The following is a 55,934-nucleotide window of genomic DNA, read 5'->3' as shown; positions in this document are numbered from 1 at the left end:
TGCTGGGCCAGGACGGCCTGTCGTACGCCCCCGTCGACGACCGCACGCTGGCCGAGGTCCGGCGCTCCATCACCGGCTGGAACGGCGACGGCTCCGACATCGACTTCGACTGGCGCACCGTCGGCGGCTATCTGGACCGTCTGGACCGCAACTTCGGCGGCGAGGGCATCGCGGTGAACGCCGCCTACCTGATCCCGCAGGGCACGGTCCGGATGTACGCCGCCGGATGGGACGACCGCCCCGCCACCGAAGCCGAACTGGCCCGGATGAAGGAGCTGGTGGACCAGGGCATGCGGGAGGGCGCGGTCGGCATGTCGTCCGGGCTGACCTATACCCCCGGGATGTACGCGGACGACGCCGAACTCACCGAACTCTGCCGGGTGGTGGCCCACCACGGCGGCTACTACTGCCCGCACCACCGCAGTTACGGGGCCGGGGCCCTCGAAGCGTACGAGGAGATGGTCCAGCTCGCCCGGAAGGCGGGCTGCGCCCTCCATCTCGCCCACGCCACCATGAACTTCGGCGTGAACAAGGGCCGGGCGCCGGACCTCCTGGCCCTGCTCGACAGCGCACTCACCGCCGGGGCCGACATCTCGCTCGACACCTACCCGTACACCCCGGGCTGCACAACGCTCGTGGCGCTACTGCCGAGTTGGGCGAGCGAGGGCGGACCGGAGCCGACCCTCACCCGGCTCGCGGACGCGGGGAGCGCGGAGAGGATACGGCACCACCTGGAGGTGATCGGCTCGGACGGCTGCCACGGGGTGCCGATCGCCTGGGACACCATCGAGGTCTCCGGCGTCGGCGCGCCCCACCTGGACACGTATGTGGGCCGTACGGTGGCGGAGTCGGCCCAACTGCTGGGCGAGGAGCCCTGGGTGACCGCGCGGCGGCTGCTCACCGAGGACCGGCTCGGGACGACGATCCTCCAGCACGTGGGCCATGAGGAGAACGTCCGGCAGATCATGCGCCACCCCGTGCACACGGGCGGCAGCGACGGCATCCTCCAGGGCGACAAGCCGCACCCGAGGGCGTACGGCACGTTCCCGCAGTATCTGGGCCGGTACGTCAGGGAGTTGGGCATCCTCTCGCTGGAGGAGTGCGTGGCCCACCTGACCTCGCGCCCGGCGGCCCGGCTGCGGCTGGCGGACCGGGGCCTGGTGCGCGAGGGCTACCGCGCGGACCTCGTGCTCTTCGACCCGGAGACGGTGGCGGCGGGCTCCACCTTCGAGCAGCCGCGCACGCTGCCGGTGGGCATCCCGCACGTGCTGATCGACGGCCGGTTCGTGATCGAGGACGGCAGGCGGACGTCGGTCCTCGCGGGCCGGGCGGTGCGGGGAGCGGGGGCAGGGTCCGCCTGAAGGGCTCTCTGCTCATCGGCAGGGTCCACCTGAAGGCTCTTTGCTCATCGACAGGGTCCGCCTGAGCGCTCTTGGCGCGTCACGAGGCGTCCGCCGCACGGGAGTGCCCACAAAAGCGCCCACCACCCGAAAGCTCCTTACGAGGCGTCCGCCGCCCGCTCCGCCGCCCAGGCCAGGTCCTCCTCGGTCGGGGCGTCGTCCTGGGTGAGCGCGCGCCGCCAGTAGCCACTGAACTCGACTGCCGCCTTGGGCAGTTGATGCTCATCCACCAGATGGCGGCGGAGCGCCCGGACGGCCGAGGCCTCGCCCGCCACCCAGGCCGCGTCCACCCCGTCGAGGGCCGGACCGGCCTCCCGTACGGCCGCCACCAGCGAGCCGCCCCGGTCCCGGTGCACCCAGTGCACCTCGACCCCTCCGGCGGTGGGCGGCAGCTCCCGCTCCTCCGCCGCGTCCGCCACCTCCGCGTACACGAGCGCCCCGGTCGCGGCAGGCAGCGCCTCCAGCACCGTGGCGATGGCGGGGAGCGCCGTCTCGTCCCCGGCGAGGAGCAGCCGCGCCGCTTCCGGCAGCGGGCGGGCGTAGAGGGACGACGGGCCGACCATGCCGAGTACGTCACCGGGGCGGGCGGCCGCACCCCAGCGCGCGGCGGGCCCGCCGTTGCCGTGGAGGTCGCCGTGGAGCACGAAGTCGACGGCCATCGCGTTGTACCGGCGGTCGTAGGAGCGGATGGTGAAGCTGCGCATCCAGGGCCGCCGCGCCTCCGGAATCGCGAGGAACGCCTCGTACCAGCGCATGCCGTACGCGTCCTCGGCACTCTGCTCCGGCAGCAGCCCCTCCGCCACGCTCCGCCCCTCGCGCGGCAGGCACAGCTTCATCTGCTGGTCGGGGCGGTCCTCCAGGAGGCGGGGCAGCGCGTCCCCGGTGAAGGTGACCCTGGCCGTGCGCGGGGTGATCCGCTCGACCCCGGTGACCCGCACATGGCTGACCGGCATGACCTGACCCATGGGCCGAACACCCTCTCCCTGATACCTTTACGACGTAAAGCATTCTCGGATTACCCGGGCGAAGTTACTTTATGGCGTAAGGAGTCGCAAGTGGTGGTCTTTGCCGGGCAGGGTGACGCCCGCCGCTCCCTCTCCCTGCTCTGGCGCGCGGAGGTCGCCGCCCCGCCGCGCGGCGGCCCCGGACCCAAGCCCCGGCTGAGCGTGGACGCCATCGTGGCGGCGGCCGTGGCGGTCGCGGACGAGGAGGGCATGGCGGCCCTGTCGATGCGGGCGGTCGGGGACCGGCTGGGCCGGACCGCGATGGCGCTCTACACCCACGTACCCGGCAAGAGCGAGCTGCTGGACCTGATGTACGACGCGGTGCACGCCGAACTCCCCTCCACGTACCCGGAGTCGGACTCGACCCCGGACCCGGCCCCGGACCCGGAGTCGGGCTCGGGGTCGGGCGACTGGCGGGTGCCGCTCACCGCGTGGGCCGGGGAGGTCCTGGAGTTCTACGTCCGCCACCCCTGGGTGCTCCAGGTCTCGCAGGCCCGTCCGGTGCTGGGGCCGCACGAGTACGCCAACCTGGACACGCTCGTCCGCCTGCTCGGCGCGACCGGGCTGGACGCGCGGACGGTGCGGCGGCTGGTGGGGACGCTGTTCCCGCTGGTGCAGGGCTCGGCGCGGACGGTGGCGGACGCGCGACGGGCAGCGGCGGCGACCGGGAGCTCCGACGAGGAGTGGTGGGCGGCCCGCTCGGCGGCCCTCACGGAGCTGGTCCCGGACTTCGCGGAGCGCTTCCCGGCGGTGGTCGGGCTGGAGCGGGAGGGGGCGCCGGAGCCGTACCCGGAAGGCGGCGCAAAGGACATGCTGCCTTATCCGGAGCGGGAGGCGCGGGAGACGTTCCGGGTGGGGCTCGGGGTGCTGCTGGACGGGATCGACGCGGCGCGCGCCGGGCGGCCCTGAGGCCGCGAGCCTCACGGCCTTGAGGTGGTCAGGCCCACCCGGCGCGCATCTACTACGAGGCAGGTGCGGCTACGGCTGGGGCGACCCACAGCTCCAGCGCCTTTGTGCTGTAGGTGCTTTCGATCTGCTTGCTCGCTCGTAGGGCCCGTAGTCGTAGGTGGAGGTGAGCTCTTGAAGTGCTCTCCCAGTTGAAACCGGGAGATTCCTGCTTACCTCGCGGTAGCGGGCTTGACGCGTTTGGCGCGCCTGACGACTGCCCTCCCGGCAGCCGGGATGAGCGGGAGGCCCATCCGGTACAGGTGCAAGACATTTCGCGCCGCGTTGTGGTCGGCGTTGCCCGACCAGCCGCAGTCCGGGTTCTTGCACACGAACACGGCCTGGCTCTCCCGGTTGCCGGGCGTGGTGAAGCCGCATGCCGAGCAGCGTTGGGAGGTGCCGGGGGCAGGGACCTTGTGCAGGGTGCCGCCGAGCCGGGCGGTCTTGTACGTCAGCATGGTGACCGTGCGGCCCCACGCCTCCCCGCTGATGGAGCGGTTCAGCCCAGTTTTCTGGCCAACGTTCTTTCCCGGCTCGTCGGCCGTTCCTCTGGCGGACTTGACCATGTTCGTGATGGTGAGTGCTTCGACCACGACGGTGCCGTAGGTGCGGGCGATGGCGGTGGTCGTGCGGTGCTGCCAGTCGAGTGCTCTGCGCTTGGCTTTCGCACGGAGTCCTGCGATCAGGTCGTAGGTGTGATGCAGTCGGCGGCTGGTCGGCTCGCCGGGCTTGCGGTGCTGCTTACGCTGAGCGGCGCGCTGTTCCAGGTGCAGGAGCTTGGCCTCTTCCTTGCCGGTCAGCCAGGCTCCGTGCTCATGCGTTTCGCCGTCCGAGAGAGCGATGGGCACGGTGATGCCCACGTCGATGCCGACCTCCGGCCCCTGGTGGGGCGCGGGCGGGGCTTGCAGGGTCTGGACACGGAAGGCGATGTGCCAGCCGAGAACGTCCCTGATCAGCCGTGCCCCGGTGATCCGGTTTCCCTCGTTGGCGTACTTGCCCACGGGCAGGTCTCCGGTCCACCGGAAGCGGACCCGGCCCACTTTGGGAATGTTGACCATGCCCCAGCGTCGGTGTACGCGGGTGATGTTCAGGTCCCGGCCCTGCGGGATGTCCACGGACATCACCGTGCGGAGGCGGCCCTTGAACTTCGGGGTGTCGGCGCGGCCTTCCCAGCAGTTCTTCCACGCCGCGAAGTACGCCTTGAGTACCGCTTGCGCGGCCTGCGCGGGCAGGACAGCGAGAAAGCCGATGTCCTGGCGGGCCTGCCGGATCGCGGCATCCGCGCGTGCAAGAGTCCGCTTTTCCCTAGGCATCATCTGCCACCAGGCATGCAGCAGGTTCCACATGGTGCGTGCCGCGTGCGCCTGATCATCCACCGCGCGAACCGCGGCAGGCGACAGCACAAGCCGGGCTCGATGCCCGAACTGCCGCTTGACCATGGCGCCTTGGCTCACGACCGAGACCATAGCGGTGGTTCATGTCACCGCGCTGAAACGCTGACCCTAGTGCCAGAAAAGGTGGCCATGTTGTCCACAACCTTCACATTCACTTGGCCTTCGTCATCAAATAGGGCCGGAGAACTTCCAGCTTGACATGCGCGGGATGGCCCAGATGTCAGGCCATCACACGGCGCCGATTCCCGCCACGGAGGCCGCGCCCGCCCGTACCGGGCCCGCCGGTCCGCACCCGGGCCCGCCGCTCCAGGCCGGTGGCTCGGCCCGGCCCGGTGGCTCAGGCCTGCCCGGCCGACGCCTGCTCGGCTGCCGCCGCCTCCTTCGCGTACGTCACCGCCTGCCGCAGCGAGAGGGCCGGTTCGGCCTGGCGCAGGGCCTTGATGGCTTCCAGCGAGTCCGCCGGGCCCGCGTACCCGGCGGCGTCCAGGTGCCGGCGCACCCACCGGCCCCGCAGTTCCCCGTCCGGGCGCTCGGCCGCCTCTTCGACCAGGGCGAGGGCGCGTTCGAGACCGGGGCGCTCGGCGTCCGTGGCGGTCTTCAGCGCGTGGCGGAGGGAGGTGACGGCATCGGGCGCGTCCCGGAGGACGATGACGTCGACGGGCTGCGGCTTCCTGAACAGGCTCATGGGGGCGCCCCTTCCCCGGATCATGCGGTCTGCACCTCAGTTGAGGAAGATCTGAGCCGGTCACCCGGAACGGCCCGTCGGCACGAAGCCCCCCGGACGCCCGGAACGGCACGCACGCCCGAAGCCCCAGTCCGGCCGAAGCCCCGGCCAAGCCTCCGTCCGCCCACAGTCCCGGTCCCTTCGGCGGAGGGCACATCACCCCGCGGCCTGAGGCGCGTCCGCACCCCGGCTGCGTACGGTCGGTGCATGACGACACTCGACCTCGACGCCTACTTCACCCGGATCGGCTGGACCGGAGAGCCCCGCCCCACACTGGAGGTGCTGCGGTCGCTGCACCGCGCCCACTCCCTGGGCATCCCCTTCGAGAACCTGGAACCGCTGCTCGGCTCGGCCCCCTCGCTGAACCTCGCTGACCTGGAGGCCAAGCTCGTCCGCGGTGGGCGTGGCGGCTACTGCTACGAGCACAACACCCTCTTCTGGACCGCCCTCAAGCAGATCGGCTTCGCCGTCACCCCGCTGACCGCCCGGGTGGTACTGGGGGCCGCGCCGGGCGACATCCGGCCGCGTACGCACATGCTCCTGAAGGTGGACGTGACCGGCGAGCCGCACCCGTACGTGGTGGACGTCGGCTTCGGCTCCATCGGCGCGCTGCTGGAACCGATCGAGCTGCGGGAGGGCGCCGAGGTGTCCGACACCCCGCGCCACCACCGCCTGGTCCACGCCCCGCACGACGGGCCGCTGGAGCTGTGGGAGCTGCAGGCCGAGCACAGCGGGGCCTGGGAGCCGCAGTACTCCTTCACGCTGGAGCCGTACGAGGCACCGGACTACGAGATGATCAACTGGCACGTGGCGACCAACCCGCGCTCACCGTTCCGGCAGGCGGTGTACGCGCGGCGCACCCTGCCCGGCTCCCATCTGGCGCTCTCCGGGCCGGACCTGGTGGAGACGGCCGACGACGGCACGATCAAGGAGCGGCTGCTGTCGGGGCCCGACGAGGCGCTCCAGGTGCTCCGGGACGACTTCGGCATCGACCTCCCCGAGGGCACCCGGCTGCCGGAGTGACCTCCGAGGGACCCGGCTGCCGGAGTGCCCCCGCCCGGGTGACGGGCGCCCCGCCGCACCCGCCCCGTCACCCGCGCCCTTCCCCGGCCCCCCGCCCCCACCTCCACTCCCGCGTGGCGCATCTCACCCGGCCGACCGGCCCACGCCCCATTCCAAGCCGCGACGCCGCCCCGACCGGCCGTTCCCACGGTGCGGGGCCGGGGCCGCCATGTCGATGGAAGCCGGAGCGCGGCGGCCGGCGGGCCGCGAGGCCGCGAGAACGGCGGATTCTCCGCGCACCGCGCGAAACGCGGCCGTAAGCTCGCGGACATGCAGGTCATCCAGTCCACCAAGCTCGCCAATGTCTGTTACGAGATCCGGGGCCCCGTCCTGGAGGAAGCGATGCGGCTCGAAGCGGCCGGTCAGCGCATCCTCAAGCTCAACACGGGCAACCCGGCCGCGTTCGGGTTCGAATGCCCGCCGGAGATCCTCGAAGACATCCTCCGGAACCTCGCGGGCGCGCACGGATACGGGGACGCGAAGGGCCTGCTGTCGGCGCGGCGCGCGGTGGTGCAGCACTACCAGACCAAGGGCATCGACCTCGACGTCGAGGACATCTACCTCGGCAACGGCGTCTCCGAGCTGATCCAGATGTCGATGCAGGCGCTGCTCGACGACGGCGACGAGGTCCTCGTACCGGCTCCGGACTACCCCCTGTGGACCGCCTCCGTCTCGCTGGCCGGGGGGACGGCCGTGCACTACCGGTGCGACGAGCAGGCCGACTGGATGCCGGACCTCGCGGACATCGAGCGGAAGATCACCGACCGTACCAAGGCCCTGGCGATCATCAACCCGAACAATCCGACCGGTGCGGTGTACGACGACGAGATGCTGCGCGGTCTCACCGAGATCGCCCGGCGCCACAACCTGATCGTCTGCTCCGACGAGATCTACGACCGCATCCTGTACGACGGCGCCACCCACACCCCGACGGCGACGCTCGCCCCGGACCTGATGGTGCTGACGTTCAACGGGCTCTCGAAGAACTACCGGGTGGCCGGTTACCGCTCCGGCTGGCTGGCGGTCTGCGGCCCGAAGGCGCACGCCACCTCGTACATCGAGGGGCTGACGATCCTCGCCAACATGCGGCTCTGCGCCAACATGCCCTCCCAGCACGCGGTGGCCACCGCGCTCGGCGGACGGCAGTCGATCGAGGACCTGGTGCTGCCGGGGGGCCGGATCCTGGAGCAGCGGGACGTGGCGTACGACCTGCTGACCTCCATCCCCGGGGTGACCTGCGTGAAGCCGAAGGGGGCGCTGTACCTCTTCCCCCGGCTCGACCCCAAGGTCTACAAGATCAAGGACGACCGGCAGATGGTCCTGGACCTGCTGCGGGCCGAGAAGATCATGGTCGTGCAGGGTACGGGGTTCAACTGGCCGGAGCCCGACCACTTCCGGGTGGTGACGCTGCCCGCGACCGAGGAGCTGACGGACGCCATGACCCGGATCGGCTCGTTCCTGGACGGCTACAGCCAGCCGTAGGGGGCGGGAAGGCGGGAACAGCCAACGGCGGGAACAGCCCACAGCGGGAACAGCCAACGGCAGGAGCAGTCCACGGCTCGAACAGTCACGGACAGCCGTGGGGCGACCACACCACCGGACCTGGCTCAACTTTAGACTGAATCCAATGTAGGATGGATACCCAGCATCACCGGGAGGCCATCCATGTACGAGCCGATCCGCACCCCATCGGTCCACACCTCGGCCGACGACGCGGACTTTCCGCACCGCAGCCGCGAGGAGGAGCTGGACATCCAGCTCGCGGGACATCTGGCCGCACTCCTCGCGGTCACCGACGAACTCGGCCTCCGCCCGGCGGGCGACCGTATCGCCGAGCAGGTGGCGCGGCTGCGCGGCGCCCCGCCCGCCCGGCACGCCGCCCTGACCGACGCCACCCCGGCGTCCCTGCACCGCCGCGCCCACGCGCTGGCGGGCCGCGCGCTGCTGGTGGCCGCGTCCCGCGCCGACACGACCGCCGCCATCCTCTCCGCGCAGCGGATGGACGCCCACACCGAGGCCCTCGCCTCCACCGCCGACACCGCCCCCTCCGGGCGACTGGTCGGCGCCCACTGACGGCCCCGGTCCGCGTGCCGCCTCGGCGCGCGGACCGGGCGCCACGGCCTCGTAGGCGTACGGGCTCGTCCGCGTACGGGCTTCTCTGTGCACGCGCTTCTCTGTGCAGGGGCTTCTCTGTGCAGGGGCTTCTCTATGTACGCGCCCGGGTCAGCTGCTCCTACGTACGCGCGTACGCGCCCCCCGGGGTCAGTCCGCGTCCTCGTCCATTTCCCCCAGGCAGCGCATGGCCTGCCGGAAGTCGTCGAGAGCGGGCCCGAACTCCTTGGTCACGGCCCAAAGGGCCGACCGGTCGATCAGCGCCTCGGCCAAGACCGGCGTTCCCTCGGCCGGACGGTGCCGGGCCAGGCGGCGGGCCAGCTCCACCCCTTCGTCGAACAGGCCCCGCACCCGGTCCGCGAACAGATGGGTGCGGCGCTCCCAGTAGACGGCGGAGCGTACGGTCAGGACCCGGTGCAGCCGGACCAGTTCGGCCAGGTACCCGTCCGGGTCCTCGGCCGCCCGCGCGACGAGGGCGTCCACCTCTTCGCGCAGGGCGGTACGGCTGTCGAAGTAGCGCTGCCGGACATCGGGGGACCAGCCCCCGGGATCCGCTCCCAGGGGCGGACGCGCCCCGCCGGACACCGGCCGCTCGCTGTCGGCGCCCGAGAGCGGCAGCAGAACCGCCCAGAAGGATGTCTGATAGCCGCTCCAGGACCTGCGCTCACCGGTCGCGGCCAGCTCCGTCAGCACGGCGTGCGCCTCCTGCCGTACGGCGGCCGCCCGGTCACCCCGGCCCCAGGTGCCGAGCATCCGCGCGTACCCGATCAGCGCGTAGAGGTGGCAGGCCATCGGGCCCCGGTCCGCCGCCGCCTCGGCCGCCTCCATGTCGACGAGCGTCCCGAACGCGGCGAGCGCCTCATCCGAGCGGCCGGCTTCATGGAGAGCACCGATCCACTCCAGGAGCGACCAGGCGAGCGTGCCTTCACGGGGCCCGTCCGGCAGGATCGCCGCGACCAGCTCGGTCAGGGCATCGGCCGCCTCACCACAGCGGCCCTCCTCGGAGAGTCCGGCCGCCCACACGCCCAGCCCCTTGACCGCCGACCCTCCGGTCCGTGCTGCCTGCGCCCGGCCGACGGCGAGCATCTCCGCGCGCAGGGCGAGCCCTTCGGAGCGCCGGCCCAGTTCGTACAGGCCTTTCTGGCACGAGTCGAGTGCCTGGTACAGGAGATCCGCGCGGGCGGGTTCGGCCGGGTCGACGGCCCGCGCCGCGACCACCGCTTCCTCGCGCAACGCGAGGCAGGCCGCCTGTCGTTGACGCGCAGTGGCCGCGGAGTCGTCGCCCCTGCGGGGGGCTGAGCCGTAGCCCGGCTCGTAGCTCAGGCTCAGCAGAGCACCGACCAGGCGGGGCAGGTAGGGAGCGGGGCTGACCTGGGCCAGCACCCGGTAGGCGTCGACTTCTTCGTACGGAGTGCGGCGTCCCGATGCGAGCAGGATGGCCTGTGCCCGCACGATGTCGTCCTGATCGACTGTCCCCGAGGTATCCATGACGGAGATTCTGGGTGTCCCCGAGAGGGCCGGACAAGCGTTGCGGACTGTGCCATCCGTCCTACGAAAACCCCCTCTGACCTGTCATGATGGTTGTGTCATCGCTTCTTCGGCAGCAGGTGCCCTCCCCGCCCTCCGCCACGGACCGGGGCCCCTCCGGCACGGGCCGGGCCCCCTCCGTTGCGTACTGGGATGGCCCCTTCATCTGCCGTCCACCCAACTCCGCCTGGAATGTGGGCTTCCGCGAGCACGCTGCACAGGTGAGACGCATCGTGGGAATCGTCCTGGCGGTCCTGTTGATCGGCGGCGTGACAGCAGCCGTCGTGGCAGGCCGCGACAGCAAGGGCAGCAACGGCAGCGGTGGCACGGCAGCGACGACCGTGCGAGGGGTGATCGGGTCGGAGAAGGCGGAGTTCTTCGCCGATCCCGACACCGTGAAGGCCCTCGCCGCCCAGGGGCTGACCGTCAGGGCCGAGACATCGGGCTCCTGGGCGATGGACCAACTCGCCCTAGAGGGACAGGACTTCGCCTTTCCCGGCTCGAAGGCACCGGCCGATGAGCTACGCCGCAAGTCCGGCATCGAGGGCGGCCCGCTACGACCCTTCTACTCACCGCTCGTGGTCGTCGCGCACCGCAACGCGGCCGAGGTCCTCGCGGCCAACGGGCTCGTCCGGCTGAGGGCGAACGACGACTCGAAGTTCGCCACCCGGGGCACGCTCCTCATGGGCCCCTACCTGAAGGCGGCCAAGGCGGACCGGACCTGGCAGCAGCTCGAAGGGGCGTCCGGTCAGGCCGAGTTGAGCGGAACGGTCTTCATCACGAGCACCGACCCCGTCTCGTCCAACTCCGGCGCCCTCTACCTCGCCGCCGCCTCCTACGTGGCCGACGGCGGGCGGGTGGCGGCGGACCAGGCCGCCGTGGACCGGACGGCCGCTCTGCTGCGGAAGCTCGTCCAGGTCCAGGGCGCCCAGCAGACCAGCAGCGACGCCCCGTTCCGCGACTTCATCAGCGGGGTCGGCAACCCTCTCGTCCTCGTCTACGAGTCGCAGGTGGCCTCCCTGCTGGTCCACAACCAACAGCAGGAGATCGGGGACCTCGTGGTCCTCTACCCGGACACCACGGTCTCCAGCGACCACACCCTCGTCCCTCTGACCGCCGAGGGGCGGCGGCTGGGCGAACTGCTCTCCACCGACCCCCGGCTGCGGGAACTCGCGGTACGGCACGGCTTCCGACCGCAGGGCGCCGCGGCCGAGTTCACCGCCGCCACGGCGGCCCACACCGACTACATCGACCAGGGGCTGACCGGCGTACGACAGGCGCCCGTGCCCACCGCCGAGGTGCTGCGCACGATGGCCCGCCGGGCCCGCGGCTGACGACACCCGCCACCGCTCCCTGATCGGACCTGATCCACCCCGATCCGATCCGATCCAGCCTGATCCGGCCTAATCCGGCCTGACTCCAGCCCGATCCGGCCCGATCCGAACGACAGGCCCTAGCCCAGGAGACCTCAGCCATGCCCCAGGACCCCAGACATCAGTACGCGAGACCGCAGGAGGAGGTGAGCCAGGAGGGCACCACCCCGCTCGTGCTCACCCCGCCCGAGCCCGTCGCCCCCGTCCGCACCGAGCAGGCCGCCGGTCTCGTCCCGGTCGAGGACGCGGTGCGCGAGGAGATGGTCCGGCGGGCCGAGGAGTACGTGGGCTCGCTCGCCGGACTCGACGCCCGCTCACCGGAGTTCACCGCCCGGATCGGCGAGATCACCGCGCTCGGCCAGGGCGACATCCGCAGCGCCGCCCAGCAGTCCAACCGGATGCTGGACCGCACGGTCCGCTCGCTGGCCTCCGGCGAGGGCGACGCACCGTCCCGGGTCGGGGCCTCGCTGGTCGAGCTCCGGCGCACCGTCCAGGACCTCGACCCGGGCGACACCCCGGGGCGCGGTCCCCGTCGGCTGCTGGCGAAGCTGCCCGGCGCCAACCGGTTCCGCGACCACGTGGCGAAGTACGCCTCCGCACAAGGCACTTTGAACCGCATCGTCGGCTCGCTCCGCAGCGGCCAGGACGAACTGAGCCGCGACAACGCCGCGTTGCACACCGAACGCACCCGGCTCTGGGAGTCCATGGGCAAACTCCAGGAGTACGCAGTCCTCACCGAGGCCCTGGACGGAGTCGTGGCCCGCCGGATCGCGGACACCGAGGCCACCGACCCCGTACGGGCCGACGCGCTGCGGGCCGACGTCCTCTTCCCCGTACGGCAGAAACACCAGGACCTGCTGACCCAACTCGCCGTCTGCGCCCAGGGATACCTGGCCATGGACGTCGTACGGCGCAACAACGAGGAGCTGATCAAGGGCGTCGACCGGGCCGCGACCACCACGGTCTCCGCGCTCCGGATCGCCGTGACGCTCGCCTCGGCGCTGGAGAACCAGCGGCGGGTGACCGAACAGGTGCAGGTACTGCGCTCCACCACGGAGGGCCTGATCCGGGGCAACGCGGAGATGCTGGCCACCCAGAGCGGCGAGATCCAGCGCATCGCGGCCGATCCGGCGGTGGGCGCGGAGACGCTGCGTACGGCGTTCCAGCAGATCTACCGGACGCTGGACGCCATCGACACGTACAAGGTGCAGGCGACGGAGTCGATGGCCGCCACCGTCGAGTCGCTGACCGCCGAACTCCAGGAGGCAGGGGCCAGGCTGGACCGCAGCCGCAGCGCAGGCGCCCTGGACGGCGGCCTCGGATGAGCCGCCTCCCGCAGGCCGGGGCGGTGGCGGCCCGCAGACTCCGGCGTACCCTCGCTCCCCTGCTCGCCGCCGCAGTCCTCCTCCCGCTCGCCGCCTGTACGACGCAACCGGCCGGTCCCGAAGGGGAGTCCGGCGACGACGGGAAGCCGCGCGAGGGCACGGTACGGGTCCTCGCCTCCAGCGAACTCGCCGATATGAAGCCCCTGTTGGAGGAGGCCCGCAAAGCCACCGGGATCACTGTGCGGCCCACCTGGACCGGCACCCTGGACGCCGTCGAGCGACTGGCGTCGGGGAAGGCGGACGGGGCGTACGACGCGGTGTGGCTGTCGTCCAACGACTATCTGCGCCTGAACCCGGAGGCCGCCCGCCGCGTCACCTCCGAGACCCCGCTGATGACCTCGCCGGTCGCCCTCGGAGTGCGGCCCGCGACGGTGAAGCGGCTCGGCTGGGACCCGGAGCAGGTGAGCTGGGCCCAGGTCCACCGGGCGGTCGAATCCGGGAAGCTGACGTACGGGATGACCGACCCCAAGCGCTCGAACTCCGGTTTCTCCGCCCTGATTTCGGTGGCGTCCGGGCTCTCCGGCGCCCAGGCGGCCCTCACCGACGCCGACGTCCGCGCGGCGAGCCCGAAGCTGAAGGAGTTCTTCGCGGGGCAGCGGCTGACCTCCGGCTCCTCGGGCTGGCTGGCCTCCGCGTACGCCCGGCGCTCCACGGTGGACGCGCTGATCAACTACGAGTCGGTACTGCTCTCGCTGAACCGGGACAGCGACAGGGACAGGGACAGTGCCACCGGCACTGACGGCGGCACCGAGACCGGAACCAGCACCGGCACCGGCACCGGCACCGGCACTGACGGCGGTACTGACAGCGGCACCGGCACCGGCACCAACCTCACAGTCATCCGCCCTCGCGACGGGGTGGTCACCGCCGACTATCCGCTCTCCACCCTCGCCGCCGCCGCGCCCGCCGCCAAGGACGCGGTACGGGCCCTCACCGAGCACCTCCGCTCCCCCGCCGTACAGCGCGAGATCACCGCGCAGACCCTGCGCCGCCCGGTCGTCGCCTCCGCGCGCCCCGCCGAACCGCTCTCGCCCGAGGCCCGGCGCGAACTGCCCTTCCCCGGCTCGCGATCGGTCGCCGACGGGCTGCTCTCCGCGTACGAGCACCAGCTCAGGCGCCCCTCGCGGACCGTGTATGTCCTGGACACCTCGGGGTCGATGCGGGGCAAGCGGCTGGAGCAGCTGAAGGCCGCCCTCACCGGGCTGACCGGCGACTTCCGGCAGCGCGAGGAGGTCACCCTGCTGCCGTTCGGCACCTCGGTGAAGCAGGTCCGCACCCACACCGTCGATCCGGCCGACCCGAAGGCCGCACCCGCCGCGATCCGGGTGGACGCCGCCGCGCTGACCGCCGAGGGGGAGACCGCGATCTACTCGTCCCTCTCCGCCGCCTACGACCACCTCGGGCCGGACACCGAGTCCGCGTTCACCTCCATCGTGCTGATGACGGACGGCGAGAACACGGCGGGCCGTTCGGCGGCCGACTTCACCACGTTCTACCGGTCCCTGCCGTCCGCCCGGCAGGCCACCCCGGTCTTCCCGGTCGTGTTCGGCGACTCCGACCGCTCCGAACTGGACCGGATCGCCGAACTGACCGGCGGCCGGCTCTTCGACGGGACGAAGGAGCACGGGCCGGGCTCGCTGGACGGGGCGTTCGAGGAGATCCGTGGCTACCAGTAGGTCCGGAACAAGGGTGGCGGGGGTGGCGGGCCGGGCGCTCGCCTACCTCGAATCGGCCAAGAACCTCACCGGCAGCGCGGCCGCCCTGGGCGGGCTCGCCCTCACCTTCGCCGGGTTCGCGGGCACGTACTGGCCGGTGGTGGTCGCCGGGCTGTACGGCGCGGGCGCCCTGATCGCGCCGCCGACACGTCCGCCCGCCCCGGATTTCCCGGACGACCCGTCCTCGCAACTGTCCTCGCTACGGGCCGACTTGACGACCCTGCGGGAGTATCTGGACCAGGTGGACCTGCCGCCCGCCGCGACGAAGCGGATCGGCGCCCTCACGAAGCTGCTGGACGGGCTGCTGGAGCCCGGCTGGGTGTCGCAGGCGCTGGCCCAGGACCCGGAGGGCGTCCACGTACTGGCCCGTGCGGTGCACCGGGACCTTCCGGAGTCCGTCGACGCCTTCGTACGGACCCGGTGGTGGACGCGGATGGCGCCGGGCCAGCAGGACCCGGAGGAGCAGTTGGAGCGTCAACTGTCCGTGCTGCAACGGGAGGTGGAGGCGCTGGTGGCGGGGTTGCGGGAGGCGGAGGAGATCCGCCAGCAGAGCCATACGCGGTATCTGGAGGACCGGTAGGCCCAACGGCGGGCAGAAGGGACGGCCCCCGGAACCGTGAGGGGGTTCCGGGGGCCGGCAGGGCGTCCTTGGTCGGGGACTCCCTGAGGGGGCCGTCGTCTCCGACAGCCCCCGGTCCGCGGCGGGTCGTCGTACCCACAGGTCAGGGCGGATGTCCGATGGACCCGGCCGCGGAGTCACCACGGGACCAGGCCCCGCACGAGCTCAACTCAACTCAACTCAGCCCAGCTCAGCTCAGCGGGACCAGGCACCGTACGTGCTCAGCCCAGCCGCTCCACCAGCGCGCGGTACTCGTCCCACAGCTCCTTGGGCGTGTGGTCGCCGAAGGTGTTGAGGTGCTCGGGGACCAGGGCGGCCTCCTCGCGCCAGACCTCCTTGTCGACCGTGAGCAGGAAGTCGAGGTCGGACTCGGAGAGGTCCAGCCCCTCGGTGTCGAGCGCGCCCTTGGCCGGCAGGATGCCGATCGGGGTCTCGACGCCCTCGCCCTTGCCCTCCAGGCGCTCCACGATCCACTTGAGCACACGGCTGTTCTCACCGAAGCCGGGCCACACGAACTTGCCCGCGTCGTTCTTGCGGAACCAGTTCACGTAGTAGATCTTCGGCAGCTTGGCCTGGTCCTTGTCCGCGCCGACCTTGACCCAGTGGTTCATGTAGTCGCCCATGTTGTAGCCGCAGAACGGCAGCATGGCGAACGGGTCGCGGCGCAGCTCGCCGACCTTGCCCTCGGCGGCCGCCGTCTTCTCGGAGGCGACGTTGGCTCCGAGGAAGACGCCGTGCTGCCAGTCGAAGGACTCGGTGACCAGCGGTACGGCGGAGGCGCGGCGGCCGCCGAAGAGGATGGCCGAGATCGGGACGCCCTTGGGGTCCTCCCACTCGGGCGCGATGATCGGGCACTGCCCGGCGGGGACGGTGAAGCGGGCGTTGGGGTGGGCGGCGGGCGTACCGGACTCGGGGGTCCAGTCGTTGCCCTTCCAGTCCGTGAGGTGGGCCGGGGCCTCCTCGGTCATGCCCTCCCACCACACATCGCCGTCGTCCGTCAGCGCCACGTTGGTGAAGACGGAGTTGCCCCACATGGTCTTCATGGCGTTGGCGTTGGTGTGCTCGCCGGTACCGGGCGCGACGCCGAAGAACCCGGCCTCGGGGTTGATCGCGTAGAGGCGGCCGTCCTCGCCGAACCGCATCCAGGCGATGTCGTCGCCGATGGTCTCCACGGTCCAGCCGGGGATGGTGGGCTCCAGCATGGCGAGGTTGGTCTTGCCACAGGCGGACGGGAAGGCGGCGGCGACGTACTTGCTCTCACCCCGCGGCGGCGTGAGCTTGAGGATCAGCATGTGCTCGGCGAGCCAGCCCTCGTCGCGGGCCATCACGGAGGCGATGCGGAGCGCGTAGCACTTCTTGCCGAGCAGGGCGTTGCCGCCGTAGCCGGAACCGTACGACCAGATCTCGCGGTCCTCGGGGAAGTGCGAGATGTACTTGGTGGTGTTGCAGGGCCACGGGACGTCCTCCTGGCCCTCGGCCAGGGGGGCACCCAGGGTGTGGACGGCCTTCACGAAGAAGCCGTCGGTGCCCAGCTCGTCCAGGACCGACTGGCCCATGCGGGTCATGGTGCGCATGGAGACGGCGACGTACGCCGAGTCGGTGATCTCGACGCCGATGGCGGAGAGCGGGGAGCCGACGGGGCCCATACAGAAGGGCACGACGTACATGGTCCGCCCGCGCATGGACCCACGGAAGACACCGTCCGCACCCGTGAAGATCTCCCGCATCTCGGCGGGGTCCTTCCAGTGGTTCGTGGGGCCCGCGTCCTTCTCCTCCTTGGAGCAGATGAACGTACGGTCCTCGACGCGGGCGACATCGCTCGGGTCGGACGCGGCGTAGTACGAGTTCGGCCGCTTGATCTCGTCCAGCTTGGTGAACGTGCCCTTGGCGACGAGCTCCCCGCACAGGCGCTCGTACTCGGCCTCGGAGCCGTCGCACCAGACCACCCGGTCCGGCTGGGTGATGGCTGCGATCTCGTCGACCCAGGAGATCAGCTCCTGGTGGTGGGTGGGGACAGTGAGGGGAGCCGCGATGTCGCGCGCCACGATCGCTCCTTGTTGAGGGTGTGTGTTGTCAGGTGCCCCGTGGGGGCTGCGACCCGGATGCTTCGTACCCTTCAATCCCCTGGCGCTCATCCGGTGCCGACCGCACTCATTTGATCATCCGACCCTTTCGCCCATATGTCCAGGGGGCCGCACACGTGAGCATCACCACTCATATCCGTTACCTACGGTTGCGTAGGTAGCATGCGGATATGACTGACGCCGCCGCTGCCGCCGCGCCCCCAGGACCTGCCACCGCGACTCCAGGACCTGTCACCGCACTCCCGACAGGACCGGCCGAGGCGGCCACGGGACCTGTCGTGCTCGACCCCGTCCCCGTCAAGCCCCGGATGCGCGGCTGGCTGCACGCCGGGATGTTCCCCGCGGTGGTGATCGCCGGGATCACCCTGATCGCCCTCACCGACAGCACCCGGGGCCGCATCGCGGTCGCGATCTACATCGTGACCGCCTGCCTGCTCTTCGGCGTGAGCGCGGTCTACCACCGGGGCACCTGGGGCCCGCGCGGCGAGGCGGTGCTCCGCCGCCTGGATCACGCCAACATCTTCCTGATCATCGCGGGGACCTATACCCCGCTGACCCTGCTGCTCCTGCCCGAATCCACCGGACGGCCCCTGCTCTGGGCGGTCTGGGCGGCCGCGGCGGCGGGCATAGCCTTCCGGGTCTTCTGGGTCGGCGCCCCGCGCTGGCTCTACACGCCGTGCTACATCGCGATGGGCTGGGCGGCGGTCTTCTTCCTGCCCGACTTCATGCGGACGGGCGGCATCGCGGTGCTGGTGCTGGTCATCGTGGGCGGGCTGCTCTACAGCGCGGGCGGCGTGATCTACGGCATCAAGCGCCCGAACCCGTCGCCGCGCTGGTTCGGCTTCCACGAGGTCTTCCACTCGCTGACACTGGCCGCGTTCGTGGCGCACTACGTGGGCATCTCGCTGGTGGCGTACCAGCACGGATAGTCCGTACGGGTACGGGAAAGGGGCCGGTCACGCACCACGCGACCGGCCCCTCACCGCTGCACAGGGCCCTCAGCCGCCCAGCTTCACCGCCAGCTCGCCCGCGTCCGTGGTCGGGGCGTCACAGACGAAATGCCGGCAGACGTACGCGGTCGGCGCGCCGCCCACCAGGGGCCGGTCCACCAGCAGCGGGAACTCGGCCCCCGCGCCCGGCCCTTCCCCCGCCGCGACGACCGCACCCGGGGCCCGGCCCAGCAGCGCCGTACGGTGCAGCTCACCGCCGACCGGCCCGGCCACGGCCACCTCGCGGGGCCCGTCCAGCAGCGCCTCGGCGACGGCGAGCCCCCAGCCGATGAAGCGGGGGGCGCGCGGGGCCAGCGCCTTGACGACCCCGAGCGCACCTTCGGCGGCGGTGCGGTGGGCGTCGGACCCGGTGTACGCGGCGTACGAGAGCAGGGCCCCCGCAGCGGCTGTCCACCCGGCCGGGGTCGCGCTGTCGGTGGGATCCTGCGGCCGCCGGATCAGCTTCTCGGCATCGTGGGCGGTGTCGTAGAGCTGCCCGCCCTCACCGGTGAACTGCTCCAGCACGACATCGAGCAGGAACCCGGCGAATTCCAGCCAGGCCCCTTCCCCCGTGACAGCGGCCAGCGCGAGGAACCCCTCGGCGACATCGCCGTAGTCCTCCAGCACGCCCGCGTTGTCCCCCGCACGCCCGTCCTTGGAGGTACGGGTCAGCCGAGCGACTTCACCGAGATGGACCCGGACCAGCAGATCGGCGGCCTCGGTGGCGCGCTCCACGAGGTCGGGCCGGTCGAAATAGGCCCCGGTCTCGGCGAGGGCGGCGATGGCGAGCCCGTTCCAGGCGGCGACCACCTTGTCGTCCCGCCCAGGACGCGGCCGCTCCTCACGTGCCGCCAGCAGCCGCGCCCGTACGTCGGCGACGCGCCCGGCGTCCACGGGCCGCGCCTCACCGGAGAGCTGGAGAACAGAGGCACCCTCCTCGAAGGTGCCCTCCTCCGTCACCCCGAAGTACGCGGCGGCGAAGGCTCCGTCCTCCTCACCGAGCACCGCGCGCAACTGCGCGGGAGTCCAGACATAGAAAGCACCCTCGACATGCTTTCCTTCCTGATCCTCACTGTCGGCATCGAGCGCGGAGGCGAAACCACCCTCGGCGGTACGGAGCTCCCGCACCATGAAGTCGGCGGTCTCCAGGGCGACCCGCCGGGCTTCCTCGGACCCGGTGGTACGCCAGAGATGGGCGTACACGCGGCACAGCAGCGCATTGTCGTACAGCATCTTCTCGAAGTGCGGAACGACCCATTCCCGGTCCACGGAGTACCGCGCGAACCCACCCCCGAGCTGGTCGTAGATCCCGCCCCGGGCCATCGCCGAACAGGTGTCGGCGGCCATCTGAAGGGCACCTTCCGCTCCCGTACGGGCGTAATGCCGCAGCAGGAACTCGACAGCCATGGACGGCGGGAACTTGGGCGCGCCCCCGAACCCGCCGTACTGCTCGTCGTACTCCCGCGTCAGCCCGAGCAGCGCCTGCGCGATCTCCGCCTCCCCCGGCACCCCGTCGCCCCCATGGGCCAGCGACCGCCCGGCCAGATCGGCCACAATCCGCCCGGCCACCTCGGCCACCTCCTCCCGCCGGTCGCTCCACGCGTCGCTCACCCCTTCGAGCACCTGCCGGAAGGAGGGCGATCCGTGCCGGGGCTCGGGCGGGAAGTAGGTCCCGAAGTAGAAGGGTTCGGCGTCGGGCGTAAGGAAGACGGTCATCGGCCACCCACCGTGCCCGGTAGCCGCCTGAACGGCCTCCATGTAGACGGCGTCGACATCGGGACGCTCCTCCCGGTCGACCTTCACGGCGACGAACCGCTCATTGAGGTAGGCCGCGACGGCCTCGTCCTCGAAGGATTCGCGGGCCATGACGTGACACCAGTGGCAGGAGGCGTATCCGACGCTGAGCAGCACGGGCACATCCCGCTTCCTGGCCTCCTCGAACGCCTCGGGCGACCAAGGCCACCAGTCGACGGGATTGTCGGCGTGCTGGAGCAGGTACGGAGAGGTGGTCTGCACAAGTCGGTTGGCCATGCCCCCAATCCTCGCGCACCCACCTCCACGCCACCTCCACGCCACGGGGCGCGGCTGCGCGACGGGGCGGCCAGCCCAGAGCGGCTGACCGCAAAGGGAGAAGCGCCGACAGGGGCCAGGGCTTCTCATCATTCTAAGGGCTGTCCCGCACTCCCTGGCGGGCGCACGGCGACAGCTACGGCACCTCACCGCATTGCCGGGACGCCCGAATAAATCCAGTATGCGGAGGTCCGTCCGCCTTGCGATGCACCGCATCTGACGCCGCGCGGTGCTGCACCAGGAATTGCGGGACAGCCTTCAGGTCCGCAGCGCGACTTCTTCAGTGTGCAGCCGATTCAATCGCTCCTGCCCAAAAACGGCAAACGCGTGACCGATCCAGCGCTGAGCAGCAACCTGAGAGCGATTACCCATTACCTGCAGCAATCCCTAACTCGACCCCACTCCAAGGATAAAGCCATGATAATACTATTCAGGGGGAGGTTTAGCGCTCCTTCTGCTTGGATATTTTGCGAACCACCACCATGGAGGGCGAAATGATCGCATCACTCGTGCCAGCTGCAGCCGGGATCGTAATCGCGATCATGGTGTACTGGTTGAACCACAGAGGCGAAGTTCACAGATCCCTCAGAAAGGAAAGGATCATCTGGGTAAGCAGCCAACTGAAAGACCTCTACGGCCCCCTTCTTGTTTTGGCGGAGACCAACGAACGGGCATGGAAAGAATATCGGAGAACATATTTTCCGCCTGATCCAGAAGAATCACCATCGGGTTCACTGACGGAATCGATGTCGATGCGATGGCATGTTTGGGTTGAGACGGTTTTTGCCCCAAGGGCCCAACAGATAAGAGAGATCGTCACCGCGCGTGGAGATCTAATTATCGAAAGAGAGATGCCGCCAGTGGTGCTTGACTTTTGCGCCCACGCAGCAACCTATGATGCCCTATTGGCAGACTGGGGCACCGCTTCCGTTAACGATTCTACATTGATCCGTCACCCTGGAAGCGCTTTCCTGTCGTACGTGCGCGAGTCGTACATCGCCCTGAAAGCCGAGCAAGAAGAACTACTGAAGTCGAGTCGACGTTAATTAGCACCCCGGTCCTTGGTCGGCTAGTTCACGGAGGGATTAACTTCCCATGAAGGTATTTCTAAGTTGGTCCGGGGAGCGCTCCAGGCGAGTGGCTGAGGCTCTCAAGTGCTGGCTTCCGGATGTCATCCAAGAGATTGACCCGTGGGTCTCAAGTCAAGACATCGCCAAAGGGGGCAGAGGGATCGACGAAATTACACATGAACTTGCCGCGACAGACTTCGGGATTATCTGCGTAACCCCGGAGAACGAAGCATCGAAATGGATCAATTTCGAGACAGGGTCACTCGCCAAGAAATTTGAAATCGCACATGTCGCCCCTTTTCTCCTGGATATGAAGATTGCCGACTTGGCCGGCCCTCTATCTAAGTTCCAGGCTACCGTAGGCGATAATCGGGACGACGTCCGAAAGCTGATTAGCGACATGAACAAGGCGTCATCAGGACGGGTAGTGGCGGAAGATCGCCTGGAGCGAGCTTTCGCACGGAGTTGGCCCGAACTGGAAAGAGCCCTCCAAGAAGCACAGAGGGCGCTACCAGGGAGTGTGCGACATTCAATCGAACGATCCGAAGCGGAGATGCTTGAAGAGATCCTCTTGCTGGTTCGAAAGCAAGAATTTCGCGGAACAAGCCTGGAAGGGAAAGTAAATCAAGCTGAGGAAAAACTATCACGCAGTCGGCGCATCAGCGAAGATGAGTTCATCTTGGCGTCATTCGCGAAGATCGGATGGCAGGTGACTAAGTCCTCGTGGGGAAATAATGGGGTGAACATCACCGCACAACACCCGGAAAACGGTAGCGCATTTCTGTCACGCGATTTCATTGAGCGCATGACAAAGTCCTTGGGTAGGCCTGTGACCGTAATGAACGAGTCGGGCAATGCACTAATTCACAGCGGCATGGAAATCACCTAGCGTGTGTGCGCTATCGATTTACTGGACAAACTTCTCCTCGACGGGCATCGGCATGTTCTCTGTTTTCTTGAAGCGCAGGTTCTCAACCTTTCCTTCCTGGACCCACGCATTCCATGCCTTAATATAAATGGCTACTTGTTCACGCATGGTATAGCGGCGCTTGGCGCCCCTCCTTTTCACATGCGGGACCTTAGACAGGGCGAGCCGCGGATCTCCAATCTCAAGGTTTGCGCCTGAGGTCAGCCCCTCGATCCAACTATCTGCCTTCACAGCGGGGGCCGCCTCGGTCGTGACAAAATATCCAACCGCCACCCCGGTTTGGCTCGCAAATACATGCCTAGAGATCTCGCGACCCATCTTCACTGCTTCTCGGTACATGTCGCTGTCCCCGTCGTATGCAGCTAGAATGCGGCCGTTCGCGATTCGGGCTGCATTACCACTCCACGAGGAGTCCGGCATGTTCTTAAACAGAAGAACATGCCGAATGGTGGAGTAAAGCACCGGAAGATACCTCTCGCCAGTAGAAGAAAGAGTGTCCACCCCACTTCGACGCTTCCCTGTGTCGAGGACAGGAAACGCGGTTCTCGGAAGCCCTTCGAAAACATAAATCCACACGGGAACACCGGCCTTAAGGGCGGCATTCAAGCGATGCTGACCATCGAGGAGATACCCCGTACCAAGAGGTCCGTCGAGCGCGATTCCCTGATGCGTTAACTGCCAATCACCGCGGATAATCGAGTCAGCCAAGAATTCTACTTGACCCCAGTCCAGGCGACGATTTACCACTGCTCGAGACAGTAGGAGTCCCGCCATATCCGGATCGACTTGCACGAGACGTGGCGTAGGCGCGCCCTGGGGGACGCCGCTATCGATATGCACCTCTAAAGCGTAGAGGACTTGAGAACGTAACGGCACCGAAGATCTAAATTGATCATTTTCGAACGGAACTGAGGGCCCCGTTGCGTCCTGCCGGGTGGCAGCAAGTGGGCCAGTCCGTGTCGCACCTAAGCAGGTGTCTGCCCCAGCCGGGGAAGCTCATCCGGGTTCAGGGCGGCTTCGGCCCTCAACCAGCTCATGGGAAGCGTCTAAGCCCTCACCATTGTAATAGTGCTTGTCTTACACTCTGAGCATGAAGCCGACCCGTGCCGGAACCACCGAGAACATCTCCGTGTCCATGCCCGCCGAGCTGGTCAGCGAGCTCCGCTCCCGAACCGGCCGCCGCGGGCTGTCCAGCTACATCACCGAAGCCGTCAGGCACCAGCTCGCCATGGACGGACTCGCCGAGATCGTGGCGTCCCACGAGGAAGAGCACGGCGCGCTCACTGAGCAGGAGATCGAAGCCGCTCGTCTCGAGCTGTTCGGAGACGTGAACGCCGAGGACGTCGAGCGGGGTGCCGCGTGAAAGAGCAGCCAGCCCGCTCGCTGGTGCTCGACTCCGAGGCGCTCTCTCTGCTCCTGCGCAACGACCGCGGCATGGCGGCTCGCATCGAGGCGTCCCGGCAGGCTGGGGTTCCCGTCCTCGCGTCCGTGCTGACCATTGTTGAAGCCGTGCATGGGAAGACCGATCTGGCACGCTTGAAGTGGGTGCTCTCCCGGCTGCGGGTGGAACCGGTCAGCCAAGAGGACTCTCTGACCGCAGTGAAGCTGCTTCGGGACGCCGGCGGGCTGCATGGGCACAAGTACGCGATCGATGCCCTCGTCGCCGCGCTCGCGCTCCGTGTCCCGGCTCCCGTGATCGTTCTGACCTCCGACCGCGACGACTGGTCGAAGCTCTGTGGGAGCCGTGTGATCCTCAGAGAGGTGTGAGCGCCGTCGGCTACTGGGTTCGCGAGTTCACTGTCACCAGTGGCAGGAGGCGTATCCGACGCTGAGCAGCACCGGAACGTTCCGCCTTCTGGCTTCCTCGAACGCGTCGGGCGACCAGGGCCACCAGTCGACGGGATTGTCGGCGTGCTGGAGCAGGTACGGGGAGGTGGTCTGCGCAAGTCGGTTGGCCATGCCCCCAATCCTCGCGCACCCACCTCCAGGACGCGGCTGCGCCACGGGGCGGGGTGGGAAGGGGTAGGTGGGACGGGTGGGTGCTGCTGATATCGGGCGGCGCGACACCGGCGAACAGTAGGCTGGCTCCAGCAGCACCGGGACCGCAGAGGCTCCTCGAAGGAGGTACACCATGACCGCCGAGATGGTGGCGCCCGCGTGGATGCATTCGCAGATCAGCGCGGAGCAGTACGACTCCTGGACCGAGGAGCAGTGCGCCGGCATCGAGATCGTGGACGGAATGGTCGTCGTGAGCCCGAGCCCCTCCAAGCGCCACAACCGGCTGGCCCGCATCCTGGCCAACGCCCTGGACGCCGCCGCGGGCCCGGACTGGAACGCCGACACCGACTTCGACGTCCGCCTGCAGGACGTTCCCCTCACCAACCGCCGCCCTGACGTCATCGTCTACCGGGCGGAGACCATCGACCTCACTCCCACCCGCCCCGAGCACGTACTCCTGGTCGTTGAGGTCGTGTCCCCCGGCTCGGAGACCACCGACCGGATCGTGAAGGTCGACCAGTACGCCAAGGCCGGCATCCCCTTCTACTGGCGTGTCGAACAGGCCGCCACCGGGGTCCCGATCGTCTACACCTACGTTCTCGACCCCGCCACCAAGGCTTATCGGGACGGCCAGATGTTCACGGGCGTGATCAAGACTGCCACACCCTTCTCCGTCACCGTTGATCTAGGAAACGTCTGACAGCTCTGGAAGATTCTTTCTTTGTGACTGAGCACAAAGGAAAGCGCAAGTTCCGGGAACGCCTGGAGGCGCTTTTCGCTGCGACCGGCTCGCCCAAGCCGGCTGCGATCTCTTCTGCGAGCAGGGACAGCCTTGGGTGAAGCTCCCTGTCCGTCCAGCGCATCAGCGATTGGCGAAGCGGAAAGCACGTACCGACGAAAAAGCTCTTTCGACAGCTCCTCCGTGCGACCGACACCTTGGCTCGGCAGCGAAACATTGTCCTCCCTGCCGCACTCGCCGACCCGGCAGCCCGGGGATCGTTTGCTGCGCGGGGCACGAGCAAAGATTCCCTCCTCCGCCACAGGAGGAATCGCGTCACATCACGGCAGGAACAGTCCGGATACCGATCCGCCCAGTAGCTGACGCCCAGCCTCTGGAACTGGATGTGCACCGAACAAGTCGCCTGGAGGGCGGCCCTTCACTACCGTCCTATCTACCGCGGGACGTGGACGGGGCAGTCGCGACTCAACTGGCAGAAGTCAGGGAGAGCGGTGGTTTCGTCCTGTTGGTCGGCGAGTCCACGGCTCGGAGGTCACCCCTGCCGTGGACGCGGCATGTGGCGAGAACTTCCAGCAGGTGTCCGGACCGGAAGTCCGGACACCATGTACTTGACCAGGCACTTCGATCAACCTGGCACGCAAGGCGGCTCGAAGTTCCGGTACCGCGCAGCCTTTTGTGAGCGCAATCGCACCAATCGGTGCGACGTCGCTCAGGAAGGGATCTCATCGTGACCGTGGCACTGCTGACCACCGTGATATGCGCTGGTGCACTCACCCTCCGGTAAGTCATCTACCCACTGACCCTTTTGATCGGTTTCCTGTCAGCGCTGCGCGGCCTCAACGCTCCCCAAAGAGTGGCGGTCTTCCGTGCCTTCGCCCGAGCAGTTACAGATGTGAGTAACCACCCCACGAGTGACTACTCACGATCGGCCCCACGCTCCCGAAAGATCAGGCTGGTGCGCTCTGCCCAATCGGTCGACGCCACCACTCCGTGGATTTGAAGCACCCCATGAGCCAATATGCTTCCGCGCTGTCAAGAATCACATCACCGATCATCGGGATAGGGCTGAAGCAGAGCATCCGCTCCTGTATGCGCACCGGCTCCCAGTCGAGATCATGATGAAGCAAAACTGCGAATGGCTCCCCGCGCTGTTGCCAGAAGATCATGGGTTCGCCGCACTCGTTCTCGAAGGGCTTGACTATGTCGTTCGGAGCGAACTCAACGTCCGCCATGTCCGCCCACCGTCCAACCCCTTGACGTTCCCAGACCAGCAAGTCGCGGATACTCGGTACGAAAGTTTTGATGGTGTCGTCATCCAGCACGAACTCTCTTGAGACAACGACAGACTTCAGAGTCTTGCGCTGCGCGTCGGCGCGGCGGATCTGACGGGTCGCGTTGGCCCAGAAGAGACCGCCCCGTTCAGGATCATGGACTACACAGAACACCGGCAGGCTGCTGTCGCGCCTGTTGCTCCCGTGGTCCCCTACTCGGACCCGGTGGCCTCTCCTGGTACGCGTCGAGACTCCACCCTTGACCTGCACCGCAATGGAGTCTGCTGTTCGCTCGCCATTCTGAACAAAGGTGACATGCAGGTCCTCACCATGGTCGTTACTGCCGTCGACCTCCTGCACGATGTGCCCGTGTCGCTCCAGCAGCGCACGGACCTCGTTCACGGCTATGCGCCCAACGCGTCGGCTCTCAGGTACCTTCGGCATCCCGCCCCCTTCTATCCCCTAGGGAACAAGCCTAGGAGAGCCAGCCAGCGAGGTACCCCAACGCCTCGAAGTCAAGGGCGTTACCTCCGGGCCTGCATACCGATTACCGTCAGGCAGGCCCGCACGGACTCCGCCTCGCTTGCCCGAACCGCGCGCATGCGCCATCAGGTGGTGGACGGCTGTCTTCCCACTCTTCGCAGCTCAGCCGCGGCAGGCATTCATCGGGACGGCCCGCCGGGCGGACTTCGGCCTGAGAGCCGTCTGACAGCGCGGGAGGAACCGCCTCTCGCGCCGCCGCACCGAGGTCAGCCCACCGCCACAAAGGGCAGCGCGGAGATGACGGAGACCAGGAGCATTCCGTCCGCGACGGTGTCGGCCACCAGGATGCGGCGGACCTGGCCGCCGGTCTCGCCGGGTAGGTCGCGGGCCTTGTCGCGGTGCTTCGTTCAGTTCTGCGGGCGCCTTCGCCGATCCGATGTTCCGAAGGTGTGGTCGAGGAGGGAGCCGACGAAGCTGACCGCCAGGTAGCCCCCGCCTTCGGTGTCGGCGGCGGACTTCTTGGGGAGCACGCCCAGGGACAGGACCCGGAAGGAGCGGCGGCGCAGGACGTGGCCTCCTGTGACCCGGTCGTATCGCATGGGGTTGCCGCCTGTTCGGGGGAGCGGGGAGCGGTCGAGGGTCGGGGGGGCGGGGAAGGGCGCGGGAGGTGCCTCGGCCGGGTGGTGGCGGACTCGCTTGTCGGCCGCTTGACCTGGGCTGCGGTGCTACCCCGGCGAGCCTACTGAGCGAGGCAGCGGTGTAGCGTGCGGGCACCCCGGCCCCACACGGACTCCTGCGCTGAACACCACTGAACGAAAGGGCACAGGACCATGACCGTGCCGCCGCCTCCCCCGTCCCACATACCTCCCTCGTCTCCGCCGCCCCCGGGGCCTCCGGCGCAGGGCCCCTACGGGTACGGGCCGACGCCTCCGCCCGGTGGTCCCTGGCAGCCGGTGGTTCGGCCGCCGCTCAGTGGGCTCGCGGTGACCTCGCTCGTGCTGTCGCTGCTGATCTGCCTCGCTCCCGTGGGGCTGGTCCTCGGGATCGTCGCCCTGGTGCGCATCCCCCGGAACGGCAAGCGCGGCAAGGGGCTGGCCATCGCCGGGACCTCCGTGGGCGGGGCCGTGGTCGCGCTCTCCCTGCTGCTGGTCGCGTTCGGCGACGCGCGGTTCACCGCCTGGACCACCGACGGGCCCGGGACGGCGAAGGCGGGCACGCTGTTCGGGCTGCGGGAAGGGGACTGCTTCACCCCGGGGTCGGGGCTGCCGACCGCCGACGACAAGCAGTTGAAGGACCTGTCGGCCGAGGTCCTGCCGTGCGAGAAGCCGCACCAGGGAGAGGTCTACGGCTCGTTCCGGCTGAAGGACGGCAGTTTCCCGGGGACCGCGTCCATCGCGGAGTCGGCGTACAAGGAGTGCGCCCCGCTGCTGCTCGACTTCGCGCTGGACACCACGGGGCTCCCCCCGGTGCAGCTCTACTTCTACCACCCGGACGCGACGGGCTGGACGCTCGGCAACCGTACGGTGCTGTGCTGGCTGGGTGCTGAGGACGGGCTGCTGGAGGAGTCGATACGGCAGGACGCGGAGGACTGGGACGAGGGCCAGCTCGCGTACCTGAAGGCGCTGCGGCCGGCCGGTGAGGCGCGGGCCAGCCAGCCCGGCGAGGGGCCCGCGACGAACCTCGCGGCGGCGACCGAATGGGCCGGGCGGATGGCCGACGGAGAGGCGGAGTCGGCGCGGCTGCTGCGGGGCGCGGACGGACTCCCGGCGGATGCGCGCGGTCCCGCCGCGGAGTTCGCGGACCGGCTCGACGCCCTGGCGGCCGCGATGCGCAAGGCGTCGACCGCCCGTACCGAGGCGGAGTTCCGGGAGGCGGTGGTGGGCACCGGCGGGAGCGACGGGTTCGACGAGGAGATGCGGGTACGCGAGGCTGTCGGGCTGCCGACTGCGGACGAGGAGGACCTCGCCGGATGAGCCCTGGTTCGTCTTCTCCACCGTTGTACGGTCCGGGCCATCAGGACCAGCCCGCGGGGCGGCCGCCGCTCAGTGGGCTCGCCGTGGCCTCGCTCGTGCTCTCGCTGCTGATCTGCCTCGCTCCGGTCGGGCTGGTCCTCGGGATCGTCGCCCTGGTGCGCATCCCCCGGAACGGCAAGCGCGGCAAGGGGCTGGCCATCGCCGGGACCTCCGTGGGCGGGGCCGTGGCCGGTCTGGCCGCCCTGCTGCTGGTCATCGGCGGTGGGCCGCTCACCGCCTGGATGGAAGCGGGCAGTGACGTCTTCGGTGCCCGGGGGCGGACGTCCGGGTCCATCGCCACTCTGAAGGCGGGGGACTGCTTCACCCCGAAGGAATCGTTGCTGCTGGGGGAGGACGTGCGGATCACCGACCCGTCGGCCGACATCGTCCCGTGCGACGAACCTCATCTGGGCGAGGTCTACGGAACGTTCCGGCTGGCGGGCGACCACGCCATCTCCGATCCCGGGACGATCGCCGAGCAGGCCCGTGAAGGCTGCGTACCGCTGCTCCACGATTTCGCCCTGGACACGGCCGCGCTCCCGCTGGTCGACACCTCCTTCTACTACCCCGAGTCGGTCAGCGGGACCGGCGGGGACCGGACGGTGTGGTGCTGGATCGGCGCGGAGGACGGCCTGCCGGAGAAGTCGCTGCGACAGGACCCGAGCGGGTGGAGCGAAGACCAGCTGGCCTACCTGAAGGCGATGCGGCCCCTCAGTGAGGCCTCGGTGAGCGCGCCCGAGTCGGCGACGGAGGACGACCTGGCAGCGGCCACGGCCTGGGCCGGCCGGATGGCTCGGGGCGAGGCCGAGTCGGCCCGGCTGCTGCGCGCGGTGGACGGTTTCCCGGCGGAGGTGCGCGGCCCGGTGGCCGGGCTCGCGAACCGGCTCGACGCCCTGTCCGCCGTACACCTCTCCGCCGCGAAGGCCCGGACACCGGCAGAGTTCGACAAGCGCTGGGAGAGCGTCGGCGAGGTGGACGAGTACGAGGAGGAGTGGGAGGCTCGGGTCGCCCTCGGTCTGCCGGTCGAGGACGAGGACGAGGACGAGGGCGAGGGCGAGGCCCCTGCCGGGTGAGCCCGAACCCCGTTCCTGACCTGGCCCTTGCCCCGGGGCTCTCGCGCAGAAGCCTCGTACGCCGGACACTTGACCCTGACACCGGGTCGCTGACCTCGGACGGCTTCGGACGCAGCTCTTGGAGGGGGACATACATGCGGGACAGCCATCGGGCGGAGGCCGAAAGGCTGTTGGTGCGCGCCGTGGAGGAAGAGGCGCGGCGGTCGGGTGGCCGGACGGACTCCGGTGTGCTGCTGGCGCGGGCGCGGGCGGCGCTCGACACGATCGCGGCCGGGGCGCACGAGGAGTACGCCGCGTACACCCAGGCGCTCGACACGGCGGCGGCCGGTGACCGGCCCCTGGCGGAGCGGCTCAGCCGGGAGAACATCGGGACTCCCCTGCTGGTGACGGGCGTTGCCGCCGTCGCCGCGTTCGGGGCGGACCTCGCGTTCGGGACCACCACCGGGCCCGCCCTCGGTGCGGGCGCGGTCGTCGCGGTGGCCGGGGCCGCCACGACCGTGGCGAAGGCCACCGTCTCGCACTGGCCCGCCGCCCACCGCCGCGCCGCCGCGGCCGGACAGCCGGGCGGGGCCGAGCAGTTGCGGCTCCAGTGGCTGACCGCGCTGGAGGTACGGGGCATCCGCCCGTACCTGGACCAGCAGCGGATGCTGACCCCCGCCGCCCGCACCCCGAAGCGGAAACCCGCCCCGGCCGTACGGCAGTTGCGCGGCGGCGACCGCAGCGCCGCCGCCCGCACCCGGGTCGTGCTGGAGCAGTCCTTCGGCCATCTGCCCAACGCCGAGGGGCCGTTCACCGGGCGGCGGGCCGAGCTGGCGCAGATCGCCCGGTGGGTGCACGCCGCCCGCGCCTCCACGCAGACCCGGCCCACCGTCGTCGTCCTGCACGGTGAGCCGGGGTCCGGCCGTACCGCGCTCGCGGTGCGGGCGGCGCACTCGCTCAAGGACCAGTTCCGGGGCGCCTGCGTGGTCGATCTGCGGGGCCAGGTGAGTGGGGAGAGCCCGTTGCCGACCCGGGACGCCCTGCTGCACCTCCTCAACCGGCTGGGCGCCCCGCGCGAGCAGCTCCTCTTCCGGGACGGGACCACCCCGGGAGCCCCGGGCCGGAGTGCGGGAGCCGTCCCCGGAACCCCCGGCCGGAGTGCAGGAGCCGTCCCCGGAGTCCCCGGCCGACGTGACGTGGCCGTCGGGACCGCACCCGGAGCCCCCGCGGCGACCGGTCCCGCGCAGTCGGCAGCGGCCGCGTACGGGAAAGCCGCCGCCGAGCAGCACGTCCGGCGGCTCGGTGAGCTGTACCACCAGCACCTCACCGGCACCCCCGTCACCATCGTGCTCGACGACGCGACCGACGCCGAGCAGGTCCGCACCCTCGTCCCGGAGCGCTCCGACAGCCTGGTCCTCGTCACCGCCCGGGAGCCCCTGGAACTGCCCGACGACCTTCCGGCCTGGGTGCACCACCTGCCCGTCGGCCCGCTGGACGCGGGCGGTGCGGAGGAGCTGCTGCGCGAGGTGGCCGGGGGCGAGGAGGCGGGGCCGTACGACTATCCGGCCACCGACGCCGTCGTGGAGCTGTGCGGCGGGCTGCCGCTGGCGCTGCGGGTGGCCGGTTCCGCGCTCGGGGCCCGTACGCGGAGCGCGCTCGCGGAGGATCTGCGCGCCTACGGTCCGGTGTCCCCGGTGGACCGGGCCCTCTGGCTCCGCTACACCGACCAGGGCGAGCAGGCCCGGCGGCTGCTGCGGCGGCTCGCGCTGGCGGGCCGGGCGAGCCTCGGTGCGGCGGCCGCCGCGGCCCTGCTGGCGGCCGACGAGCAGGAGGCCGAGCGGCTGCTGGCCGAGCTGACCCGGGCCGGGCTGCTCACCCACGTACGGGGATCGCGCTACCGGCTCCACGACCTCGTCCGGACCTTCGCGCTGGCCCGGCTGCTCGACGAGGAGGAGCCCGCCGAGCGGGCCGCCGCCCATGAGCGGCTGCTGACGAACTACGCCGAGCTCGCCGACGCCGTGATCCGCATGGTCGACGGCAAGATGTCGACCCGGGCCGGGCAGTTCGGCTCGCACGGCTTCGGTTCGCTGGACTCGGCGCTGCGCTGGCTGGACGACGAGTCGAGCTTCATCACCTCCGCGCTGCGCCACAGCGAGGGCGTCGACCAGTCCACCGTACTGAACCTGCTGGGCGCCCTGTGCGACTACTGCCTGCTGCGCGGCGACCTCTACCGGCTGGGCGAGATCAGCGAGCTGACCCAGTCCATCGACCAGGGGCTGCTGGAGCGGTCGGTGCAGTGGCGTACGGGGATCGCGGCCCGGCAGCTCGGTGAGCTGGACAAGGCCCGCACCACGCTCTCCTCGGTGGTCGGCCTCTACCGGGAGGCGCACAACGACGCGGGCGCGGCCCTCGCCCTCTGCTCGCTCGGGATCACCCTGCACCACCAGGGCAACCTGACCGAGGCCGCCGCCCGGCTCGGTGAGGCGCTGGACCTCCAGTCCTCCCCCGGCCAGGCCGAGGACCGGGCCTGGACCCTGCACGCCCTGGCGGCGGTCGAACGCGACCGGGGCAACCTGGCCCGCGCCCTCGCACTCCTGGACACCGCCCTCCACCTGCACCGGGAGGGCGAGTCGCTGCACGGGGAGGCGTGGACGCGGTTCCAGCTCGGCCAGGTGCGCCTGCGTACGGGCGAGGTGGCGGCGGCCGAGGAGGCCCTGTCCACCGCCCTGGAGCTGTACGGCCGCACCCGCGACGAGCGCGGCGAGGCCTGGGCCATCACCCAGCTGGCCCGGGCCCGGCTGCTGGGCGGCGACCCGGAGGCGGCCCTGGAGCAGCTCCGCGACGCGCTCGCCCGGCACCGGGACAACGAGGACGCGCGCGGTGAGGCGTGGACGCTGTACTACCTGGGCCAGGCGCTGGAGGAGGACGGCGACACCGTCGAGGCCGTACGGGAGCTGGAGCGGGCCCGGACGATGTTCTCGCGGATGCGGGACGTGTACGGGCTCGCCTGCGCCCGCCACCACTCGGGCCGGGTCACCCGCGACCAGCGGGCCGCGCAGACGGGGAACCTGCGCAATTCGGGGTTCGCCCGGCAGCTCCTGATGGACGCGCGGGCCGACTTCCGGCGGATCGGGGTGGCGCACGGGGAGGCGTGGGCGTGCCTGGAGCTGGCGCTGATCGACGCGGGCAACGGGCGGGCGGCCCAGGCGCTCACGCTGTGCGGCGAGGCGGTGGAGCTGTTCGCCTCGTACGGGGACGAGCGCGGGCGCGACTGGGCCCGGTTCCTGCGGTGCACGCTGCTGCCGTACGCCTCGCCGGGCGGCAGCGAGGTGGGCACGGTGGTGGCCCAGCAGGAGCTGGCGGAGCTGGCCGGGGAGGACCACCCGGCCCGGGACAGCGGGCTGGGGCGGTGCCTGAAGGCGCTCGCGGTGGTCCTGGAGCGGGGCGTGGACCTGGCGGACGGCTGGCAGGCATGGCGGCTCGGCCTGATCCCGACCCGCCACTCCCGCGAGGTGCTGGGCGTCCCTGTGGAACCTGTGGAAGACGCCCCGGCCCCGGCATGACAGCCCGTCCGGGCACCGTCCAGCCCGTGATCGGCCCGCCCACGGGTCACTCCAGCCCGTCCGGGGCCCCATCCAGCCCGTCCGGCGTTCGAGGACGGAAGCCCGAACCCGGGGCCCCGGGCCTGCTTCCGGGAGGACGGATGCCCGCGCCCCGGGGGCCCGGGCCTACTTCCCGGCCGAAGCCCCCGGGGTGCCTTCGGCGGCCGAGGCCGCCCCCGTCTCCGGGGCCTCCTCGAAGTTCACCCGCCCCATGTGCCGGTTCATCGACTTCATCAGCTGCCACACGCCGACGGCGAGGACCGCGAAGACGAGGAAGCCGAGAACTCCGGGGGTGACCTTGTTCTTGTCGAGCTCGGCGGCGAGCGGGACGACGTGCGTCAGTGCCTGGGTCGCGTACATATCAGGCATTGTCGCGGATGCCCGCGAAGAGGTCGCTCTCGGGGAGGGAAGTATCGACGAGGGACTTGGCCAGCTCGTACTCCTCGGTCGGCCAGACCTCCCGCTGGATGTCCATCGGAACCCGGAACCAGCCGCCCTCCGGATCGATCTGCGTGGCGTGCGCGACCAGCGCCTTGTCGCGGATCTCGAAGAACTCGTCGCAGGGAACGTGCGTGGTCAGCGTGCGTTCGACGCGCTCGAACTCCTTCCAGCGCTCCAGCCACTCCCCGTACGGCGACTCCAGCCCGCGGGCGAGCAGCGCCTCGTGGAGCGCGACCGTGCGCGGCCGGTTGAAGCCCTGGTTGTAGTAGAGCTTCTGCGGCTCCCAGACCGGGCCGAACTCCTCCTCCGGGAACGCCTCCGCGTCCGCCGCACCGTCGAACGCGATCATCGAGATCGTGTGCGTCATGATGTGGTCGGGGTGCGGGTAGCCGCCGTTCTCGTCGTACGTGGTGATGACCTGCGGCCGGAACGCCCGGATCTTCGCCACCAGCCGGCCCGCCCCGACCCGCGGGTCCTCCAGGGCGAAGCAGCCCTCGGGCAGCGGCGGCAGCGGGTCGCCCTCGGGGAGCCCGGAGTCGACGAAGCCGAGCCACTCCTGCTGGACGCCCAGGATCTCCCGGGCCTCGTCCATCTCCTTCTTGCGCACCTCGTGGATGTTCTTCTCGATGTACGCGTCACCCTGGAGCTTCGGGTTGAGGATGGAGCCGCGCTCGCCTCCCGTGCAGGTCACGACCAGCACGTCCACCCCCTCGGACACGTACTTGGCCATCGTGGCCGCGCCCTTGCTCGACTCGTCGTCGGGGTGGGCGTGAACGGCCATCAGCCGCAGCTGCTCAGTCAAAGCTCGATCCTCGGTAGTCGATGGTCCTGTGGTCGCCGTGCCGGGGCGCGGTCGGAGGACGAACGGGCGACTTCTATAGTGACCGAACGAGGAGAGGGAAAATTCCTCGTTGTCCTTTTGTCCGGGAAGGAACGATCATGACGGCGGTTCGCGAGACCACCCCCGAGGGGCGGTACGGCAGGACCGATGAGCAGCGCGCGGACCGCAAGCTGAAGATCATCGGTTCGGTGCTGGGCGTCGGACTGCTCGCCATGATCGCCTGGATCGGCTTCGACTACGTGGGCGGCAAGGGCATCAGCGCCGAGCTGATCAAGTTCGACATCGTCTCCGACGTACGGACCGAGGCCCATCTCGAAGTGCGCAAGAAGAGCGGGACCGACGGCTTCTGCACCGTACGGGCCCTGAGCAAGGACGGCAGCGAGGTCGGCCGCAAGGAGACCCGCTTCGGGCCCGGCCCCGACCGGATCGACGAGCTCGTGGTGATGCGGACGCGGGCGCGGGCGACCGCGGTCGAGCTGACGGGCTGCACCGCCGACGGCTCTCCGGCCGGCTGACTTTTCGCCGCGCCCCGTCCGGCACACCCCGCCTGACCAGCGCCTTCCGGCGCGGGAACGGTCCACCCGGACGTGTGACGGTTTACCTTCTCCCCCTTTTCCTGGGGAATTGTTAGGCTCGTGGTTTCGCCCACCCGTGGAAGCACATGCTTCTGGGTAGGGCGATGCTTTGTATTCCCAGTACCGACGAGGAGCACCTGTGACCCAGACCAGCGAAAACGTCACCTGGCTCACGCAGGAGGCGTACAACCAGCTGAAGGCCGAGCTGGAGTACCTGTCTGGTCCCGCGCGCACGGAGATCGCCGTCAAGATCGCGGCGGCCCGTGAGGAGGGTGACCTCCGGGAGAACGGCGGGTACCACGCGGCCAAGGAGGAGCAGGGCAAGATGGAGCTGCGCGTGCGTCAGCTCACCCAGCTCCTGGAGCACGCGAAGGTCGGCGAGGCGCCGGCCGACGACGGCGTGGTCGAGCCCGGCATGGTCGTGACGATCGCCTTCGACGGCGACGAGGACGACACGACCACGTTCCTGCTGGCCTCCCGCGAGTACGCGAGCTCGGACATCGAGACGTACTCCCCGCAGTCCCCCCTCGGTATCGGGGTGAACGGCAAGCGGACGGGCGAGGACGCCGAGTACGAGCTGCCGAACGGCAAGACCGCCAAGGTGAAGATCCTGGCCGCGAAGCCGTACACGGGCTGACCTCCGGCGCCCACCACGACACAGCGACGCGGGAGCCCCCGGCCTTCGAAGGCCGGGGGCTCCCGCGTACGTCATGGCCTCCCGGTCTCCGGCGGTCGCCGAGCGGTACTTGTCTCAGGCGGTCGCCGAGCGGTACTTGCGGACCGCGAGGGTCCGGAAGACCACGATGATCAGGATCGACCAGAGGACCGACGCGAGGACCGGGTGCTCCATCGGCCAGGCCCCGGTGACCGACTTCGGCAGGCCCGGCATGGTGTTCCCGAAGAGCTGACGGGCGCCCGCCACCGTGGCGCTGAAGGGGTTCCACTCGGCGACATGCTGGAGAAACGTCGGCATGTTGGTGACCGGCACGAACGCGTTCGAGATGAACGTCAGCGGGAAGAGCCAGATCAGCCCGCCGGAGGTGGCCGCCTCCGGGGTCCGTACGGAGAGACCGATCAGGGCCCCGATCCAGGAGAACGCGTAACCCAGCAGGAGCAGCAGCAGGAAGCCGCAGAGCACCTTCCCGAGGTTCTCGTGGGTCCGCCAGCCGACGAGCAGGGCGACGCCCGCGAGCACGACGAGCGTGAGGCTGGTCTGTACGAGGTCGGCGAGCGTCCGTCCGGTGAGGACGGCTCCCCGGGCCATGGGCAGCGACCGGAAGCGGTCGATGAGCCCCTTGTGCATGTCGTCGGCGATGCCCGCGCCGGCGCCCGCGGTGGCGAAGGTGACGGTCTGGGCGAAGATGCCCGCCATCAGGAACTCCTTGTACAGCTGCGGATCGGTGGAGCCGCCGATGCTGATCGAGCCGCCGAACACGTACGTGAACAGCACCACGAACATGATCGGCTGGATCAGCCCGAAGATCACCATCTCGGGGATCCGGGCCATCCGGATCAGATTCCGCTTGGCGACGACGAGCGAGTCCTTGACCGACTGGACGACACCGCCGGAGGAGGGCCGGGGGGCCAGGACAGGGGCGTCCTTGGTGGTGGTGCTCACCGGGTCTCCTCCTTCTCCTCGTTGCCTTCCGCTTCGGCCGCGTGGCCGGTGAGCGAGAGGAAGACGTCGTCCAGGGTCGGGCGGCGCAGGGCGATGTCGTCGATCTCCACGCCGTTGCCGTCCAGCTCGCGGATGATCTCGGCGAGCAGCTTGGCCCCGCCGCTCACCGGGACCGTCAGCTTGCGGGCGAGCCGTACGACGGTGACCTCGCCCTTGCCAAGGGTCCTCAGGACGGACCGGGCGGGCTCGATCTCGTCCGGGCGGTGCACGACGACCTCGACGCGCTCGCCGCCGGTGCGGGCCTTGAGCTCGTCGGAGGTGCCGCGGGCGATGACCTTGCCGTGGTCGATGACGCAGATGTCGTTGGCGAGGCGGTCGGCCTCCTCCAGGTACTGCGTGGTCAGCAGGAGGGTCGTACCGCCCGCCACCAGGTCCTCGATGACGTCCCACAGCTGCTGCCGGTTGCGCGGGTCGAGGCCGGTCGTCGGCTCGTCCATGAACATCACGGGCGGCGAGACGACCAGGGCGGCCGCGAGGTCGAGGCGGCGGCGCATCCCGCCGGAGTACGTCTTGGCGGTGCGGTCGGCGGCGTCGGCGAGGTTGAACCGCTCCAGCAGGACGCCCGCCCGGGCCTTCGCGTCGCGGGAGGTCATCTGGTAGAGCTGCCCGACCATCTGGAGGTTCTCGCGGCCGGTCAGATACTCGTCGACGGCGGCGAACTGCCCGGAGAGCCCGATGGAACGGCGTACCTCGTTGGGCTTCTTCAGCACGTCGATCCCGGCCACGAACGCAGCTCCGCTGTCGGGGCGCAGGAGCGTGGTCAGGACCCGTACGGCGGTCGTCTTGCCCGCCCCGTTGGGGCCGAGCAGCCCGAGGACGGTGCCCTCGGGCACATCGAGGTCCACTCCGTCCAGGGCTCGTACGTCACCGAAGGTCTTCACCAGACCCTCGGCATGGATGGCACCTGGCATGGAAGGGCTCCCCCGTCGCTCGCGGATGACCGGAATACGGATGACCGAATACGTACGTACGTGGTGCAGGGCTTCGTGAGCGATCCTAGGATTCACGGGCCTTCACCGCGCGGTGAACAACGAGATCGGGCCACCCGGCGGGAACCGGGCAGTCAGCCGATGACCCGGTACCCCGCCGCGCGCAGCGCCGCCTCGACCTCTTCGCAGTGCTGGGGGCCCTTGGTCTCCAGGTGGAGATCGACCTCCACCTCGGTCAGCCCGAGGCGCGGGTCGGTGCGTACGTGGCCGATATCGAGCACGTTGGCATCGGCCACGGAGAGCGCGGCCAGCAGGGTGGCCAGCGCCCCCGGCCGGTCGGTGAGCCGCAGCCGCAGGCTCAGGTAGCGGCCCGCGGCGGACATGCCGTGGCGGAGGACGCGCTGCATCAGCAGCGGGTCCACATTGCCGCCGGAGAGCACCGCCACCACCGGCCCCCGGAACGCCTCCGGGTCGCTGAGCAGGGCGGCCACCGGGCTCGCCCCGGCCGGCTCCACCACCAGCTTCGCCCGCTCCAGGCAGAGCAGCAGCGCGCTGGAGAGCTCGTCCTCGGTGACGGTCCGGACCTCGTCGACCAGCTCCTCGATCACCGCGAACGGGACGTTCCCGGGGCGCCCGACCTTGATGCCGTCCGCCATCGTGACCGGGTTCTCCAGGGAGACGGGGTGCCCGGCGGCCAGGGAGGGCGGGTAGGAGGCGGCCCCCTCGGCCTGGACGCCGACGATCCGGATGTCCGGGCGCACCGCCTTCACCGCGACGGCGATACCGGCCAGGAGACCGCCGCCGCCGAGGCCGACGACGATCGTGCGGACCTCCGGGCACTGCTCCAGGATCTCCAGGCCGACCGTGCCCTGGCCCGCGATGATGTCGGGGTGGTCGAAGGGGTGGATGAAGACCGCGCCCGTCTGCTCCGCGTACTCCTGGGCGGCGGCCAGCGTCTCGTCGACGACCTGACCGTGCAGCCGCACCTCGGCCCCGTACTCCTGGGTCGCGGCGACCTTGGGCAGGGGCGCCCCGACGGGCATGAAGACCGTGGAGCGTACGCCGAGGAGGGAGGAGGCGAGCGCGACGCCCTGGGCGTGGTTCCCGGCGCTGGCGGCGACCACCCCGGACGCCCGCTCCACCGGGGAGAGGCCGGAGATCCGCACGTACGCGCCGCGCAGTTTGAAGGAACCGGTGCGCTGGAGGTTCTCGCACTTGAGGTGGACGGGGGCGCCGACCAGCTCGGTCAGATGGCGGCTGCCCTCCAGGGCGGTCACCCGGGCCACCCCGGACAGCATTTTCTGCGCGCCCCGGACATCGTCGAGGATCAGGGCCGGGTGGCGGTGGGTCGCGCGGAACGTCATGGCCGCAAGTCTTGCAGCTCGGACGGGGCGCGGCAGACTTGTCTCATGGCGGCCTGCGGTGGTGTCCGCAGGTTTGTGCGGCACTGGTACGCGTTGCCCCGGGGCCGCGTACTCTGTCCCCCACCCATCCGACACCGCACGAAGAGAGCTTCCAGCCATGCCCCCTCAGGACATGACGACTGCTGCGTCTCCTTCCGGGGGCGCCGCCCCCGGACACCCGGGTCCCGACCGCCTGCTGGACTCCCTCCAGCACCAGGTGGCGGTCTTCGCCCGCCGTGCCGAGCAGACCCGCCTCGGCGGTGTCGGCCAGGTCCGCAACTCGATGGACCGGGCGGCCTATCTGCTGCTGAACCGCCTGGACAAGGAAGGCCCGATGGGCGTCAAGGCGCTGGCGGCCGGGATGGGGATCGACTCCTCGACCGTGACCCGGCAGGTGGCCCCGCTCGTCGACACCGGGCTGGTCAAGCGCACCTCGCACCCGGAGGACGGCCGGGCCGTCGTGCTCCAGCTCTCCCCGCGCGGCCAGGCCCGCCTGGAGGAGGTCCGCGCCTCGCGGCGCGAGCTGATGTCGCAGGTGACGGACGGCTGGACGCAGGAGGAGCGGGACACCTTCTGCACGCTGCTCACCCGGTTCAACGGTTCGCTGGCCGCCCGGCAGGCCGCGCACCAGCCGCCGCAGAACGACTGACGCACCCCGGCGCCCGGGGGCCCCGGCCGCGTCCGCCCTCTTGACCCGGGTGCCGCACCGGGGCTCGGATGAACGTCATGCGAGAGCGGCAGACCCACCGGGACCGGCTCCGCGCCCATGAGTTCGAGGCCTTCGTGGCGGGCGCGGGCGGCCGGCTGCTGCACACGGCGACGCTGCTGACGAGCGAGCCGCTCGTTCCGGCGGGCTCGGGGGTCCGGGCCGAGCGGCTGCTCTGCGCGGCGCTGGCCCGGACGTACGCGGAGTGGGACCGGCTGCGCGGCGGGGACCCGTACGACCGCGCCCGCCAGGAGCTCGCGCTCCGCTTCGCGCACGAGGCGTGGCGGCACCGGCACCCGCGCGGCGGGGTGCTGGGCCGGCTCACCCCGCTGGAGCGGCTGGTGCTGGTGCTGCGGCTGTACGAGGAGGTCGGCGAGGACCAGACGGCGGCGCTGCTGGGGCTTCCGGCGGACCGGGTACGGGCGGTGTGCGCCCGCGCGGTGGCGACGCTGCGCACGGGCGGGCCGCGGTATGGGACCGCTGGGGCGGGGGGCGTATCGCCGCGTGGTTCGGCTGGGGCAGGGGCCGTGTCCCCGCGCGGCACGGCCGGGGCAGGGGCCGTGTCCCCGCGCGGCACGGCCGGGGCAGGGGCCGTGTCCCCGCGCGGCACGGCCGGGGCGGAGGCCGTGTCCCCGCGTGGTTCGGCCGGGGCAGGGGCCGTGTCCCCGCGCGGTTCGGCCGAGCCCCCGCCGGGCCCCCGGGTGACGACGTGAGCGCGGACCGGCGGGACCCGCGGAACGAGCAGATCAGCCGGATGCTGGACGGGGCGCGTCCGGCCCTGCCGCCGGACCTGGTGGCGCGGGCGGTCCGGCGCGGCGGGCGCCGTCTGCGGCTGCGGCGCGCGGTGCGACGGACCGCGGGCTGGCTGCTGGGCGTGGCGCTCGCGGCGTTCCTCGTCTGGGCCGGTGTCGAGCAGCCGTGGGCGACCGAGCCCGCCCAGGTCACTCCACCGTTGGAGAGCTGGTGAGCCGTTGGGGCCCTGGTACGACCGGCCTACGCTGGAGGAGCCGGCCGTCGTACGAGCCGGGCCGAGCCGAGGAGGCCGTGATGACCAGGAAGGTCGCGGACTGCCGCAAGTATCCGAGCGAGACGAACTGCTCCCTCACCCTCACCGGTGAGGAGGACGAGGTCGTGCGGGCCGCGAACGAGCACGCCGCGTCGGTCCACGGACACGAGAACGGCCCCGAACTGCGCGAGCAGATCAGGGGCATGCTGGAGGACGAGAAGGCGAGCGCCTGAACGTGCGGGACGCCTGCCGGTCGACATGGTCAGCGTGAGGGGCGCCTGCCGGTTCCGGCGGGCGCCCCTCGTGTCGCATGTGCCCGGAGGCGTCAGCCCAGGGCCTGGGTGAGGTCGGCGAGCAGGTCGTCACCGTTCTCGATGCCGACGGAGAGGCGGACCAGGTCGCCCGGGACCTCCAGCAGGGAGCCCGCGACGGAGGCGTGCGTCATCCGGCCGGGGTGCTCGATCAGCGACTCCACCCCACCGAGGGACTCGCCCAGCGTGAAGAGCTTCGCCCGGTCGCAGACCTCGACCGCCGCCTCCTCGCCGCCCGTGACGCGGAAGGAGACCATGCCGCCGAACGACTTCATCTGCTTGGCGGCGACCTCGTGGCCGGGGTGCTCGGGGAGCCCCGGGTAGAGGACCTGGGAGACCTTGGGGTGCCGGGTCAGCAGATCGGCGACCTTGGTGGCGTTCTCGGTGTGGCGGTCCATGCGGACGGCGAGGGTCTTGATGCCGCGCAGCACGAGCCAGGCGTCGAAGGGGCCGGAGACCGCGCCCATCGCGTTCTGGTGGAAGGCCAGCTCGTCGGCGAGCTCCGGGTCGCTGACGACCAGGGCACCGCCGACGACGTCGGAGTGGCCGCCCATGTACTTGGTGGTGGAGTGGACGATGACGTCCGCGCCGAGCGCCAGGGGCTGCTGGAGGTAGGGGGAGGCGAAGGTGTTGTCGACGACGAGGCGGGCCCCGGCCTGGTGCGCGACCTGGGCGACGGCGGCGATGTCGGTGATGTTGAGCAGCGGGTTGGAGGGGGTCTCCACCCAGACCGCCTTGGTACGCGGGGTGATCGCCGCCCGGACAGCCGCCACGTCCGAGGTGTCGGCGACCGAGAACTCCACGCCCCAGCGGGCGGCGACCTTCGCGAACAGGCGGAAGGTGCCGCCGTAGGCGTCGTTCGGGATGACCACGTGGTCACCGGGGGTCAGCAGCGTACGCAGGAGGCAGTCCTCGGCGGCGAGGCCGGAGGCGAAGGCGAAACCGCGGCGGCCGCCTTCCAGGGCCGCCAGGTTCTCCTCCAGTGCCGTACGGGTGGGGTTGGCGCTGCGGCTGTACTCGTAGCCGCCGCGCAGTCCGCCCACGCCATCCTGCTTGTACGTGGACACCTGGTAGATGGGCGGAACAACCGCGCCGGTGAGGGGGTCGGCGGTGTTCCCCGCGTGGATCGCGAGAGTCTCGAAGCTGTGCTGGTCGCTCATGGTCCCGAGCGTAGTTCGTCACGGGGGCCCTGTTCGTCAAAAGGGGCCCTCACCGGGTGCGCCGAAAGGGCCCTTACCGGCCACTCGCCGCTCCGGGGACAATGGAGCCATGGAGATTCTGTTGTTCCTGCTCGCGATGTGCATGCTCGCGGCGATCGTCGGCCCGTTCGTCATGCGCCGCCGGGGCGGTATCCGCCAGGTCGCCCCGGGTTCGCCCGACGCGGCCGACCCCGACACCTACGGCTTCGCCCGGCAGGAGGAGCTGGACGTCCGGATGCCGGGCCCGGACCAGGACCTCCTGGACGTCCTCGACGTCGTCCAGGCCACCCAGGAGTGGCGGGCGGCCTCGCAGCTCCTCGCCGGTACGCCGAAAGGGGGCGAGGTCCGCTGGCAGCGGGTGCAGGCCTTCGCGGGCGCGGCCTCGCTGGAGCTGGCCCAGCAGCCGGGGAAGGGCGGCTCGTGGCTGCGCGCCTGGCGGGCGGAGGCCCCGAAGGACGCGGGCGGGGCGGCGGTGCACGCGGAGTTCCTGGTGCAGCAGGCGTGGCGCTCCTCGTCGGCGGGGACCGACGACTTCCGGATCATCCTGGAGGAGGCCCGTACGGTCTGCGGCGAGGCGGCCCTGCTCGCGCCCGGCGACCCGGTCCCGTACATCGTGGAGCTGGCCGTGGCCCGGGGCCTGAACTACACCCCCGAGCAGTTCGACCAGCTCTGGGCGAAGATCATCGACCGGGCCCCGGCGCACATGGGCGCGCATATCGCGGCGCTGCACTTCCACTGCGAGAAGTGGCACGGCTCGCGCAAGGACGCCGAGGCCTTCGCCACGGCCGCCGCCGCCCGCGCCCCTCAGGGTTCGCTGCTGGCCGCGCTGCCGCTGTTCGCGGTGTACGAGCACCTGCCGGAGGTCAACCTCGTGCAGGGCTTCTACCGCAGCCAGGTGGTGACCAGGGCGGTGGAGGGCGCGATGTTCGCGGTCCACTCGGCCCGCCCGGACGACCCGATGCTGGCCCACGTCCGCCATCTGCTGGTGCTGTTCCTGGTCCACATGGAGCGCTGGTCGGAGGCGATGCACCAACTCGTCCTCATCGACGGCCACGTGGGCGCGCTGCCGTGGACGGCGGACCCGGACCCGGCCGCGCAGTACACGGTCTACCGGGCGCTGGCGGTCGCGGGGTACGAGGCGAACGGCGGAAGCCCGGCGACACTGCCGCACTGAGAGCGGCGGTGACGGCTGCCGACCAGGGCGAATCCGCGTTGCCGCCGCCTCATCGGGTGCGGCATACTCCGGTTCCCCCCACACGCACGTTCGACACCCACGGTCGACGCGCCCCTTGTTCACTTCGCGTACCGACCCGGCGCCCCGCGCCCGAGGGTAGGACGTCTTCCTTTCCCGTGGGGGGAACCGCCCGATGGGCCCAACACTGCGCGCCACACGCGCTCTTGTCCTGCTCGCAGGCTTCTACCTGCTCGGCCTCGTCCTGCTCGCCGCCCTGGCCGCCGTCGACTGGGCGGTGGCCGTACACACCCCGGGCGCCTTCGCGCTGAAGGTCTTCATCGTCAGCGCCGTGCTCGCCGTCCCGATCATCCGGGGCATGTTCATGCTCCGGACACCCAAGGCCGAGGACGAGCCCGGCGTACGGGTGGACGACAGCCACGAGCCGCGGCTCTGGCAGACCGTACGGGAGGTCGCCCAGCAGGTCGGGACCCGCGCCCCCGACGAGATCCTGCTCACCGGTGACGTCAACGCGGCAGTCAGCGAGGAGTCCCGCTTCCTCGGACTGGCGGGCGGCACCCGTCGGCTCCACCTCGGGCTGCCGCTGATGACGGGCCTGTCCGAGACCCAGCTGCGCGCCGTGCTCGCCCACGAGATGGGCCACTACGCCAACGCCGACACCCGCCTCGCCGCCATCTCCGTACGCGGCCGTGTCCAAGTGCTCCGTACCATCGCCCACTTCGAGGAACGCGCCGGCGCCAAGGTCTCCAAGGAGCGCGCCCGGCAGGAGAAGAAGGCGGCCACCGCCCTGGCCAAGGGCAAGAAGGCGAAGGCGGTCGACACGACCGGCACGGGCGTGACCTACCGGGCGATGGCGCGGCTCTACACGGCGTACGGGAAGTTCTACCTGCGCGCCACCCTCTCCGGCTCCCGCCGTGCGGAGTTCGCCGCGGACGTGGCGGCGGCCCGGATCGCGGGCCGGGACGCGACCGCCTCGGCGCTGCGCGAGATCCCGGTCCTGGACGCGGCGCACGACTTCTACCTGAACTCCTACGCGACGCTCGGCGTCCAGGCGGGCCTGCTGCCGTCGCGCGGGGAGTTCCTGGGCGGCTTCCGCCACCTGCTGACCGCCCGCCACGAGGAGCTGGACGGGATGCGCGGCGGCCCGCTGCCCACCGAGCCCGTCTCCCCGTACGACTCCCATCCGCCGATCGCCGAGCGCGTCGCCCGGATCGAGGCCCTGCCGGACGACGGCCGCGCCTCGGACCCGGTGCGGCCCGCGCTGGCGCTGCTGGCCGACGCGGGGCGGGCCCTCGCCGCCGTCGAGGAGGCGGTGCTCACCCCGGCCGCCCTGGGGCTGCGGCGGCTGGACTGGCCCGAGCTGGTCCACGCCGCGATGAGCGCCCACACCGAGGAGTCCGCGCAGCGCTTCGGTGCGCTGGTGCGGGAGGCGGAGGGCGGCGACGGCACCTTGCGGGCCCTGCTCGACGCGATCGACGCCGGTGCGCTGTGGCGGATCGCCGAACGGCTCCCCCGCTCCGAGGAGGCGGCCGCGGCGACCGGCCGGGCGGCCCGCGAGTTCGCCCGTCCCCTGCTGCGCGCGGGGCTGTCGCAGCTGGTCAGCGCGGAGTACCTGGGCCAGGGCCGGGCCCGCTGGGAGCTGTCCTGGACGGACTCCGCCGAGCTGGAGCTGCTGGACACCCCGGCGGACGGACTCACGGCCGCGCTGGAGGCGGCGGTGGCGGACCGCCCGGACACGGCACCGCTGCGCGCACTGCTGGCACAGGCACCGGCACAGCCACAGGCACAGCCACCGGCACCGGCACCGACCCCTCTGACCCCCACCGTGTGAACGCCCCTCCCCCGCTGACACCCACCCCTGATTGGACGGGAACCCCCCGTGGCACAACTGATACTCCTGGCGCTGCTCGCACTCGGCGTCCTGCTCTGGCTGAACGCCCGGAAGAAGGCCGCGGCGCGCCGGGAAGAGACCGGCACACCCGACGAGACCACGCCCGGCGGTGCGGAGGCGGCCGCCGCGCTGGGGCTCCTGCCTGCCGAGCAGCTCGACACCTCGCGGGCGGCCCCCGCGAACCCGCATGACGAGGAGATCCGTACGAAGGTACGGTCCGGGGACTGGCAGGCGGGCGCCGACTACCTCGCCGGAGCGGGCCGGAACTGGCGGGAGCGCTACCGCCGGCTCGGCGTCCTCCAGAGCGAGGCCGAGGAGGACGACAGCTGGCTGCTGGTCTGGCGTGCGGAGCGGCCCGGCGACGCGGACGCGGCCCTGGTCCACGCGGACGCCCTGATCGGCGTGGCGGGCAACATCCGGGGCGCGCTCCAGGCGAAGTACACGACGCAGGAGCAGTTCGCCGGGTTCCACCGGGTGATGGCCCAGGCCCGGGAGGCGTGCCACGAGGCCCAGGCGCTGGCCGACGCGGACGACCCGTGCCCGTACGCCATGGAGATCGCGTGCGCCCTCTCCCTCGGCTACGGCCACGACGACTTCCGGGCGCTGTGGGCCGAGGTCGAGAAGCGCGGCCCGCACCTCGTCTCGGCACACGTCTCCGCCCTCCAGTACTGGTGCCGCAAGTGGCGCGGCTCGCACGAGCTGGCCGAGGAGTTCGCCCGGCGGGCGGCGGCGAAGGGCAGCCCCGGGCAGCTGCTCTCCCTCCTCCCGCTGTACGCGGCGTTCGAGCAGGAGACGGCGGAGGAGGAGGCCGACCCGGAGACGTTCTACAAGGCCCCGGAGCTCATCGCCGCGGCCGACGCCTGCCTGGCCGACCTGGCGGCGGCCGTCGCGGCGAACCCCGCCGAGCCGTGGATCGTCCAGGTCCGCCATCTGCTGGCCTGGACGCTGTACTGGCAGGACCGCTACGAAGAGGCCCTGGAGCAGTTCCGGGCCGTCGACGGCTACATCGACAGCGCCCCGTGGACGTACGCGGGCGACCCCCTCCAGCGGTACGTCGACGTGCGCGACTACTGCGCCCTCCAGGTCCAGGAGGCGGCCGGGACCTGATCACCCGGCGCCCCGGGAATGGGGTACGGGACGCGGCGGGGGCCCAGGAATCCACGGTGCCCCCGCCGCGTTGTACGTCACGGTGCCTGAACCGCGTTGTACGTCACGATGCCCGCACCGCGTCGTACGCCGCTGTACGTCACCGGACGCCACGGTCACCCGTACGTCGCTGCACGCCACGGTCACCCGATCGCACCGCCCGTACCGGACCCCGCCCCGGCATAGCCCCTGACCTCGCCCCCGGAGGAGCCCCGCATGTTCCTGAACCGCCGCACCCCCGAGCTCCCCACCCCGGAGCAGGCCCTGCGCGGCCGCCCCGTCCCCGAATTCACCGTCCCCTCCCGCCACACGGTCCTCGGCAACCCCCTGGTGGGCCCGTACCCGGAGGGCCTGGAGGTGGCGGACTTCGCGCTCGGCTGCTTCTGGGGCGCGGAGCGGAAGTTCTGGCAGACGGAGGGCGTCTGGACGACGCTGGTCGGCTACCAGGGCGGCTACACCGAGAACCCCACGTACGAGGAGGCCTGCTCGGGCCTGACCGGCCACACGGAGGCCGTCCGCGTCGTCTTCGACCCGGAGGTCGTCTCGTACGAGGAGCTGCTGAAGCTGTTCTGGGAGTCCCACAACCCGACCCAGGGCTTCCGGCAGGGCAACGACGTGGGCACCCAGTACCGCTCCGCGGTCTACACCCACTCCCCCGCCCAGGCCGCGGCGGCGGACGCCTCCCGCGAGGCGTACCAGAAGGTCCTGACGGCCTCCGGCCACAAGGAGATCACCACGGAGATCCTCCCGGCGGAGGGCCGCCCGTTCTGGCCCGCGGAGGCGTACCACCAGCAGTACCTGGACAAGAACCCGGGCGGCTACTGCGGGATCGGCGGTACGGGGGTGTCCTGCCCGATCGGCGTGGCACCGGCCGAGGGCTGAGCGTCCGCCGGGGACGGAAAACCCAGGTGCCGGTGGGCGGCACCCGCCACTAGGGTGCCCGCATGGCAACGATCAGGCAGGTCCAGGTCACCTTCGACTGCGCGGAGCCCGAGCGCCTCGCCCGTTTCTGGTGCGAGGTGCTGGGGTACGAAGTCCCGCCGGTACCGGAAGGTTTCGCGACCTGGAACGACTACAACCGCTCCCTGCCTCCGGAGGATCGGGACGCGTGGTTCGCCTGCACCGATCCCTCGGGCGCGGGTCCGCGCCTGTACTTCCAGCGCGTTCCGGAGGGCAAGACCGCCAAGAACCGGGTCCACCTCGATGTGCGGGCCGGCACCGGGCTCGTGGGCGAAGAGCGGCTCGCCGCGCTTGAGGCCGAGCGCGACCGGCTGGTGGCGCTCGGCGCGGTGTGCGAGCGCGTGCTGCTCGCCGATGAGGAGAACGAGTCGTGCATCGGGATGCAGGACATCGAAGGCAACGAGTTCTGTCTCGACTGAGGCGTATGTGCCGTACGGCGGTCAGGGCACACTCCCGGGAACGTCCGGTCGGTCTTGGCCTTCGTGTCCGGGGCCGCCGAGCCGTGGGGGCGCGGCGCGGGGCCGGGCGGTTCTGCTCGGTGGTCAGGCGGGAACGCCGGCCCGGTTCAGGACGGCGGCCATCTCTTCCTCGGGGAGCGCAGGGTTGGCACCCGCGCTGAAGGCCAGTTCAGGGACGTGCAGCGCCTCGCGCAGCCGGTGGAGCGGCAGGCGCGGGTCGCCGACCGCCGCCTGGCGTGTCCAGACCTCGGCGTCATGGCTGAGCCGTTCGATCAGCGCGGGTGTGGCGGCCGGGTCCCGGACGGCCAGCCGGCGGTGGCTGCCGTCCGGGTGGTCCGCGTAGCGGGCGGCGAGACCCTCGCGGGGGAAGCGGGGATGTGTCTCCGCCATCCACGCGGAGAAGGTGGAGCCGAGCCGTGCGTACACACGCATCAGGACCTCCTCCGGGGCGTCGGGGTGGTGGATGCCCACGAGGTTCTCCACCGAGGGGTCCTCGGTACGTACGAGCAGGCGCAGGAGGTCGGGCGGCAGGTGGGGGCTCCGGGCGGCGGCGCGCCGGAGCAGCGGGTGAGCGGAGGTCGCGGCCCGCCGCAGCACCTCGGAGTCGGCGAGCCCGTCCCGTACCCACTGGACGTCCCCCCTGGCCAGGGCCTCCACTGTGAAGTCGATCGACATGCGTCGTGTCTCGTCCAGTTCCGGCCGGAGGGAGACCGCGAGCCGTACGGCCTCGTCGGGGTCGACGGCGAGCCGCTCCACGAGGTCGGTGGGCAGCGACGGGTTCTCGGCGAGGGCGGCCAGGTGCGTCCGTTCGGCGACGCAGCGCTCGGCGTCGGCGCGGTGGAGGAGCCCGCGTCGCAGCGCCTCGGCGGCGGACTTCGGATCGCGGAGGAGTTCGGCGGTGAGGTGCGCGTCCCGTCGGCACTCCTCCAGCGTGGCGGCCCGCCGTACCTCGGGGTCGGGGTCGGCAAGCAGCGCCGACCGCTCGTCCGGCCGCAGCCTCTCCCCGGCGCGCGCCGCGCGTCGGCGCGCTGCCGGATCGCGGTGCGTGGCCAAGGAGGCCACGAACGACGGCGCGAGATGGGGTGAGTCCAGCAGGGCCGTCCGTACGGAAGGGTCGGGGTCGTCGAGCAGGCGGGCGCACACGTCGTCCGGCAGCGGTGCGACCGTCGTACGGGGATCGCGCCACTCGGGTCCGTACGCGAGAGCGGCCCGCACCTTGGGGGAAGGGTCGTCCACGAGCCGCGCCCGCTGCGTGGGCTCGGCCCTGGCACTCATCGCGAAGCCGGTCCGAGCGCCCGGGTTCGGGTGAGCCAGGATAACCGCGATGCCCGGCTCGGGGAGTTCAGCCCGCTGGAGGGCATGACGGGGCGGGCCGTCACCGTCCCCGTCGGAAGCGAGCAGGCGCAGCAGCAACGGTGTCGGCAGCGCCGGGTTGCGGGCGACTCCGTCCAGCGCGGACGCGTGAAACGCGACCATGATTGCCCTCCCCTTTCATCCACACCGACGCCCCGGTCTCTCCGTTGCCCGGTGTCCCCGTTGCCCCGGTGTCTCCGTCGGCTGCTCCACGACCATGATCCCCCGCCGGTCGGGCCGTCAGGCGGGCGGGCGCTCAGGCCGTCATGGTCGGCCGGACAGCGCCTACCCGAGGATCGCCGGAACCAGCCGCCGCAGCAGCCGTTCGAACAGGGCGTCCCGTTCGGCCGGGGGCGGTGGGCCCGCTGTCGTGAGGGCGGCCAGCAGGTGCGGGTGGCGCCCCTCGGCGGCGACTGCGGCCAGGTGGGCCGCCTGGGCGGACGGGCCGCCGGGCCCGGGTTCGCCATCGGCCGTCGGCCGTCGCGGGGGGCGTGGTCGGGCACTCGCGGATCGGGCGAAGTCCGCGACCGCCCGCGGCGGGTCGGCGGGTCCGACCGCCCCTACCGCTTGACGAAGTCCAGCAGGTCCGCGGTGAACTCCTCCTCGAAGGCACCGCTCAGGCCGTGCGGGGCACCCGGGTAGACCTTGAGGGTGGCGTTCGGGAGGAGCTGGACCGACCTGTGGGCGGCGCCGACGGGGACGAAATGGTCCTCGTCACCGTGGGCCACCAGGACGGGGATGCGGATGCGGCGCAGGTCCTCGGTGAAGTCGGTCTCCCAGAACTGCTCGACGAAGTCGTACGCGGCCTTGCCGCCCACCGCCATACCCATCAGCCAGAACGCGTCCCGCAGCCCCTGCGAGACCGTGGCCTCCACGTCGTCGGTGCCGTAGAACTCCTCGCTCAGATCGCGGTAGAGCTGCGAGCGGTCGGTGCCCAGCTCCCGGCGGAGACCGTCGAGAGCCTCACGGTCCGGACCGTCCGGGTCGGCGTCGGTCCTGAGCGTCAACGACGGTGCGGCCCCGAGGAGTACGGCCCTGGCCACGCGGCCGGTTCCGTACCGGCCGAGGTAGCGGACCACCTCGCTGCCGCCGATGGAGTGGCCGACCAGCACCGCGTCGGCCAGACCGAGGTGCTCGACGAGCTGGGCCAGGTCGTCGGCGTAGGTGTCCATGTCGTTGCCCTGCCACGGCTGGTCCGAGCGGCCGTGGCCCCGGCGGTCGTGGGCGATGGCGCGGTAGCCGTGCTCGGCGAGGAGCCGTAGCTGGTTGTCCCAGACGTCGGCGTTGAGCGGCCAGGCATGGCTGAACACGACAGGGCGGCCAGTGCCCCAGTCCTTGTAGAAGATCGTGGTGCCGTCGGTGGTGGTGAAGGTGCTCATGGCCGCTGCTTCCTGTGCGATGGGAGTACGGATACGAGTACGGGGATGGGTACGGGTACGGGAGGCACGGCCGCCCCGCCCCCCTCAGGCAGCCAGCTGTACGGTGCCCGTCGGACCGGCCCCCGGACCTGCCGGGCGGCCGGGGTGGCCGAGGCTCCGGGAGCGGGCGGCGGAGAGTCTGATCAGCTCGCCCCGGGCCAGGGCCAGCAGGTCGGCCAGGCTCAGCCCGAGCGCCTGGGCGGCGGCCGCCAGCACCTCCGAGGATGCCTCTTTGCGGCCGCGCTCCACCTCGGAGAGGTAGGGCATCGAGATCCGTGCCGCGTCGGCCACGTCCTTCAACGTCCGCCCCTGGGACTGCCGTTCACCCCGCAGTACGTCCCCGACAAGGTCGCGCCAGAGCGGTTCCCGGGCCGGGACGGGACCGGCCGGGGCAGGGAGCGGGCACAGGGGGATGACGCGGGCGCGGGGCTGGTTCGTCGCTCGAATGGTCACCGCTCCAGCCTAGGAGCCGGGCACCCGGCAGGCACGGGCCGGACGTTGCGCTCCGGGCGGATCTGCTGAGGGCGAAGTGGCGTAACGAAGGGGCGTGACAGGGAGGTCGGGTCACGAGAGGTGTCGGGTGACGAGGGGTATCGGGTGACGAGAGGTCGGGTCACCGGCCCGGCGGGCGTTCCCGCACGGGCCGGTGACCACAGAGAGACGGGTCCTCAGATCAGCCCCTGCGCCAGCATCGCGTCCGCCACCAGCTCGAAGCCCGCGATGTTCGCGCCGACCACGTAGTTGCCGGGGCTTCCGTACCGCTCGGCGGTCGTGTAGCAGGAGTCGTGGATGTGGCGCATGATCTCGCCGAGGCGCTCCTCCGTGTGGGCGAAGGTCCAGGAGTCCCGGGAGGCGTTCTGCTGCATCTCCAGGGCGCTCGTCGCGACCCCGCCCGCGTTGGCCGCCTTGCCCGGGGCGAAGGCGACGCCCGCCTCCTGGAGGACCCGGACCGCGTCCGGGGTGGTGGGCATGTTGGCACCTTCCGCGACCGCCTTGACCCCGTTGCGTACGAGCTCGAGCGCGTCGGGCTCGTGGAGCTCGTTCTGCGTGGCGCAGGGCAGGGCCACGTCCACGGGGACCGACCACACCCCCGTACCGGGAACGAACCGGGCGTGCGCGCCGCGCCGTTCGGCGTACTCCGAGACCCGGCCCCGGCCCGCCTCCTTGATCTCCTTGAGGAGGGCGAGGTCGATGCCCTTCTCGTCGACGACGTAACCGCCGGAGTCCGAGCAGGTGATGACGGTCGCGCCGAGCTGCTGGGCCTTCTCGATGGCGTAGATGGCCACGTTGCCGGAGCCGGAGACCGCGACGGTCTGGCCCTCCAGCGACTCGCCCCGGCTGCGCAGCATCTCGGCGGTGAACAGGACCGTGCCGTAGCCGGTGGCCTCCGTACGGGCCTGGGCGCCGCCCCAGCCGAGGCCCTTGCCGGTGAGGACGCCGGACTCGTAACGGTTGGTGATCCGCTTGTACTGGCCGAAGAGGTAGCCGATCTCGCGGCCGCCCACGCCGATGTCACCGGCGGGGACGTCGGTGTACTCGCCCAGGTGGCGGTGGAGCTCGGTCATGAAGGACTGGCAGAACCGCATGATCTCGGCGTCGGAGCGGCCCTTGGGGTCGAAGTCCGCGCCGCCCTTGCCGCCGCCGATGGGCATGCCGGTGAGGGCGTTCTTGAAGATCTGCTCGAAGCCGAGGAACTTCACGATGCCGAGGTTGACGGAGGGGTGGAAGCGCAGGCCGCCCTTGTACGGGCCGAGCGAGCTGGAGAACTCGACCCGGAAGCCGCGGTTGACGTGGATGTCGCCGGAGTCGTCGGCCCACGGCACCCGGAAGATCAGCTGGCGCTCGGGCTCGCATATGCGCTCGATGATGCGGGCGTCCACGAACTCGGGGCGCTGGGTCAGCACGGGTCCGAGCGTCTCCAGGACCTCGCGGACCGCCTGGTGGAACTCCTTCTCGCCCTGGTTGCGCCGCAGGATCTCGGCGTAGAGAGGCTCGATGATGCGATGAGCGGCATCGTGCGAGCGGGCGGAGTCGGTGGCGTCGGGGATGACCGGCATCTGATCAAGACCTTCCGTGGTCGGCTCGTGCGCGTCGGCGCCCCCCGTCCCGGAGGAGCACCCTCGTCCCGGAGGGTCGCCTCCGGTCCGCCCGGCGGCCCTGACGGGCGGTGGGTGGGACCGTCGTACGCCCCGATTGTCCCGCGTCACCCGATGATCTTCGACGGCCATCCACATAGTGGCCGTTCCGCCCGCTTTTCCGCCCGCTCCTCCCGCCCACCTTTACGGCGAGGCGCCACCCCTTACAGCCCCTCCTCCGAGAACGGGGTGTCGCTCCACCGGAACCAGGCCCGGTCCCCCTGGATGTGGAGCAGGAACTCGGCGACCGCCTCCCCCTCCGGTCCGGCCAGCACGAACGTGCGGTTCACCTCATCACAGACCGCCTCCCAGGCCTCCACGACCTCGCCGCTCCCGCCCCTCTCGCCCTCCTCCAGCCGTTCCATCAGGGCCAGTTCACGCCCGAAGAGCTCGCGCGCGGCGGCATCGTAGGCCGCCCCGGAAGGAACCCCCCGTACAGCCAGGGGAATTCGGCGTCGTCGACCGCGATCTCCCCGACGAGCCCCGTACCGCGCCGCAGCCTCCAGATGGTGCCGCAGAATCCCACAATCGCCCCCATACGCCGTTCGTTCACCCGTTCTCGCCACCGTAAGGGATCGGTGAAAGCCGGTAAGGGGCTGGGAGTTACCCGTCAGGAACCGCGACACCCCGCCTGACGATCAGTCATGATGCCCCCATGACGAAGCGGCGGGGGCGTCGGAGTGCACAATCTCCTTATCAGCCAAGGTTGTTGTACGGAATCGGCCGGACCGACGCTGCCCCTCACGCGCGGCCGCAGCCACCCCCGTACGGCGCACCCGTGCGGCAGCCCTGCATCCCCAAGGGCACGGGCGAAACGCGCCGCTATCTGGCGGTCGGGCTCGACTGCTACCTGTGCGTGCTGGTCGTCGGCCTGCTGGTCAACTCCTGCCTGGGCTCGGCGGAGGCGGGCGCGGGGCGGACGGCGGCGGTGCTCGTCGGCCAGCTGGTGGTGCTGTCCTTCGCCAATCAGGTGCTGCTCACGATGGCCGTACGGGCGAGCGCCGGAAAGCTGATCATGGGCGTACGGGTGATCCGGCTGCCCGACGCGGGCCGCCCGGAGTTCCGCCGCCTCGTGCTGCGCTGGCTGTACGGCCTGTTCTGGCTCCCGCTCCAGCCCTGGCACCACCTCCGCCGCACCACCACCACCGCCGAACCGCCCCGGGAACGCCTCGGCGGCTGCCCCCAGGCCGCTCCCCACGAGGACCTGGCAGGGGTACGCCAGGTCCACCGCAGCGACCTGCGGTACTACCGGGCGACGGTGGCGGGACGCGGGGGCTGAGGCAGCCCCGGCCGGGCGGAGGCCGGGTCGTCAGGGGGAGGCGATGCCGCAGGCTGCCGGTACGAGGTGCAGTCGCGCCTCGGACACCTGTGTCAGCGGCGGGACGAGCAGGGTCGCCACCCCGGCTTCGACGGCCGCGCCGTCGTAGCCGGAGCGGTCGCCGACCATCAGTGCCTCGCCCGGGCGGACCCCGAGCGCGTCGAGTGCGACGTGGAAGATGGCGGGGTCGGGCTTGCACAGGCCGTGCTCGAAGGAGAGCACGAAGTCGTCCACATACGCGTCGAGACCGTTCTTGACGAAACCCGGGCGGAGGTCGAAGTGGATGTCGCTGATGACCGCCACCTTCAGCCCCGCCGCCTTCACGGCCGCGAGTGTGGGCTCGACATCGACGGCGAAACGGCAGTCGGCGGGGTCGGAGAAGGCCGCGTACATCTCCTCGGCCAAGGCGGAGTCGATACCCGCGGCGTTCACCCAGCGGTCGTAGCCCCGGCGGTGCGAGGCGGCTGACGCATCGGCCTGACGCCAGCCCTGCTCGACGTCCGGCCGCCTGCCCGCGGCGCTCAGCGCCTCGCTGATCCGCCGGATCTGCGGCTCCGAGGGATCACGGCCGAGTTGCCGCAGGGAGCGCTCGATCCACAGAGCCCCCCGCGGCTGCCCCTGCGCCGGGCCCCACTTGGGGACGACGAGCGTTCCCACCCAGTCGAACAGAACAGCTCTGAACAGCGCCATGTCTCCCCCGGAGCAAGGTGGGCCCGATACCGCGAGCAGGCTGTCATGGCCGCTTCCAACGGGTCAATCAGCAGCCCCCTGCCACCCCGATCCCCTACCAGCCCTCCTACCCCGCCCTCCTACTCGGCCACACGGTCCCGCGCCCCATGCTCCCGCGCCCCTCGGTCCCGCGCCCCCCGCATGGCCGCCGCCGTGGCCGCCGCGCCGTACTCGGGGCCGACGCCCTGGACGATCACCAGGTCCCCGTCGAGGTGCCGGGTGCGCAGGGGCAGGATCTCCTGGTAGGCGGGGGACGCGTACCAGGCGCGGGCCTCCTCGCCCCCGGGAAAGCCGACGGCGACAAACGCCCCCGGCCACTCTCCCTCCATCACCTCCACCTCGGCCCCGTGCACCAGGAAGCGGCCTCCGTAGGGCTCCATCGTGGCCTGGATGCGCTCGATGCAGCTCAGCACCTCGTCGTGGACGGGGCCGTCGGCTATGTCCAGGACCTCGAAGCCGGCACGCTCCGCGTACCGTTCGAGCTCGCGCGGGAAGAGGACACGTCTGCGGATCTCGTCCTGGGCTTCGTCCCCGGATGGGAGTGCCCAGTGTCGGTGCATGGTGTTGATCTGAATCCGCAGGTCCCACTCATGGCGGACCGTGACGGTCGCCGGGCCGCTTGGGGTGTCGACCCTGGCAGTCATCGGATCGCCTTCCGTGATGGAAGCCACAGGGGAGCACAGGACG

The 55,934-nt window shown here is 70.8% G+C and carries 51 protein-coding genes and 4 pseudogenes (2 of these 55 running past the window's edge); 30 read left to right on the top strand and 25 right to left on the bottom strand.

The features are described from left to right. Positions 1-1,361 carry the 3' portion of an amidohydrolase family protein gene (locus ACFW9Z_RS03755; RefSeq protein ID WP_384634600.1) on the top strand. The gene continues 265 nt to the left of window position 1, outside the view, so only the last 1,361 of its 1,626 coding nucleotides appear in the window; its start codon lies off the left edge, out of view; its stop codon occupies positions 1,359-1,361. A 137-nt stretch (positions 1,362-1,498) separates the two neighbouring features. Here the strand turns inward: ACFW9Z_RS03755 and ACFW9Z_RS03750 are convergent, their stop codons facing one another. Continuing rightward, complete coding sequence (locus ACFW9Z_RS03750) at positions 1,499-2,365, bottom strand: siderophore-interacting protein (protein WP_384633831.1); 867 nt, start codon at positions 2,363-2,365, stop codon at positions 1,499-1,501. Positions 2,366-2,455: 90 nt separating this feature from the next. On the opposite strand from ACFW9Z_RS03750, the gene ACFW9Z_RS03745 reads away from it, so the two are divergent. After that, the gene (locus ACFW9Z_RS03745) at positions 2,456-3,313 is read left to right on the top strand and encodes a TetR/AcrR family transcriptional regulator (RefSeq protein WP_384633828.1); all 858 of its coding nucleotides are present in this window, start codon (positions 2,456-2,458) and stop codon (positions 3,311-3,313) included. A 209-nt stretch (positions 3,314-3,522) separates the two neighbouring features. Here the strand turns inward: ACFW9Z_RS03745 and ACFW9Z_RS03740 are convergent, their stop codons facing one another. Continuing rightward, complete coding sequence (locus ACFW9Z_RS03740) at positions 3,523-4,788, bottom strand: RNA-guided endonuclease InsQ/TnpB family protein (RefSeq protein WP_384634598.1); 1,266 nt, start codon at positions 4,786-4,788, stop codon at positions 3,523-3,525. Between the two features lie 292 nt (positions 4,789-5,080). Beyond that, the gene (locus tag ACFW9Z_RS03735; RefSeq protein ID WP_384633825.1) at positions 5,081-5,428 is read right to left on the bottom strand and encodes a hypothetical protein; all 348 of its coding nucleotides are present in this window, start codon (positions 5,426-5,428) and stop codon (positions 5,081-5,083) included. A 369-nt stretch (positions 5,429-5,797) separates the two neighbouring features. On the opposite strand from ACFW9Z_RS03735, the gene ACFW9Z_RS03730 reads away from it, so the two are divergent. From ACFW9Z_RS03730 to ACFW9Z_RS03720, 3 genes are all read left to right on the top strand, one after another. Beyond that, a complete protein-coding gene (locus ACFW9Z_RS03730) occupies positions 5,798-6,490 on the top strand; it encodes an arylamine N-acetyltransferase (protein WP_384634595.1) in 693 nt (230 codons plus the stop codon). A gap of 309 nt (positions 6,491-6,799) precedes the next feature. Beyond that, positions 6,800-8,011: a pyridoxal phosphate-dependent aminotransferase gene (locus tag ACFW9Z_RS03725; protein WP_384633822.1), complete on the top strand. Its 1,212-nt coding sequence runs from the start codon at positions 6,800-6,802 to the stop codon at positions 8,009-8,011. Positions 8,012-8,194: 183 nt separating this feature from the next. Then, positions 8,195-8,602 (top strand): hypothetical protein, encoded by a 408-nt coding sequence (locus ACFW9Z_RS03720; RefSeq protein WP_384633819.1) that lies wholly within the window; start codon positions 8,195-8,197, stop codon positions 8,600-8,602. A 189-nt stretch (positions 8,603-8,791) separates the two neighbouring features. Here the strand turns inward: ACFW9Z_RS03720 and ACFW9Z_RS03715 are convergent, their stop codons facing one another. Continuing rightward, a complete protein-coding gene (locus ACFW9Z_RS03715; protein WP_384633816.1) occupies positions 8,792-10,129 on the bottom strand; it encodes a hypothetical protein in 1,338 nt (445 codons plus the stop codon). Positions 10,130-10,362: 233 nt separating this feature from the next. On the opposite strand from ACFW9Z_RS03715, the gene ACFW9Z_RS03710 reads away from it, so the two are divergent. The 4 genes from ACFW9Z_RS03710 to ACFW9Z_RS03695 all read left to right on the top strand — a co-directional run bounded on the left by ACFW9Z_RS03710 (position 10,363) and on the right by ACFW9Z_RS03695 (position 15,221). Next, positions 10,363-11,502 carry a hypothetical protein gene (locus ACFW9Z_RS03710; protein ID WP_384634592.1) on the top strand — a complete coding sequence of 380 codons (1,140 nt, stop codon included), beginning with the start codon at positions 10,363-10,365 and terminating at the stop codon, positions 11,500-11,502. Positions 11,503-11,642: 140 nt separating this feature from the next. Then, a complete protein-coding gene (locus tag ACFW9Z_RS03705) occupies positions 11,643-12,866 on the top strand; it encodes a toxic anion resistance protein (protein ID WP_384633813.1) in 1,224 nt (407 codons plus the stop codon). Beyond that, positions 12,863-14,602 carry a substrate-binding domain-containing protein gene (locus ACFW9Z_RS03700; protein ID WP_384633810.1) on the top strand — a complete coding sequence of 580 codons (1,740 nt, stop codon included), beginning with the start codon at positions 12,863-12,865 and terminating at the stop codon, positions 14,600-14,602. The genes ACFW9Z_RS03705 and ACFW9Z_RS03700 overlap by 4 nt, the downstream gene beginning before the upstream one ends. Then, positions 14,589-15,221: a hypothetical protein gene (locus ACFW9Z_RS03695; RefSeq protein WP_384633807.1), complete on the top strand. Its 633-nt coding sequence runs from the start codon at positions 14,589-14,591 to the stop codon at positions 15,219-15,221. The genes ACFW9Z_RS03700 and ACFW9Z_RS03695 overlap by 14 nt, the downstream gene beginning before the upstream one ends. A gap of 260 nt (positions 15,222-15,481) precedes the next feature. Here ACFW9Z_RS03695 and ACFW9Z_RS03690 read toward each other — a convergent pair whose 3' ends face one another. Next, positions 15,482-17,305 (bottom strand): phosphoenolpyruvate carboxykinase (GTP), encoded by a 1,824-nt coding sequence (locus ACFW9Z_RS03690; RefSeq protein ID WP_384633804.1) that lies wholly within the window; start codon positions 17,303-17,305, stop codon positions 15,482-15,484. Between the two features lie 209 nt (positions 17,306-17,514). On the opposite strand from ACFW9Z_RS03690, the gene ACFW9Z_RS03685 reads away from it, so the two are divergent. Further along, positions 17,515-18,273 (top strand): hemolysin III family protein, encoded by a 759-nt coding sequence (locus ACFW9Z_RS03685; protein WP_384633801.1) that lies wholly within the window; start codon positions 17,515-17,517, stop codon positions 18,271-18,273. Positions 18,274-18,342: 69 nt separating this feature from the next. Here ACFW9Z_RS03685 and ACFW9Z_RS03680 read toward each other — a convergent pair whose 3' ends face one another. Next, a complete protein-coding gene (locus ACFW9Z_RS03680; protein WP_384633798.1) occupies positions 18,343-20,364 on the bottom strand; it encodes a thioredoxin domain-containing protein in 2,022 nt (673 codons plus the stop codon). Positions 20,365-20,897: 533 nt separating this feature from the next. On the opposite strand from ACFW9Z_RS03680, the gene ACFW9Z_RS03675 reads away from it, so the two are divergent. Together ACFW9Z_RS03675 and ACFW9Z_RS03670 are read left to right on the top strand one after the other, a co-directional pair. After that, complete coding sequence (locus tag ACFW9Z_RS03675) at positions 20,898-21,449, top strand: hypothetical protein (RefSeq protein WP_384633795.1); 552 nt, start codon at positions 20,898-20,900, stop codon at positions 21,447-21,449. A gap of 49 nt (positions 21,450-21,498) precedes the next feature. Then, positions 21,499-22,362, top strand: a complete 864-nt coding sequence (locus ACFW9Z_RS03670; protein ID WP_384633792.1) for a TIR domain-containing protein — start codon at positions 21,499-21,501, stop codon at positions 22,360-22,362. 18 nt (positions 22,363-22,380) lie between these two features. Here ACFW9Z_RS03670 and ACFW9Z_RS03665 read toward each other — a convergent pair whose 3' ends face one another. Next, positions 22,381-23,109, bottom strand: coding sequence for a hypothetical protein (locus tag ACFW9Z_RS03665; RefSeq protein ID WP_384633790.1), 729 nt, complete (start codon positions 23,107-23,109; stop codon positions 22,381-22,383). Positions 23,110-23,491: 382 nt separating this feature from the next. Here ACFW9Z_RS03665 and ACFW9Z_RS03660 point away from each other — a divergent pair, with 382 nt between their 5' ends. Together ACFW9Z_RS03660 and ACFW9Z_RS03655 are read left to right on the top strand one after the other, a co-directional pair. After that, complete coding sequence (locus tag ACFW9Z_RS03660; protein WP_384633787.1) at positions 23,492-23,764, top strand: hypothetical protein; 273 nt, start codon at positions 23,492-23,494, stop codon at positions 23,762-23,764. After that, positions 23,761-24,168 (top strand): type II toxin-antitoxin system VapC family toxin, encoded by a 408-nt coding sequence (locus ACFW9Z_RS03655; protein WP_384633784.1) that lies wholly within the window; start codon positions 23,761-23,763, stop codon positions 24,166-24,168. Before ACFW9Z_RS03660 ends, ACFW9Z_RS03655 begins: the two co-directional genes overlap by 4 nt. A gap of 36 nt (positions 24,169-24,204) precedes the next feature. On the opposite strand, the pseudogene ACFW9Z_RS03650 reads toward ACFW9Z_RS03655, so the two are convergent. Then, positions 24,205-24,360: pseudogene (locus tag ACFW9Z_RS03650) on the bottom strand (DUF255 domain-containing protein); the annotation flags it as partial. Between the two features lie 172 nt (positions 24,361-24,532). Between ACFW9Z_RS03650 and ACFW9Z_RS03645 the strand changes: the two are divergent. After that, a complete protein-coding gene (locus tag ACFW9Z_RS03645) occupies positions 24,533-25,099 on the top strand; it encodes a Uma2 family endonuclease (RefSeq protein ID WP_384633781.1) in 567 nt (188 codons plus the stop codon). Between the two features lie 986 nt (positions 25,100-26,085). Here the strand turns inward: ACFW9Z_RS03645 and ACFW9Z_RS03640 are convergent. Both ACFW9Z_RS03640 and ACFW9Z_RS03635 read right to left on the bottom strand, forming a co-directional pair. Next, on the bottom strand, positions 26,086-26,811 hold the full coding sequence (locus tag ACFW9Z_RS03640; RefSeq protein WP_384633778.1) for a DUF4365 domain-containing protein: 726 nt from the start codon (positions 26,809-26,811) through the stop codon (positions 26,086-26,088). 488 nt (positions 26,812-27,299) lie between these two features. Further along, complete coding sequence (locus ACFW9Z_RS03635) at positions 27,300-27,491, bottom strand: hypothetical protein (RefSeq protein WP_384633775.1); 192 nt, start codon at positions 27,489-27,491, stop codon at positions 27,300-27,302. Between the two features lie 384 nt (positions 27,492-27,875). Here ACFW9Z_RS03635 and ACFW9Z_RS03630 point away from each other — a divergent pair, with 384 nt between their 5' ends. The 3 genes from ACFW9Z_RS03630 (at position 27,876) to ACFW9Z_RS03620 (ending at position 33,519) form a co-directional block, all read left to right on the top strand. Next, on the top strand, positions 27,876-28,865 hold the full coding sequence (locus ACFW9Z_RS03630; RefSeq protein WP_384633772.1) for a DUF4190 domain-containing protein: 990 nt from the start codon (positions 27,876-27,878) through the stop codon (positions 28,863-28,865). Next, positions 28,862-29,977: a DUF4190 domain-containing protein gene (locus ACFW9Z_RS03625; RefSeq protein ID WP_384633769.1), complete on the top strand. Its 1,116-nt coding sequence runs from the start codon at positions 28,862-28,864 to the stop codon at positions 29,975-29,977. The genes ACFW9Z_RS03630 and ACFW9Z_RS03625 overlap by 4 nt, the downstream gene beginning before the upstream one ends. 134 nt (positions 29,978-30,111) lie before the next feature. Then, positions 30,112-33,519, top strand: coding sequence for a tetratricopeptide repeat protein (locus ACFW9Z_RS03620; RefSeq protein WP_384633767.1), 3,408 nt, complete (start codon positions 30,112-30,114; stop codon positions 33,517-33,519). Between the two features lie 165 nt (positions 33,520-33,684). Here the strand turns inward: ACFW9Z_RS03620 and ACFW9Z_RS03615 are convergent, their stop codons facing one another. After that, entirely contained in the window at positions 33,685-33,918 is a 234-nt protein-coding gene (locus ACFW9Z_RS03615; RefSeq protein ID WP_384633764.1) for a hypothetical protein, read from the bottom strand. A 1-nt stretch (position 33,919) separates the two neighbouring features. Then, positions 33,920-34,801, bottom strand: a complete 882-nt coding sequence (gene mca, locus ACFW9Z_RS03610; protein ID WP_384633761.1) for a mycothiol conjugate amidase Mca — start codon at positions 34,799-34,801, stop codon at positions 33,920-33,922. 137 nt (positions 34,802-34,938) lie between these two features. Here mca and ACFW9Z_RS03605 point away from each other — a divergent pair, with 137 nt between their 5' ends. Together ACFW9Z_RS03605 and greA are read left to right on the top strand one after the other, a co-directional pair. Next, positions 34,939-35,355: a DUF4307 domain-containing protein gene (locus ACFW9Z_RS03605; protein WP_384633758.1), complete on the top strand. Its 417-nt coding sequence runs from the start codon at positions 34,939-34,941 to the stop codon at positions 35,353-35,355. A 199-nt stretch (positions 35,356-35,554) separates the two neighbouring features. Next, positions 35,555-36,052, top strand: coding sequence for a transcription elongation factor GreA (gene greA, locus ACFW9Z_RS03600; protein WP_384633755.1), 498 nt, complete (start codon positions 35,555-35,557; stop codon positions 36,050-36,052). A 114-nt stretch (positions 36,053-36,166) separates the two neighbouring features. On the opposite strand, the gene ACFW9Z_RS03595 is transcribed toward greA, so the two are convergent. From ACFW9Z_RS03595 to ilvA, 3 genes are all read right to left on the bottom strand, one after another. Continuing rightward, positions 36,167-37,033, bottom strand: coding sequence for an ABC transporter permease (locus ACFW9Z_RS03595; RefSeq protein WP_384633752.1), 867 nt, complete (start codon positions 37,031-37,033; stop codon positions 36,167-36,169). Further along, positions 37,030-38,004: an ATP-binding cassette domain-containing protein gene (locus tag ACFW9Z_RS03590; RefSeq protein WP_384633749.1), complete on the bottom strand. Its 975-nt coding sequence runs from the start codon at positions 38,002-38,004 to the stop codon at positions 37,030-37,032. The genes ACFW9Z_RS03595 and ACFW9Z_RS03590 overlap by 4 nt, the downstream gene beginning before the upstream one ends. A 152-nt stretch (positions 38,005-38,156) precedes the next feature. Continuing rightward, the gene (gene ilvA, locus ACFW9Z_RS03585) at positions 38,157-39,386 is read right to left on the bottom strand and encodes a threonine ammonia-lyase (RefSeq protein ID WP_384633746.1); all 1,230 of its coding nucleotides are present in this window, start codon (positions 39,384-39,386) and stop codon (positions 38,157-38,159) included. Positions 39,387-39,543: 157 nt separating this feature from the next. Here ilvA and ACFW9Z_RS03580 point away from each other — a divergent pair, with 157 nt between their 5' ends. The 4 genes from ACFW9Z_RS03580 to ACFW9Z_RS03565 all read left to right on the top strand — a co-directional run bounded on the left by ACFW9Z_RS03580 (position 39,544) and on the right by ACFW9Z_RS03565 (position 41,370). Further along, the gene (locus ACFW9Z_RS03580; protein ID WP_384633743.1) at positions 39,544-40,074 is read left to right on the top strand and encodes a MarR family winged helix-turn-helix transcriptional regulator; all 531 of its coding nucleotides are present in this window, start codon (positions 39,544-39,546) and stop codon (positions 40,072-40,074) included. A gap of 77 nt (positions 40,075-40,151) precedes the next feature. After that, a complete protein-coding gene (locus ACFW9Z_RS03575) occupies positions 40,152-40,844 on the top strand; it encodes a sigma factor-like helix-turn-helix DNA-binding protein (RefSeq protein WP_384633740.1) in 693 nt (230 codons plus the stop codon). Next, on the top strand, positions 40,841-41,098 hold the full coding sequence (locus ACFW9Z_RS03570; protein WP_384633737.1) for a hypothetical protein: 258 nt from the start codon (positions 40,841-40,843) through the stop codon (positions 41,096-41,098). The genes ACFW9Z_RS03575 and ACFW9Z_RS03570 overlap by 4 nt, the downstream gene beginning before the upstream one ends. Positions 41,099-41,178: 80 nt before the next feature. Further along, positions 41,179-41,370, top strand: a complete 192-nt coding sequence (locus ACFW9Z_RS03565; protein WP_384633734.1) for a DUF1059 domain-containing protein — start codon at positions 41,179-41,181, stop codon at positions 41,368-41,370. A 92-nt stretch (positions 41,371-41,462) separates the two neighbouring features. Here ACFW9Z_RS03565 and ACFW9Z_RS03560 read toward each other — a convergent pair whose 3' ends face one another. Continuing rightward, positions 41,463-42,608, bottom strand: a complete 1,146-nt coding sequence (locus ACFW9Z_RS03560; protein WP_384633731.1) for a cystathionine gamma-synthase — start codon at positions 42,606-42,608, stop codon at positions 41,463-41,465. Between the two features lie 109 nt (positions 42,609-42,717). Here ACFW9Z_RS03560 and ACFW9Z_RS03555 point away from each other — a divergent pair, with 109 nt between their 5' ends. The 5 genes from ACFW9Z_RS03555 (at position 42,718) to ACFW9Z_RS03535 (ending at position 48,255) form a co-directional block, all read left to right on the top strand. Then, positions 42,718-43,821 carry a hypothetical protein gene (locus ACFW9Z_RS03555; protein ID WP_384633728.1) on the top strand — a complete coding sequence of 368 codons (1,104 nt, stop codon included), beginning with the start codon at positions 42,718-42,720 and terminating at the stop codon, positions 43,819-43,821. 193 nt (positions 43,822-44,014) lie between these two features. Further along, on the top strand, positions 44,015-45,670 hold the full coding sequence (locus ACFW9Z_RS03550; protein WP_384633725.1) for a M48 family metallopeptidase: 1,656 nt from the start codon (positions 44,015-44,017) through the stop codon (positions 45,668-45,670). Between the two features lie 48 nt (positions 45,671-45,718). Continuing rightward, positions 45,719-46,837, top strand: a complete 1,119-nt coding sequence (locus ACFW9Z_RS03545) for a hypothetical protein (protein WP_384633723.1) — start codon at positions 45,719-45,721, stop codon at positions 46,835-46,837. A gap of 255 nt (positions 46,838-47,092) precedes the next feature. Continuing rightward, positions 47,093-47,758 (top strand): peptide-methionine (S)-S-oxide reductase MsrA, encoded by a 666-nt coding sequence (msrA, locus tag ACFW9Z_RS03540; RefSeq protein WP_384633720.1) that lies wholly within the window; start codon positions 47,093-47,095, stop codon positions 47,756-47,758. A 62-nt stretch (positions 47,759-47,820) separates the two neighbouring features. Beyond that, a complete protein-coding gene (locus ACFW9Z_RS03535; protein ID WP_384633717.1) occupies positions 47,821-48,255 on the top strand; it encodes a VOC family protein in 435 nt (144 codons plus the stop codon). A gap of 123 nt (positions 48,256-48,378) precedes the next feature. On the opposite strand, the gene ACFW9Z_RS03530 is transcribed toward ACFW9Z_RS03535, so the two are convergent. The 6 genes and pseudogenes from ACFW9Z_RS03530 to ACFW9Z_RS03505 all read right to left on the bottom strand — a co-directional run bounded on the left by ACFW9Z_RS03530 (position 48,379) and on the right by ACFW9Z_RS03505 (position 53,726). After that, entirely contained in the window at positions 48,379-49,770 is a 1,392-nt protein-coding gene (locus ACFW9Z_RS03530) for a Mucin-2 (RefSeq protein WP_384633714.1), read from the bottom strand. 162 nt (positions 49,771-49,932) lie between these two features. Beyond that, a pseudogene (locus ACFW9Z_RS03525) lies at positions 49,933-50,097 on the bottom strand (TetR/AcrR family transcriptional regulator); the annotation flags it as partial. A 110-nt stretch (positions 50,098-50,207) separates the two neighbouring features. After that, on the bottom strand, positions 50,208-51,026 hold the full coding sequence (locus ACFW9Z_RS03520) for an alpha/beta fold hydrolase (RefSeq protein ID WP_384633711.1): 819 nt from the start codon (positions 51,024-51,026) through the stop codon (positions 50,208-50,210). An 84-nt stretch (positions 51,027-51,110) separates the two neighbouring features. Then, positions 51,111-51,518: a helix-turn-helix domain-containing protein gene (locus ACFW9Z_RS03515; RefSeq protein ID WP_384633708.1), complete on the bottom strand. Its 408-nt coding sequence runs from the start codon at positions 51,516-51,518 to the stop codon at positions 51,111-51,113. 215 nt (positions 51,519-51,733) lie between these two features. Further along, positions 51,734-53,122: an NADP-specific glutamate dehydrogenase gene (gene gdhA / locus ACFW9Z_RS03510; protein WP_384633705.1), complete on the bottom strand. Its 1,389-nt coding sequence runs from the start codon at positions 53,120-53,122 to the stop codon at positions 51,734-51,736. Positions 53,123-53,364: 242 nt separating this feature from the next. Further along, positions 53,365-53,726 (bottom strand): annotated as a pseudogene (locus ACFW9Z_RS03505) (hypothetical protein). A 252-nt stretch (positions 53,727-53,978) separates the two neighbouring features. Here ACFW9Z_RS03505 and ACFW9Z_RS03500 point away from each other — a divergent pair. Then, positions 53,979-54,479, top strand: a complete 501-nt coding sequence (locus ACFW9Z_RS03500; protein ID WP_384633702.1) for an RDD family protein — start codon at positions 53,979-53,981, stop codon at positions 54,477-54,479. A gap of 30 nt (positions 54,480-54,509) precedes the next feature. Here the strand turns inward: ACFW9Z_RS03500 and ACFW9Z_RS03495 are convergent, their stop codons facing one another. From ACFW9Z_RS03495 to ACFW9Z_RS03485, 3 genes and pseudogenes are all read right to left on the bottom strand, one after another. Further along, complete coding sequence (locus ACFW9Z_RS03495) at positions 54,510-55,208, bottom strand: HAD family hydrolase (RefSeq protein WP_384633699.1); 699 nt, start codon at positions 55,206-55,208, stop codon at positions 54,510-54,512. 119 nt (positions 55,209-55,327) lie between these two features. Further along, entirely contained in the window at positions 55,328-55,693 is a 366-nt protein-coding gene (locus tag ACFW9Z_RS03490) for a DUF1330 domain-containing protein (protein ID WP_384634589.1), read from the bottom strand. Continuing rightward, positions 55,679-55,934, bottom strand: a pseudogene (locus ACFW9Z_RS03485) (class I SAM-dependent methyltransferase) (its annotated part continues 428 nt past the right edge of the window); the annotation flags it as partial. The pseudogene ACFW9Z_RS03485 and the gene ACFW9Z_RS03490, both read right to left, overlap by 15 nt.

The sequence above is a fragment of the Streptomyces sp. NPDC059452 genome (assembly GCF_042750035.1).
GTDB lineage: Bacteria > Actinomycetota > Actinomycetes > Streptomycetales > Streptomycetaceae > Streptomyces.
Note: the sequence above shows the minus strand (reverse complement) of the source record. Positions and strands in the feature narration are given on the sequence as shown.

Excerpts from the sequence above, each read along its gene's own strand:
- ACFW9Z_RS03750 (WP_384633831.1), bottom strand. The coding sequence starts at position 2,365 with ATGGGTCAGGTCATGCCGGTCAGCCATGTGCGGGTCACCGGGGTCGAG.
- ACFW9Z_RS03740 (WP_384634598.1), bottom strand. The coding sequence starts at position 4,788 with ATGGTCAAGCGGCAGTTCGGGCATCGAGCCCGGCTTGTGCTGTCGCCT.
- ACFW9Z_RS03735 (WP_384633825.1), bottom strand. The coding sequence starts at position 5,428 with ATGAGCCTGTTCAGGAAGCCGCAGCCCGTCGACGTCATCGTCCTCCGG.
- ACFW9Z_RS03725 (WP_384633822.1), top strand. The coding sequence starts at position 6,800 with ATGCAGGTCATCCAGTCCACCAAGCTCGCCAATGTCTGTTACGAGATC.
- ACFW9Z_RS03720 (WP_384633819.1), top strand. The coding sequence starts at position 8,195 with ATGTACGAGCCGATCCGCACCCCATCGGTCCACACCTCGGCCGACGAC.
- ACFW9Z_RS03715 (WP_384633816.1), bottom strand. The coding sequence starts at position 10,129 with ATGGATACCTCGGGGACAGTCGATCAGGACGACATCGTGCGGGCACAG.
- ACFW9Z_RS03705 (WP_384633813.1), top strand. The coding sequence starts at position 11,643 with ATGCCCCAGGACCCCAGACATCAGTACGCGAGACCGCAGGAGGAGGTG.
- ACFW9Z_RS03700 (WP_384633810.1), top strand. The coding sequence starts at position 12,863 with ATGAGCCGCCTCCCGCAGGCCGGGGCGGTGGCGGCCCGCAGACTCCGG.
- ACFW9Z_RS03685 (WP_384633801.1), top strand. The coding sequence starts at position 17,515 with ATGACTGACGCCGCCGCTGCCGCCGCGCCCCCAGGACCTGCCACCGCG.
- ACFW9Z_RS03680 (WP_384633798.1), bottom strand. The coding sequence starts at position 20,364 with ATGGCCAACCGACTTGTGCAGACCACCTCTCCGTACCTGCTCCAGCAC.
- ACFW9Z_RS03675 (WP_384633795.1), top strand. The coding sequence starts at position 20,898 with ATGATCGCATCACTCGTGCCAGCTGCAGCCGGGATCGTAATCGCGATC.
- ACFW9Z_RS03670 (WP_384633792.1), top strand. The coding sequence starts at position 21,499 with ATGAAGGTATTTCTAAGTTGGTCCGGGGAGCGCTCCAGGCGAGTGGCT.
- ACFW9Z_RS03660 (WP_384633787.1), top strand. The coding sequence starts at position 23,492 with ATGAAGCCGACCCGTGCCGGAACCACCGAGAACATCTCCGTGTCCATG.
- ACFW9Z_RS03645 (WP_384633781.1), top strand. The coding sequence starts at position 24,533 with ATGACCGCCGAGATGGTGGCGCCCGCGTGGATGCATTCGCAGATCAGC.
- ACFW9Z_RS03635 (WP_384633775.1), bottom strand. The coding sequence starts at position 27,491 with ATGCGATACGACCGGGTCACAGGAGGCCACGTCCTGCGCCGCCGCTCC.
- ACFW9Z_RS03625 (WP_384633769.1), top strand. The coding sequence starts at position 28,862 with ATGAGCCCTGGTTCGTCTTCTCCACCGTTGTACGGTCCGGGCCATCAG.
- ACFW9Z_RS03620 (WP_384633767.1), top strand. The coding sequence starts at position 30,112 with ATGCGGGACAGCCATCGGGCGGAGGCCGAAAGGCTGTTGGTGCGCGCC.
- ACFW9Z_RS03615 (WP_384633764.1), bottom strand. The coding sequence starts at position 33,918 with ATGTACGCGACCCAGGCACTGACGCACGTCGTCCCGCTCGCCGCCGAG.
- ACFW9Z_RS03605 (WP_384633758.1), top strand. The coding sequence starts at position 34,939 with ATGACGGCGGTTCGCGAGACCACCCCCGAGGGGCGGTACGGCAGGACC.
- ACFW9Z_RS03590 (WP_384633749.1), bottom strand. The coding sequence starts at position 38,004 with ATGCCAGGTGCCATCCATGCCGAGGGTCTGGTGAAGACCTTCGGTGAC.
- ilvA (WP_384633746.1), bottom strand. The coding sequence starts at position 39,386 with ATGACGTTCCGCGCGACCCACCGCCACCCGGCCCTGATCCTCGACGAT.
- ACFW9Z_RS03580 (WP_384633743.1), top strand. The coding sequence starts at position 39,544 with ATGCCCCCTCAGGACATGACGACTGCTGCGTCTCCTTCCGGGGGCGCC.
- ACFW9Z_RS03575 (WP_384633740.1), top strand. The coding sequence starts at position 40,152 with ATGCGAGAGCGGCAGACCCACCGGGACCGGCTCCGCGCCCATGAGTTC.
- ACFW9Z_RS03565 (WP_384633734.1), top strand. The coding sequence starts at position 41,179 with ATGACCAGGAAGGTCGCGGACTGCCGCAAGTATCCGAGCGAGACGAAC.
- ACFW9Z_RS03560 (WP_384633731.1), bottom strand. The coding sequence starts at position 42,608 with ATGAGCGACCAGCACAGCTTCGAGACTCTCGCGATCCACGCGGGGAAC.
- ACFW9Z_RS03555 (WP_384633728.1), top strand. The coding sequence starts at position 42,718 with ATGGAGATTCTGTTGTTCCTGCTCGCGATGTGCATGCTCGCGGCGATC.
- ACFW9Z_RS03550 (WP_384633725.1), top strand. The coding sequence starts at position 44,015 with ATGGGCCCAACACTGCGCGCCACACGCGCTCTTGTCCTGCTCGCAGGC.
- msrA (WP_384633720.1), top strand. The coding sequence starts at position 47,093 with ATGTTCCTGAACCGCCGCACCCCCGAGCTCCCCACCCCGGAGCAGGCC.
- ACFW9Z_RS03535 (WP_384633717.1), top strand. The coding sequence starts at position 47,821 with ATGGCAACGATCAGGCAGGTCCAGGTCACCTTCGACTGCGCGGAGCCC.
- ACFW9Z_RS03530 (WP_384633714.1), bottom strand. The coding sequence starts at position 49,770 with ATGGTCGCGTTTCACGCGTCCGCGCTGGACGGAGTCGCCCGCAACCCG.
- ACFW9Z_RS03520 (WP_384633711.1), bottom strand. The coding sequence starts at position 51,026 with ATGAGCACCTTCACCACCACCGACGGCACCACGATCTTCTACAAGGAC.
- gdhA (WP_384633705.1), bottom strand. The coding sequence starts at position 53,122 with ATGCCGGTCATCCCCGACGCCACCGACTCCGCCCGCTCGCACGATGCC.
- ACFW9Z_RS03495 (WP_384633699.1), bottom strand. The coding sequence starts at position 55,208 with ATGGCGCTGTTCAGAGCTGTTCTGTTCGACTGGGTGGGAACGCTCGTC.